The organism is Arthrobacter sp. MA-N2 (assembly GCF_000517125.1).
In the GTDB taxonomy this organism is placed as follows: Bacteria; Actinomycetota; Actinomycetes; order Actinomycetales; family Micrococcaceae; genus Arthrobacter; species Arthrobacter methylotrophus.
Genome location: NZ_KI912155.1, coordinates 1,707 through 59,377, shown reverse-complemented (window position 1 = coordinate 59,377; position 57,671 = coordinate 1,707). Strand labels below are relative to the sequence as shown.

The 57,671-nt window shown below is 63.6% G+C and carries 48 protein-coding genes, 2 tRNA genes and 1 riboswitch (1 of these 51 only partly in view); of the genes, 36 read left to right on the top strand and 14 right to left on the bottom strand.

Going from position 1 to position 57,671, the window contains the following annotated elements; all coding sequences use genetic code 11:
* The 5 genes from ilvC to metG form a co-directional block, all read left to right on the top strand.
* Window positions 1-94, top strand: partial view of a ketol-acid reductoisomerase gene (gene ilvC, locus A3M3_RS0100620; RefSeq protein ID WP_028264678.1) — the final stretch only. Its footprint begins 932 nt before the window's first position; only the last 94 of its 1,026 coding nucleotides appear in the window; its start codon lies beyond the left edge, outside the window; its stop codon occupies window positions 92-94.
* 184 nt (window positions 95-278) lie between these two features.
* Window positions 279-1,874, top strand: coding sequence for a phosphoglycerate dehydrogenase (gene serA, locus A3M3_RS0100615; protein ID WP_028264677.1), 1,596 nt, complete (start codon window positions 279-281; stop codon window positions 1,872-1,874).
* A 210-nt stretch (window positions 1,875-2,084) separates the two neighbouring features.
* Window positions 2,085-4,889: an ABC transporter permease gene (locus tag A3M3_RS0100610; RefSeq protein ID WP_028264676.1), complete on the top strand. Its 2,805-nt coding sequence runs from the start codon at window positions 2,085-2,087 to the stop codon at window positions 4,887-4,889.
* The gene (locus A3M3_RS0100605) at window positions 4,886-5,641 is read left to right on the top strand and encodes an ABC transporter ATP-binding protein (protein WP_028264675.1); all 756 of its coding nucleotides are present in this window, start codon (window positions 4,886-4,888) and stop codon (window positions 5,639-5,641) included. The genes A3M3_RS0100610 and A3M3_RS0100605 overlap by 4 nt, the downstream gene beginning before the upstream one ends.
* Window positions 5,642-5,718: 77 nt before the next feature.
* Entirely contained in the window at window positions 5,719-7,278 is a 1,560-nt protein-coding gene (gene metG, locus A3M3_RS0100600; RefSeq protein ID WP_028264674.1) for a methionine--tRNA ligase, read from the top strand.
* A 130-nt stretch (window positions 7,279-7,408) separates the two neighbouring features.
* On the opposite strand, the gene A3M3_RS0100595 is transcribed toward metG, so the two are convergent.
* The 4 genes from A3M3_RS0100595 to A3M3_RS0100580 all read right to left on the bottom strand — a co-directional run bounded on the left by A3M3_RS0100595 (window position 7,409) and on the right by A3M3_RS0100580 (window position 12,774).
* The gene (locus A3M3_RS0100595; protein ID WP_028264673.1) at window positions 7,409-9,955 is read right to left on the bottom strand and encodes an ABC transporter permease; all 2,547 of its coding nucleotides are present in this window, start codon (window positions 9,953-9,955) and stop codon (window positions 7,409-7,411) included.
* A 2-nt stretch (window positions 9,956-9,957) separates the two neighbouring features.
* The gene (locus tag A3M3_RS0100590; protein WP_028264672.1) at window positions 9,958-10,734 is read right to left on the bottom strand and encodes an ABC transporter ATP-binding protein; all 777 of its coding nucleotides are present in this window, start codon (window positions 10,732-10,734) and stop codon (window positions 9,958-9,960) included.
* Window positions 10,735-10,872: 138 nt separating this feature from the next.
* Window positions 10,873-11,586, bottom strand: a complete 714-nt coding sequence (locus A3M3_RS0100585; RefSeq protein ID WP_028264671.1) for a response regulator — start codon at window positions 11,584-11,586, stop codon at window positions 10,873-10,875.
* A gap of 3 nt (window positions 11,587-11,589) precedes the next feature.
* Window positions 11,590-12,774: a sensor histidine kinase gene (locus tag A3M3_RS0100580; protein WP_028264670.1), complete on the bottom strand. Its 1,185-nt coding sequence runs from the start codon at window positions 12,772-12,774 to the stop codon at window positions 11,590-11,592.
* Between the two features lie 119 nt (window positions 12,775-12,893).
* Between A3M3_RS0100580 and A3M3_RS0100575 the strand changes: the two genes are divergently transcribed.
* Window positions 12,894-13,958, top strand: a complete 1,065-nt coding sequence (locus A3M3_RS0100575) for a 3-isopropylmalate dehydrogenase (RefSeq protein WP_028264669.1) — start codon at window positions 12,894-12,896, stop codon at window positions 13,956-13,958.
* Window positions 13,959-14,074: 116 nt separating this feature from the next.
* Window positions 14,075-15,187 (top strand): branched-chain amino acid aminotransferase, encoded by a 1,113-nt coding sequence (locus A3M3_RS0100570; protein WP_028264668.1) that lies wholly within the window; start codon window positions 14,075-14,077, stop codon window positions 15,185-15,187.
* 66 nt (window positions 15,188-15,253) lie between these two features.
* On the opposite strand, the gene A3M3_RS23410 is transcribed toward A3M3_RS0100570, so the two are convergent.
* Window positions 15,254-15,991, bottom strand: coding sequence for an SGNH/GDSL hydrolase family protein (locus A3M3_RS23410; protein ID WP_197023090.1), 738 nt, complete (start codon window positions 15,989-15,991; stop codon window positions 15,254-15,256).
* 139 nt (window positions 15,992-16,130) lie between these two features.
* Between A3M3_RS23410 and A3M3_RS0100560 the strand changes: the two genes are divergently transcribed.
* The 4 genes from A3M3_RS0100560 to A3M3_RS0100545 all read left to right on the top strand — a co-directional run bounded on the left by A3M3_RS0100560 (window position 16,131) and on the right by A3M3_RS0100545 (window position 20,082).
* A complete protein-coding gene (locus A3M3_RS0100560) occupies window positions 16,131-16,913 on the top strand; it encodes an MBL fold metallo-hydrolase (protein WP_028264667.1) in 783 nt (260 codons plus the stop codon).
* Between the two features lie 57 nt (window positions 16,914-16,970).
* Window positions 16,971-17,747 carry a fumarylacetoacetate hydrolase family protein gene (locus A3M3_RS0100555; protein WP_028264666.1) on the top strand — a complete coding sequence of 259 codons (777 nt, stop codon included), beginning with the start codon at window positions 16,971-16,973 and terminating at the stop codon, window positions 17,745-17,747.
* 85 nt (window positions 17,748-17,832) lie between these two features.
* Window positions 17,833-19,356: a glutamate--tRNA ligase gene (gltX, locus tag A3M3_RS0100550; protein ID WP_028264665.1), complete on the top strand. Its 1,524-nt coding sequence runs from the start codon at window positions 17,833-17,835 to the stop codon at window positions 19,354-19,356.
* Between the two features lie 12 nt (window positions 19,357-19,368).
* Window positions 19,369-20,082, top strand: coding sequence for an HAD family hydrolase (locus A3M3_RS0100545; RefSeq protein ID WP_028264664.1), 714 nt, complete (start codon window positions 19,369-19,371; stop codon window positions 20,080-20,082).
* A 12-nt stretch (window positions 20,083-20,094) separates the two neighbouring features.
* Here A3M3_RS0100545 and A3M3_RS0100540 read toward each other — a convergent pair whose 3' ends face one another.
* The gene (locus A3M3_RS0100540; RefSeq protein WP_231497154.1) at window positions 20,095-21,558 is read right to left on the bottom strand and encodes a hypothetical protein; all 1,464 of its coding nucleotides are present in this window, start codon (window positions 21,556-21,558) and stop codon (window positions 20,095-20,097) included.
* 321 nt (window positions 21,559-21,879) lie between these two features.
* Between A3M3_RS0100540 and A3M3_RS0100535 the strand changes: the two genes are divergently transcribed.
* Both A3M3_RS0100535 and A3M3_RS0100530 read left to right on the top strand, forming a co-directional pair.
* A tRNA-Gln gene (locus A3M3_RS0100535) sits at window positions 21,880-21,951 on the top strand.
* A 138-nt stretch (window positions 21,952-22,089) separates the two neighbouring features.
* A tRNA-Glu gene (locus A3M3_RS0100530) sits at window positions 22,090-22,162 on the top strand.
* A gap of 183 nt (window positions 22,163-22,345) precedes the next feature.
* Here the strand turns inward: A3M3_RS0100530 and A3M3_RS0100525 are convergent.
* A complete protein-coding gene (locus tag A3M3_RS0100525) occupies window positions 22,346-22,909 on the bottom strand; it encodes a DUF1697 domain-containing protein (RefSeq protein ID WP_028264662.1) in 564 nt (187 codons plus the stop codon).
* A 55-nt stretch (window positions 22,910-22,964) separates the two neighbouring features.
* Window positions 22,965-23,684, bottom strand: a complete 720-nt coding sequence (locus A3M3_RS0100520; RefSeq protein WP_028264661.1) for an IclR family transcriptional regulator — start codon at window positions 23,682-23,684, stop codon at window positions 22,965-22,967.
* Between the two features lie 112 nt (window positions 23,685-23,796).
* Between A3M3_RS0100520 and leuC the strand changes: the two genes are divergently transcribed.
* The 6 genes from leuC to A3M3_RS23405 all read left to right on the top strand — a co-directional run bounded on the left by leuC (window position 23,797) and on the right by A3M3_RS23405 (window position 30,419).
* Window positions 23,797-25,251 (top strand): 3-isopropylmalate dehydratase large subunit, encoded by a 1,455-nt coding sequence (leuC, locus tag A3M3_RS0100515; RefSeq protein ID WP_028264660.1) that lies wholly within the window; start codon window positions 23,797-23,799, stop codon window positions 25,249-25,251.
* Between the two features lie 9 nt (window positions 25,252-25,260).
* Window positions 25,261-25,863: a 3-isopropylmalate dehydratase small subunit gene (leuD, locus tag A3M3_RS0100510; protein ID WP_028264659.1), complete on the top strand. Its 603-nt coding sequence runs from the start codon at window positions 25,261-25,263 to the stop codon at window positions 25,861-25,863.
* Between the two features lie 191 nt (window positions 25,864-26,054).
* A complete protein-coding gene (gene murA / locus A3M3_RS0100505; RefSeq protein WP_028264658.1) occupies window positions 26,055-27,380 on the top strand; it encodes a UDP-N-acetylglucosamine 1-carboxyvinyltransferase in 1,326 nt (441 codons plus the stop codon).
* Between the two features lie 11 nt (window positions 27,381-27,391).
* Window positions 27,392-28,168: a lysophospholipid acyltransferase family protein gene (locus A3M3_RS0100500; protein WP_028264657.1), complete on the top strand. Its 777-nt coding sequence runs from the start codon at window positions 27,392-27,394 to the stop codon at window positions 28,166-28,168.
* The gene (locus A3M3_RS0100495; protein ID WP_051422867.1) at window positions 28,165-29,217 is read left to right on the top strand and encodes an NAD(P)H-dependent glycerol-3-phosphate dehydrogenase; all 1,053 of its coding nucleotides are present in this window, start codon (window positions 28,165-28,167) and stop codon (window positions 29,215-29,217) included. The genes A3M3_RS0100500 and A3M3_RS0100495 overlap by 4 nt, the downstream gene beginning before the upstream one ends.
* A gap of 2 nt (window positions 29,218-29,219) precedes the next feature.
* Window positions 29,220-30,419 carry a D-alanine--D-alanine ligase family protein gene (locus A3M3_RS23405; protein WP_269317237.1) on the top strand — a complete coding sequence of 400 codons (1,200 nt, stop codon included), beginning with the start codon at window positions 29,220-29,222 and terminating at the stop codon, window positions 30,417-30,419.
* Window positions 30,420-30,440: 21 nt separating this feature from the next.
* Here the strand turns inward: A3M3_RS23405 and A3M3_RS0100485 are convergent, their stop codons facing one another.
* Window positions 30,441-30,956, bottom strand: coding sequence for a DUF3515 family protein (locus tag A3M3_RS0100485; RefSeq protein ID WP_051422866.1), 516 nt, complete (start codon window positions 30,954-30,956; stop codon window positions 30,441-30,443).
* Window positions 30,957-31,055: 99 nt separating this feature from the next.
* Between A3M3_RS0100485 and thiL the strand changes: the two genes are divergently transcribed.
* The 4 genes from thiL to rsmD are packed head-to-tail and all read left to right on the top strand — an operon-like array spanning window position 31,056 to window position 36,022.
* The gene (thiL, locus tag A3M3_RS0100480) at window positions 31,056-32,069 is read left to right on the top strand and encodes a thiamine-phosphate kinase (protein WP_028264654.1); all 1,014 of its coding nucleotides are present in this window, start codon (window positions 31,056-31,058) and stop codon (window positions 32,067-32,069) included.
* A gap of 22 nt (window positions 32,070-32,091) precedes the next feature.
* Window positions 32,092-33,135 (top strand): DAK2 domain-containing protein, encoded by a 1,044-nt coding sequence (locus tag A3M3_RS0100475; protein ID WP_028264653.1) that lies wholly within the window; start codon window positions 32,092-32,094, stop codon window positions 33,133-33,135.
* Window positions 33,125-35,404, top strand: coding sequence for an ATP-dependent DNA helicase RecG (locus tag A3M3_RS0100470; RefSeq protein WP_028264652.1), 2,280 nt, complete (start codon window positions 33,125-33,127; stop codon window positions 35,402-35,404). The genes A3M3_RS0100475 and A3M3_RS0100470 overlap by 11 nt, the downstream gene beginning before the upstream one ends.
* A gap of 51 nt (window positions 35,405-35,455) precedes the next feature.
* Window positions 35,456-36,022, top strand: coding sequence for a 16S rRNA (guanine(966)-N(2))-methyltransferase RsmD (gene rsmD / locus A3M3_RS0100465; RefSeq protein WP_028264651.1), 567 nt, complete (start codon window positions 35,456-35,458; stop codon window positions 36,020-36,022).
* Window positions 36,023-36,029: 7 nt separating this feature from the next.
* Here the strand turns inward: rsmD and A3M3_RS0100460 are convergent, their stop codons facing one another.
* Together A3M3_RS0100460 and A3M3_RS0100455 are read right to left on the bottom strand one after the other, a co-directional pair.
* Window positions 36,030-36,836: a spermidine synthase gene (locus tag A3M3_RS0100460; protein ID WP_197023089.1), complete on the bottom strand. Its 807-nt coding sequence runs from the start codon at window positions 36,834-36,836 to the stop codon at window positions 36,030-36,032.
* 2 nt (window positions 36,837-36,838) lie between these two features.
* Window positions 36,839-38,068 (bottom strand): aminotransferase class I/II-fold pyridoxal phosphate-dependent enzyme, encoded by a 1,230-nt coding sequence (locus A3M3_RS0100455; protein WP_028264649.1) that lies wholly within the window; start codon window positions 38,066-38,068, stop codon window positions 36,839-36,841.
* 104 nt (window positions 38,069-38,172) lie between these two features.
* Here A3M3_RS0100455 and coaD point away from each other — a divergent pair, with 104 nt between their 5' ends.
* The 7 genes from coaD (at window position 38,173) to ftsY (ending at window position 46,288) form a co-directional block, all read left to right on the top strand.
* Entirely contained in the window at window positions 38,173-38,673 is a 501-nt protein-coding gene (gene coaD / locus A3M3_RS0100450; protein ID WP_028264648.1) for a pantetheine-phosphate adenylyltransferase, read from the top strand.
* Window positions 38,674-38,804: 131 nt separating this feature from the next.
* On the top strand, window positions 38,805-39,332 hold the full coding sequence (locus tag A3M3_RS0100445) for a YceD family protein (RefSeq protein WP_028264647.1): 528 nt from the start codon (window positions 38,805-38,807) through the stop codon (window positions 39,330-39,332).
* Window positions 39,333-39,364: 32 nt separating this feature from the next.
* Window positions 39,365-39,568 (top strand): 50S ribosomal protein L32, encoded by a 204-nt coding sequence (gene rpmF, locus A3M3_RS0100440; protein WP_028264646.1) that lies wholly within the window; start codon window positions 39,365-39,367, stop codon window positions 39,566-39,568.
* A gap of 24 nt (window positions 39,569-39,592) precedes the next feature.
* Window positions 39,593-40,342 carry a ribonuclease III gene (gene rnc, locus A3M3_RS0100435; RefSeq protein WP_028264645.1) on the top strand — a complete coding sequence of 250 codons (750 nt, stop codon included), beginning with the start codon at window positions 39,593-39,595 and terminating at the stop codon, window positions 40,340-40,342.
* A gap of 6 nt (window positions 40,343-40,348) precedes the next feature.
* Window positions 40,349-41,329 (top strand): bifunctional DNA-formamidopyrimidine glycosylase/DNA-(apurinic or apyrimidinic site) lyase, encoded by a 981-nt coding sequence (gene mutM, locus A3M3_RS0100430; protein ID WP_028264644.1) that lies wholly within the window; start codon window positions 40,349-40,351, stop codon window positions 41,327-41,329.
* 121 nt (window positions 41,330-41,450) lie between these two features.
* Window positions 41,451-45,044 (top strand): chromosome segregation protein SMC, encoded by a 3,594-nt coding sequence (smc, locus tag A3M3_RS0100425; protein WP_028264643.1) that lies wholly within the window; start codon window positions 41,451-41,453, stop codon window positions 45,042-45,044.
* A 20-nt stretch (window positions 45,045-45,064) separates the two neighbouring features.
* Window positions 45,065-46,288 (top strand): signal recognition particle-docking protein FtsY, encoded by a 1,224-nt coding sequence (gene ftsY / locus A3M3_RS0100420; protein WP_028264642.1) that lies wholly within the window; start codon window positions 45,065-45,067, stop codon window positions 46,286-46,288.
* Between the two features lie 68 nt (window positions 46,289-46,356).
* On the opposite strand, the gene A3M3_RS0100415 is transcribed toward ftsY, so the two are convergent.
* The gene (locus tag A3M3_RS0100415) at window positions 46,357-47,601 is read right to left on the bottom strand and encodes an MFS transporter (RefSeq protein WP_028264641.1); all 1,245 of its coding nucleotides are present in this window, start codon (window positions 47,599-47,601) and stop codon (window positions 46,357-46,359) included.
* Between the two features lie 225 nt (window positions 47,602-47,826).
* On the opposite strand from A3M3_RS0100415, the gene A3M3_RS0100410 reads away from it, so the two are divergent.
* Both A3M3_RS0100410 and A3M3_RS0100405 read left to right on the top strand, forming a co-directional pair.
* Window positions 47,827-49,167: an ammonium transporter gene (locus tag A3M3_RS0100410; RefSeq protein ID WP_028264640.1), complete on the top strand. Its 1,341-nt coding sequence runs from the start codon at window positions 47,827-47,829 to the stop codon at window positions 49,165-49,167.
* A complete protein-coding gene (locus A3M3_RS0100405; RefSeq protein WP_028264639.1) occupies window positions 49,164-49,502 on the top strand; it encodes a P-II family nitrogen regulator in 339 nt (112 codons plus the stop codon). The genes A3M3_RS0100410 and A3M3_RS0100405 overlap by 4 nt, the downstream gene beginning before the upstream one ends.
* A 105-nt stretch (window positions 49,503-49,607) precedes the next feature.
* Here A3M3_RS0100405 and A3M3_RS0100400 read toward each other — a convergent pair whose 3' ends face one another.
* Entirely contained in the window at window positions 49,608-51,008 is a 1,401-nt protein-coding gene (locus A3M3_RS0100400; RefSeq protein WP_028264638.1) for a glucose-6-phosphate dehydrogenase, read from the bottom strand.
* A gap of 151 nt (window positions 51,009-51,159) precedes the next feature.
* On the opposite strand from A3M3_RS0100400, the gene ffh reads away from it, so the two are divergent.
* Together ffh and A3M3_RS0100390 are read left to right on the top strand one after the other, a co-directional pair.
* Window positions 51,160-52,725 (top strand): signal recognition particle protein, encoded by a 1,566-nt coding sequence (ffh, locus tag A3M3_RS0100395; RefSeq protein WP_028264637.1) that lies wholly within the window; start codon window positions 51,160-51,162, stop codon window positions 52,723-52,725.
* A 116-nt stretch (window positions 52,726-52,841) separates the two neighbouring features.
* Window positions 52,842-53,588, top strand: a complete 747-nt coding sequence (locus A3M3_RS0100390; protein WP_028264636.1) for an alpha/beta fold hydrolase — start codon at window positions 52,842-52,844, stop codon at window positions 53,586-53,588.
* Here A3M3_RS0100390 and thiC read toward each other — a convergent pair whose 3' ends face one another.
* Complete coding sequence (thiC, locus tag A3M3_RS23400) at window positions 53,589-55,418, bottom strand: phosphomethylpyrimidine synthase ThiC (RefSeq protein WP_035741154.1); 1,830 nt, start codon at window positions 55,416-55,418, stop codon at window positions 53,589-53,591.
* Window positions 55,414-55,521, bottom strand: a riboswitch (TPP riboswitch). It overlaps the preceding gene by 5 nt.
* Before the next feature lie 99 nt (window positions 55,522-55,620).
* On the opposite strand from thiC, the gene A3M3_RS23395 reads away from it, so the two are divergent.
* Both A3M3_RS23395 and A3M3_RS0100375 read left to right on the top strand, forming a co-directional pair.
* Window positions 55,621-56,742, top strand: coding sequence for an amidohydrolase family protein (locus tag A3M3_RS23395; protein ID WP_051422865.1), 1,122 nt, complete (start codon window positions 55,621-55,623; stop codon window positions 56,740-56,742).
* A 50-nt stretch (window positions 56,743-56,792) separates the two neighbouring features.
* Entirely contained in the window at window positions 56,793-57,665 is an 873-nt protein-coding gene (locus tag A3M3_RS0100375; RefSeq protein ID WP_028264635.1) for a VOC family protein, read from the top strand.
* Window positions 57,666-57,671: the final 6 nt, after the last annotated feature.

Here is a 57,671-nt window from a genome sequence, read left to right as displayed (position 1 = left end):
GCACCCGATCGAGGGCGTTGGCCGTGAGCTGCGTTCGCTGTTCTCCTGGCAGCAGCAGGACGAGGACTACGTCGAAGGCTCTGCAGCCCGCTAATCAAGGCAACCGTTGAAGCCGCGGCAGGAGCCGTAGCAATTCAACACAGAACGCCGTTCGGGATAGGCTCGGAATGAAGCCGCCCGGCATGGAGGCCGGACCCGGTATACCGGGTCCGGCCTTCGTCGTCAAAGAATCGTTTCACCAAAACCCCACCTGAAAAAGAGAGCTAAAGAGGTCACCGGTGACAAGCACCAAGCCAGTAGTACTCCTCGCTGAGGAACTTTCCCCCGCCACGATCGAGGCCCTTGGTCCGGACTTCGAGATCCGCCAGACCGACGGCGCGGACCGCTCCCAGCTGCTCTCCGCAATCGTCGACGTCGACGCCATCCTCGTGCGCTCCGCCACCCAGGTGGACGCCGAGGCCATTGCCGCAGCCAAGAACCTCAAGATCATCGCGCGTGCCGGCGTCGGTCTGGACAACGTGGACATCAAGGCCGCCACCCAGGCTGGAGTCATGGTGGTCAACGCTCCGACGTCGAACATCGTGTCCGCGGCCGAACTCACGGTAGGGCACATCCTCAGCCTTGCACGCCACATCCCGCAGGCCAGTTCCGCCCTCAAGGGCGGCGAATGGAAGCGGTCCAAGTACACGGGTATCGAACTCTTCGAAAAGAAGATCGGCATCATCGGCCTGGGACGCATCGGCGCCCTCGTGGCCGCACGCCTGCAGGGCTTCGAGACCGAGATCCTCGCGTACGACCCTTACATCACCTCCGCACGTGCGGCGCAGCTCGGCGTCAAGCTTGTCACCCTCGATGAGCTGCTGGAGAGGTCGGACTTCATTACGATCCACATGCCCAAGACCCCGGAAACCGTGGGGATGCTGGGCGCGGATGCCTTCAAGAAGATGAAGGAGACGGCCTACGTGGTCAATGTTGCCCGTGGTGGCCTGATCGACGAGGAAGCGCTTCACGAAGCCCTGGAAGACGGCCAGATCGCCGGAGCCGGCATCGATGTCTTCGTCAAGGAGCCGAGCACCGACCTCCCGTTCTTCGGCATGGATAACGTCATCGTGACGCCCCACCTGGGCGCGTCCACGGATGAAGCCCAGGAAAAGGCCGGCGTCTCTGTGGCGAAGTCCGTGCGCCTCGCCCTCGCCGGTGAACTTGTGCCGGATGCAGTCAACGTTGCCGGTGGCGTGATCGCTTCCGACGTGCGTCCCGGAATCCCGCTGATCGAAAAGCTCGGGCGGATCTTCACGGCCCTGACCCATGCATCCCTGACGCAGATCGACGTCGAGGTCGCGGGCGAAATCGCCAGCCTCGATGTGAAGGTCCTTGAGCTTGCCGCGCTCAAGGGTGTGTTTGCCGACGTCGTGACCGAGCAGGTCTCCTATGTCAACGCACCCGTCATCGCCGAGCAGCGCGGCATCAACACCCGACTGATCACGACGTCGGAAGCCGAGGACTACCGCAACGTCCTGACCATCCGCGGGGCGCTCAGCGACGGCTCCCAGATTTCCGTCGCCGGCACCCTCACCGGACCCAAGCAGGTCCAGAAGCTGGTCGGCGTCAATGGCTACGACGTCGAGATCCCGATCAGCGAGCACCTGGTGGTTGTTTCCTACGCGGACCGTCCTGGTGTCATCGGCACCATCGGCCACATCCTGGGCATGAACAACATCAATATCGGTGGCATGCAAGTGGCCCGCCAGAGCGAAGGCGGGCAGGTCCTTGCGCTGCTGACGATCGATAGCTCGGTGCCGCAGCAGGTCCTTGAAGCAATCAAGGCCGGCATCGGCGCGGACATGGTTCGCGAAGTGGACCTGGAGGACTAGAATCCGAACCGTTTGAGCTAGCTTTGTGTGCCGCAGTTCACATCGGCCACATATTATTGGCCGGTCTGCCTACAATGGCTTGGTCCGAAATTCGGATCCGGCGGCAGGCCGGCCAATAATTTTTGCACGTACCCGATGGATCCCTCTTGCCTCGGCATGGTTCCAGGGAGAGCAGCGTGCACGCCCGCAATCCAGGACTCAGGGAGCCCTATGAACGCCGTCCAGAGGTTCATCAGAAGCCGCGTGCTGCTGCTGACCGCGGCCATTTTGATCGTCGCCATGTGCTTGTCCGTTTTCATTCAGAGCCAGTCGCAGGCCGCGTTGAACCGGACGGTGGACGAGAACTCACGGGGCCTGTACGACATCCTGGTCCAGACCAAATCCGCGAATTCCAAAGACGGCGGGGCACTCATCCAGCCGGACATCGCCAACGGCCAGGGCGGCATCAGCTTCCAGCAACTCGAGAACATCCGCGGGCTGAACGGCACGTCCGTTGCGGCGCCCATCAGCCTTGTGTCCCGGGTCACGCAAAATCTGGAGACGCCGCGGCTTGATGCCATGGATTACCTCGGCTACAACGCCGGCCTGGCTGGGGGTGCCACCGCAGGGGACCCCACTGGAACGGACGCCACGAAGTGGCCCGCTCCGGAATCCGTGCTTTCCGCGCAGCCCAAGAAGTACCGTTTGACGGCCACCGCCGTGAGCTCCGATGGTGTGTCCCAGCAAACCCTGTTCCAGACCAGCGCTGAAGGCACGCTGGGCAAGGGGCAGGTCGTAGAGCAGCAGACTGCCGGGGGCAAGAGCATCCGCATTGCCGGCCCGGCAGGTGAGACCGGCATTAAGTTCCCCGCGCCCGCCGGCGGTTCGGAGCACAATCTCTTCAACCTTTCCGTGGCCCTGCCGATGGCCCCCCAGGTTACGGAATCCGTCGTCGCCGTCGACCCCACGGCTGAACGTGCGCTCCTGGGTTCGGCCGGAGACTTCCTGGCGCCGTTGCAAAAGGCGCCGCCGGCCGACACGCGCAACGCGGGGGCGATCGGCCGCTACTTCGAACAGCTTTTCGCCAAGAGCCCCACGCAGCAGGAACTCGAGCAGGGCCCGGACTTCCTTGGCGTCAAGCTCAAGTACTGGGCTCCCCTCATGACCCAGTACCAGCAGGCCAAGCGCTCCGGCCAGATCACGGACGCCTCGCAGGCCATCCCTTTGATCGTGCGGCAGGGTACCTCGCTGGACCTGAAATACTCGGTCAAGATCCAAGAAATCGATGATTCGGGCAAGGTCGTCAACGACGTCGGCACTGTCTCGCGTTCCTTGGACAAGGACTACCTGCCCTTCGTGTCAAAGTCGCCGTTCGCCCTGGAGTGGCCCGGCTCCACGGACCACAGCCAGTTGCTCGGCAACACGGGCAACTTCGGCCAGGGCCTGTACCAGCCGGCCCAATGGAGCACGGACTTCGCTGCCGCGCCCAAGTACCAAGACGGTGAAGCTGCTGCGAATGGTGCCGTCGGCAAGTCCGCCATGCCGGGGGATTGGGTGACCGTCAACAAGCTGCCCGAGAAGTCGGCCTTCGGAGTGATCGTCGACCAGGCCCAGCGCAAGCCTGTCGACGAGCGTTCCTACCGTGAGAACCTTTCCACGGGATCGAAGCCCGCTACGCCGTTGCCGATCGTCTATGGGACGTTTGATCCGGCCGCGATCCAGAAAGCGGCCGGGGATGTCAACAAGCTGCCGTTGGGCGGTTATGACCCCGCCCCGATGACGCTTGAGAAGGACGCCGCGGGCAACGCCACCGCAGCCAACACTCTCAAGCCGTCGCTGAGCGCCACGGGTTTGGTGAGCCAGTCTGCAGGTGCCATTACGGACTACTACGGTCTAGCCGCGGCGCGCGGTTATGATTCCAACGCCAATGTGATCGATGCCGTGCGGGTCCGGGCCAGTGCGCCCGGCAACTGGAAGCAAGCCCAGCCGGAGGTCGACAAACTCGCCGCGCAGATCCGCGACATGGGACTCGAAGCCACTGTCGTGGCCGGGTCGGCGCGTGAAGACGCCAACATCTTCGTTCCCGGATACTCCAAGGACGACGCCGGCAAGGAGTCCCCGCTGGGGACCGTCGCGCAGTCGTGGGTCCGTCAGGATGCGGCCGACGCAGTCTCGGGCTCCCTGACGAGCACCAACATCACCCTCCTCTTCCTGACCCTGTGCGGGGCCACGCTCCTCACAGGAGCTTCCACGGTCAGCTATATTCGTCAGCGACGCAGCGAAGCCGGGATCCTGCGGGCCATGGGCTGGACCCAAAAGAGGGTCCGGCGCTGGGTGCTTGAAGAATTCGGCATCGGTGCCGGCATCCTCGCCGTGGCGGGCATTGCGCTGAGTCTTTTGAGCTGGAATCTTGCCACGGTGATCGTTTCGGCATCCGTGTTGCTTATCTACTTCGCTGCCGCCTTCTTCGCCGCCCAGCAATTGCGGCACCGCGATGTCGTGGACCAGGAACCGCAACACGATGAACGACTCATTGCCGTGGATTCGCCGCTCACGTTCGCGTACCGCCAGCTGGTCACCAACCGCTTCAACTCGGTGGCGCTGGCCGTGGCAGTGGGCGTCTTCGGAGCGGCCGTTGGTGCCCTGATCGCGTTGCTCATCGACATTCCACGGGCAGCAGGAGCCAGCGCCCTCAGTGGTCTGGCCTCGGCCACCGTTGCACTGCCAAGCCTTATCTTGGGAGTCTGCGGGGTGCTGGTGGGCCTGGTGCTGACCTTGGTCACAGGACGGTTCGAACTCCGGGCAAAGCGCGAACAGCTCGCCACGCTCAAGGCCATGGGCTGGAACCCGGACATGCTAGGCCAGGTCCGCTTCTTCGAAAATGCGTTGGTCGGGACTGCGGCCCTGGTTCTGGGCGTCCTGGGCGCGCTGGGCCTTGGCTTGCTGCTCGCACCCTATGCCGCACTCTGGGCTGCCTTGGCCGGATTGTTGGCTGTACTTTGCTGGATTCCCATTGCAACGAAAGTGGTCAAATGACTGACAATCTCCATCCCGATCTGACCGCGACCACGGAATCCACCGACGGGTCGTTCCAGACCCGCGCCAACACGATCGTCAAGGCGGCGGACCACGCCACGCCGCTGCAGCTGAGTAATATCACCATCCGCTATGGCGGGGACAAGGGCGGTGCCGAGCCGGTCAGCGTCGTCGAGGACTTCAACCTCACGCTGCACGCCGGTGAGATGCACTGCGTCGCCGGGCGCAGCGGATCCGGCAAGACCAGCATCCTGACAGTGGGCGCGGGACTCACGCTTCCGACGTCGGGCCGGGTCCTTTGGGAAGGCGACTCCCTGGAGAGGATGGGCGACGACGAAATCGCCGACCGCCGACGTGCACTGATCGGGTACGTGGACCAGGGCGGCGCCTTGATCGACGGCATGAGCGCGTTGGAGAACGTGCTGTTGCCGGCCGTCCCCGACGGCGAAGTGGAACAACGTACCGAAATGGCCAAGGACTTGCTGGACTTGGTGGGGCTGGGCCGGCGCATGCGCCACCGTCCGGCGCAGCTTTCCGGCGGTGAACGTCAGCGGGTCGCTATCGCCCGGGCCCTGATCCTCGGCACCCGGGTCCTCGTGGTGGACGAGCCCACTGCCAGCCTGGACCGGACTTCGGCCAACCGCATTATCAGCATCCTGAAAGACACCACTAACGACGGAATTGCCGTGCTGGTGGCTTCGCACGACCACGAGCTTGTGAGGCTCAGCGATACGCTGACTGAATTGAACTAGTAACCGATGCCTCCGGACCGGCCGTCACATGCGGCCGGTCCGGTCTTTCCATCTCCAAGAGAAGGTAACTTCGTAGAGTGACGTCTCCAGATAAACCCCCGTTCTACATCACCACCGCCATCACGTACCCGAACGGTGTGCCGCACATCGGCCATGCGTACGAGTACATCGCCACCGACGCGATGGCCCGCTTCAAGCGCCTCGACGGCTACGACGTGATGTTCTTGACCGGCACGGACGAGCACGGTATGAAGATTGCCCAGGCGGCGGAGAAGGAAGGGATCACGCCCAAGGAGCTCGTGGATCGGAATGCCGAAATCTACAAGGCCGCCCACGCTGCTTTGGGCATCTCGTACGACCGATTCATCCGCACCACCGACGCAGATCACTATGCTGCCTCCCAGGCCATCTGGAAGAAGATGGAAGCCAGGGGCGATATCTACCTCTCCAAGTACGAGGGCTGGTACTCGGTCCGCGACGAGGCTTACTACACCGAGGACGAAACGGTACTGAAGGACGACGGCGTCCGCTACTCGCGCGGTACGGACACCGAAGTGACGTGGACCGCGGAGGAGAGCTACTTCTTCCGGCTCTCCGCCTACCAGGACAAGTTGCTGGCTCTGTACGAGGAGCAGCCGGAATTCGGCGCCCCGCAATACCGCTTCAACGAGGTCATCAGCTTCGTCAAGCAAGGTCTGCAGGACTTGTCCATCAGCCGGACGACTTTCGACTGGGGCGTGCCGGTACCAGGGAACGACAAGCATGTCATGTACGTGTGGGTTGATGCCTTGACCAATTACCTGACCGGGGTCGGTTACCCGGATGCCGAATCGGAGGCGTTCCGTAAGTTCTGGCCGGCAGACGTCCACGTCATTGGCAAGGACATCTCTCGATTCCACGCGATCTTCTGGCCTGCCTTCCTGATGAGCGCAGGCCTGGAATTGCCCAAGCGGGTCATGATCCACGGCTTCCTGACCAACAACGGCGTCAAGATGTCCAAGTCCCTCGGCAACGTGGTTGCCCCCAAGGATTTCGTGGAGCAGTACGGGCTGGACCAGGTTCGATTCTTCTTCCTCCGCGAAGTGCCCTTCGGTGCGGACGGAAGCTACAACCATGAGGCCATCGTGGGCCGCATGAACGCCGACCTGGCCAACAACTTCGGGAACCTCGCGCAGCGTTCGCTGTCCATGGTGGCCAAGAACTGCGAAGGCAAGGTTCCGGTACCCGGCAAATTTTCGGCCGAGGACTCCGCACTGCTGGCCCAGGCCGGTGGACTGCTGGACGTGGCCCGCGCCGCGTTCGAGAAGCAGGAATTCAGTCGCGCCCTCGAGGCCATCTGGGCCGTGCTGGGTGACACCAATGCCTACTTCGCCGAGCAGGCTCCGTGGGTACTGCGCAAGACCGACGTCGAGCGCATGAACACGGTTCTGTACGTCACCCTGGAGGTTGTCCGCATTGTGGCGATCCTCGCCCAGCCGGTCATGCCGACGTCGGCGGCCAAACTGCTCGAGGTGCTGGGACAGCCGGAAGGCGAGGCCCGCCAGTTTGCGGCTATCGCCACACCGATCGTCCCTGGTACCGAACTCCCGGCCCCGGCTCCGATCTTCCCGCGTTACGAGGAACCCACCGAGTCCTAGACGCACGCTCACTTACGTGGTGCGTAACGCAAACGCTCCTTCAGATCTGTCCGGCCAGTCCGGCAAATCTGAAGGAGCGTTTGTCTTTTCTCGCTCATAAGTGAGTGAGCGTCGGAGGGGGATTATGGGCCTACACGGTCGCCAACCCCTCCACGGGCGACAGCCGCGCGGCGCGCCGGGCCGGCAGCACGGAGGCGAGGAGCCCGGCCACAACCGCCACGGCGAAGACTCCCAGCAACTGGAGCCACGGCACCACCGGTACCACGTCAGCCACGGGGTCGAGGGCAGCCTTGGCACCCAGCCAGCCGTAAGCGACACCGAGCGCCGAGCCCATCACCGCTGCTACGCCTGCCACCAGGACGGCTTCGATCGCCAACATGCCGCGCAGTTGGCCTTTGCTCAGGCCGAGTGCCCGGAGGAGTGAGTTCTCACGGGTCCTCTCCAGGACGGAGAGGGACAGCGTGTTGGCGACCCCGATCAAGGCGATGAAGACGGCGACGCCCAGCAGTCCGGTCACCACCAGCAGCAGGACATCGATCACGCCGTTGTACATCCCACGTTCCAAGGCGGCTCCGCTGACATTTGCGTCCGGCACGCCGAATGCCACTGCGAGGTCCGTTCGAATGCTCTGCACTTGGTCGGCGCCCAGGTTGTCCTTCAGCTTGAGCCACACCACCCCGTTCCCCTGCGAAGCCGCTCCGGAAGGCAGCTTCGCGGCGTCTTCGCTGTTCACCAAAGGCTCGACGTGCCGAGTCTGCAGAACCACCGATTCGAGGGCGAGTGTGCCGCCCTGGGCGGAGATCGTCGTCGGACCTGTCATTGATCCTTTGGGGAGGTAGACGGAACCCGGTGCGAGACGGACAGCTGTGTCCCGCATGATCCGTGAGGCATCGTCCGAGGAGATGGCATAGACGGTGAGGGCCTCCGTCGCGCTTCCCATCCCGGGGATCGTTTGCGCAGGGATGGTTCCTGCTGGACGCAAGAGCACTGCAGCTTCGACGCCGTCGATCGTCCTGACCTTCTCGACCGTGCCGCTCACGTCGACCGGGGTGGCTGACGCCGGTGTTTTACCTTCGCCGCCCGAACCCCGAATGGTCAGATCCACTGCCACATCCACAGGGTAGTTCTCCGCCAGCCTGGAGTCGAACGCTTGACGGGACGTTTCGGCTCCGGTCATCATGAGCGTCACAAGCGTCACCCCAATCAACAGGGCGGCGGCCGTTGCCGAAGTGCGCGCCGGATTCCTGACTGCGTTGACGGCTGCGAGCTTTCCGGGGACGCCCGCTGGGGCAGCAAGACGCCCGGCTGCCGACACCAAAGGCGGGACAAACAAGCTGGCACACAGCAGCACCCCGATGAAGGACAGTGCTCCGGCCGGCATCGCGAGCTGGACCGTGCCGGCCATTGCTCCCAGGACCAGGCCGGAAGCCCCCACGGCTAATGCGGCCACACCGAACCACAACCTCAGCCTGCCCTTCTTGTCGTTGATCGTCACGTCGTCCGCTGGGCGCAAGGCGGCCAAGGGCGCGACGGCGGTGGCGGCTTTGGCGGGAATCATCGCGGCGACGACGGTCAGGAGGGTTCCGGCCACCAGCCCGGCGAAAACTGCCGACGGCGGGACGGCCAGGGTGGCGAAGGCTTTGTCCGGGGTGGTCCGCGCCCAAGTGATCACGGCGGCCATGAGCCCAACCGAGGCGAGGACACCCAGAACCGAGGACACGGATCCAACCACGAGGGCTTCGAGCAGAACGGAGGAACGGATCTGCGCCTTTCCCGCACCCAGGCAACGCAGTAGCGCCAGTTCCCGGGTGCGTTGGGCAACGAGCACGGAGAAGGTATTAGCGACCACCAACGTGGAAACAACAAGCGCGATGCCCGCGAAAGCCAGGAGTACGGTGGTGAGTTGATCTCGGCTGCTGCTCATGGTCGCGACGGTGGCTGTCACCTTTTCCTGCGCGGTCCGCACCGTGGCGTCCGAGGCCCCTGCTGCGCCCAGGCGGTGGGACAGATACTCCTTGGCTGCCGCGGTATCTTGACCCGGCTTCAGTATGACCTGGAGTTTGGAGTAGCCTGCGCCGGCGTCGCTCAGAGCAGTCACTGTGCTAGTGGTCGCCACAAGCTGGAAAAGTGGTGCTAAGGACGGATCGTTGCTGGGTTGGAGCAGTCCGGTGATTTTTACGGTGGACGTCCGTGGTTTTTCGCCAGGCTGCCCGAAGTCCAGCGTGTTGAGCTCCAGGAAGCTGCCTTCTTTGAGGGCGAATCGATCTGCTGTCTTGACATCCACGGCGGCCTCGTTTGCTGCCGAGGGGTACGCGCCACTGGCCAGGACAGAGGGCTCCATAGCGGCCGACGCAAGGCTGCGGATCATGCCGTACTGTGCTGTCCCCCCCGCGGTGAACTGGACAGACGTGCTGCGCACGGCGTAGCTGTCTTCGACCACCGGAGCGGATGCAACGGCATCAACGGCCTCCTGCTGAAAGGGACCCGATGCACCTGGATCCATGATGAGGTCCGCTTTGCGGTACTCCTCCCCAACACTGGCAAGAAGAGTCGCCTGGGTGCTGGCGCCAACCACGAGGGCCGACGAGAGGAACCCGACGGACAGCATGACGGCCAGCCCGATCGCGACGAACCGCCTGAAGTGGGTGGACAACTGGGACAATGCAACGCGGAGCATTCCTAGGCCCCCAGCTTGCCCAGAGCTGAGAGAACCGATTCTGCGGTGGGATCCAGCAGTTCGCCCACCAGCCCGCCGTCGTTCATCAGCACTACCCGGTCAGCGTAGCTCGCAGCCACGGGGTCGTGAGTCACCATGATGATGGACTGGCCCAGTTCCTTGCTGCTGCGCCGCAACAGGGCCAGGACCTCACCGCCGGACTTCGAGTCCAGATTTCCGGTGGGCTCGTCGCCGAAGACGACGTCGGGACGGGTAAGCAAAGCGCGTGCGACGGCGACCCTCTGTTGCTGCCCACCGGACAACTCATGGGGGCGGTGCGTAAGCCGGTCCTTGAGTCCGAGGGTGCCCACAACGTCGCTGAACCACTCGGAGTCCGCGGTGGTTCCGGCAAGCGCCAGCGGGAGTTTGATGTTTTGTTCGGCCGTGAGCGTTGGAACGAGATTGTAGGCTTGGAAGACGAAGCCTATGCGTTCTCGCCGCAGCGAGGTGAGTTCCCGGTCGTTGAGTTGTGTGATCTCAGTTCCGCCGAGCACGATCCTGCCGGAATCCGCGGTGTCGAGTCCCGCGAGGCAGTGCATGAGGGTGGACTTGCCGGATCCGGAAGGTCCCATGATGGCGGTGAAATGGCCTGCTTCGAAGCTGACGCTGACATCGGCGAGGGCTGTGACCCGGGTGTCTGCCAGACCGTAGCCTTTCGATACATTGAAGGCTTCGACGGCGGGGGCCGGGGGTAACGGCTCGGGGCCGGCGTTTCGAGGGGGCGAAGCGAAAGTCGTCATGCTTCCACGCTATTTCTCAGCAAGGGCATCCGGATCGGGCTGCGGGGGGATTATCGGCAGGCCCGGCTCATACCGTGGTCTGAGCCGGAATCCTCGTTGGTTGGAGCGCCGTCGGTACGAAGCCCGTCTAGACGAGGCTCAATTCCCGGGTGAGACCACCCCGGTCTCGTACGCGATCACCACGATTTGCACCCGGTCGCGGGCGTCAAGCTTGGCGAGGATGCGGCCGACGTGGGTCTTCACGGTCGCCTCGGACAGGAAGAGGCGCGCAGCGATCTCGGGGTTCGAGTGCCCCTGCGCGATGAGCTCGAACACTTCGCGCTCGCGGGCGGTGAGGCGTTCGACCGCGGAAGCGTGCCCTTCCTGCTCCGGTGTCTGGGCGCGCAGCATCGGCGCAACGTGGTCCAGGAGCCTGCGTGTCGTGGAAGGAGCAATGACGGCGTCACCGCGGTGTACGGTGCGGATGGCCTCGAGGAGTTCCTCCGGCGGCGCGTCCTTGAGCAGGAAGCCGCTGGCGCCAGCCTGGATGGCGGCCAAGGCGTATTCGTCCAGATCGAAGGTGGTCAGGACCACGATCTTGATGTCTCGGCGTCGGGATCCGTCGGGCTGGGCGGCGGCGTGCTCCAGAATGCGGCGAGTGGCCTCGATCCCGTCCATTCCCGGCATGCGCACGTCCATGAGGACGACGTCGGCGCTCGTGGCTGAGAGGGCCTGGACGGCTTCAATACCGTTGCCTGCTTCGGCAACCACTTGCAGATCCGTCTGCGAATTGATGAGCATTCCGAATCCGGAGCGCACCAAATGTTGGTCGTCAACAAGTGCCACTCGGATGGGAAGGTGCTCTGTCGCCATGTCTTAGGCCTCCGAATAGGGGATGAAAGCGGAAAGGTGGAAGCCGCCGCCCGTCGCCGGGCCGGCCGCCAAGGAACCATCGTAAAGGGAGATGCGTTCGGCCATGCCGAGCAGTCCTTTTCCGCCGCCGCCCTGGGGCGGTTCGGCGGCGGCGCCCCTGCCGTCGTCGTGCACGTCGATGTGGAGCCCGCGTGACTGCCATTCCAGGGATGCCGTGGCGCAGGCCCGGGGCCCGGCGTGTTTGATGACGTTGGTCAGCGCTTCCTGCACCACCCGGTAGGCGGTGAGTTCGGCGCCCGGCGGCAAGTGGCGCCGCGGTGTGCCGCTTTGTTCGAAGGAGAATTGCAGGCCAGCGGCACGGAAGCCGAGGAGCAGCTCGTCGAGATCGCCGAGCCCCGGCTGCGGACGGGTGGGGGAAGCCTCGTCGGAGCGGAGCACGCCAAGCAGCCGGCGCATTTCGCCGAGGGAACCGCGGCCCGTGGCGGCGATGGTGGCGAGGGCATCCGTGGCAACGGCTGGATTGGCGGCTGCGGCGTAGCGGGCACCGTCGGCCTGGGTGATGATGACCGAAAGCGAATGGGCCACGATGTCGTGCATTTCCCGGGCGATGTGCGATCGCTCGTCGGCTGCAGCCAGTTCACGTTCCTGTTGATGCTCGATCTCAAGGCGCCGGGCGCGGTCTTCGAGCGCTTGAAGCTGAAGCCTGCGGACCCTGGTGAGATCGCCGATCGTCCAACTGACCAGGACCAAGAGCGATATCAGTACCGTATAGAGGGCGCCGATGGTCAGGTCGAGGATCCCGATCTCGGGTGAGTTCGAGTACAAGCGGGTGGTCAGCATGACGCTGCCCGCGAGTCCCAAGCCCAACACCGCGCGGCTCGCCCAAGTGGGGCCGTAGGCAGCAGTCGCATAGATGACGAGCGGCACGGCAACTTGTCCGGCGACCGGCGTGATGGCCAGCGCCCATTGGATGAGGCAGACGAGGACCACGACGGCGGCCGCATACACCGGGCGGACGCGTCGCCAAGCGAGGGGCAAGATGAGGGCGCACGAAACCAGGAATTCTTCTGGCCGCCCGGCGACGAGGTAAGTGGGGCCAAGGAGCAGGAGAAGCAGCAACATCGCGGCCAAGTCCACCTTGAAGGGATTGCTCCGGAGCCAGTTGTATATCGCGTGCCGTCTGTTCACCCAAGAACCCTATCGGCGGCGCTGGGACGCCGCATCCGACCCTGGGTGGACAACACGGTGAGCGATCAAATAGTGAGACGATTTTGACCAGCATATGGATACCTTGGCAGTCTGAAAACATGAGCGCAACGCAACCCGCCGCAACGATCAACCTGGCTGTCATTCCCGGCGACGGCATTGGCCCCGAAGTCATTGCCGAAGCCCTCAAGGTCCTTGAAAAGGTTGTTGCCGAAGAAGGCGTCACCTTGGAACAGACCGAATACAAGCTGGGAGCCCAGCACTGGCTTGCAACCGGGGAGACACTCCCGGACGAGGTCCTTGCCGATCTGCGCACCCGCGATGCCATCCTTTTCGGAGCCGTCGGTGCAGCCCCGGGGGACACCCGCATTCCTTCCGGCATCATTGAGCGCGAGATGCTGCTCAAGCTTCGCTTCAGCCTGGACCACTTCGTGAATCTGCGCCCCTCGCGACTCTACGGCACGGTGGGCAGCCCCCTGGCGAACCCCGGCACCATCGATTTTATCGTGGTCCGCGAAGGCACCGAGGGGCCGTACGTCGGCAACGGCGGCACGCTGCGTGGCGGGACCCCCCATGAGGTCGCCACCGAGGTATCGCTCAACACGGCCCACGGCGTAGAACGCGTTGTCCGGGACGCCTTCCGCCGCGCCAGCGAGCGGCCCCGCAAGCACGTTACCCTCGTCCATAAGCACAACGTCCTGGTCTTTGCGGGCCATTTGTGGAAGCGCACTGTTGAGGCTGTGGCCAAGGAATTTCCCGAGGCCACCCATGACTACCTCCACATTGACGCTGCGACGATCTTCATGGTGACCGATCCCTCCCGCTTCGATGTGATTGTCACCGACAACCTTTTCGGGGACATCATCACCGACCTCGCCGCGGCCATCACCGGCGGCATCGGTCTGGCAGCGTCGGGCAACATCAACATGGACCGCACCGCTCCGTCCATGTTCGAACCTGTGCATGGCTCCGCCCCGGACATCGCCGGCCAACAGAAAGCGGACCCCACCGCCGCCATCCTGTCGGCTTCGCTGTTGCTGGACCACCTTGGCTACACCAAGGCCGCCCGCAGGATCGAAGCCGCCGTCGTGGCCGATATCGAAAGCCGCAGCGGCGAAACCCGCAGCACCGCGGCCATCGGCGACGCTATCGCAGCCGCACTTTAGGCCCCTGTACTCAGGAGTAAGCTTTACTTGAATTATTTACCTGCTGCCGTGGTCCGTCGCTGAACCATATCCTCCAAGAGTTGGTTCGCTCTGCCAGGTAGCCGACTGGAGGAAACATGACTCAGACTGCCCACGGCGTCGAATTCAGCCAGCAGCTCTCGGAGACCCCGAAGTCTGCTGAGGAGCGTGCAGCGATCCTGGCACACCCGGGATTTGGCGACTACTTCACCGACAACACCGTCATTGTCGACTACAGCGTTGACGCAGAGGGCAGGGGCGGCTGGCACAGCGCGCGGGTAGAGGCCTACGGGCCTATTTCACTGGATCCTTCGGCAGCGGTGCTGCACTACGGCCAGGAGATCTTCGAAGGCCTTAAGGCATACCGCCACGCTGACGGCTCCATTTGGACTTTCCGCCCCGAGGCCAACGCCGCGCGCCTGAATAAGTCCGCCCGGCGCTTGGCCCTCCCGGAACTGCCGGAGGAATACTTCCTTGGCGCCATCCGCGAACTCGTGCAGGCAGACAAGGAATGGGTCCCTTCCGGCGACGGTGAAGCCCTATACTTGCGCCCGTTCATGATTGCCACCGAGGCATTCCTGGGTGTCCGCGCAGCACGCGAGGTCTCCTTCCGGGTCATCGCTTCCCCGGCAGGCAACTACTTCGGCGGCGAGCTCAAGCCGGTATCCATCTGGATTTCCCGCGAATACGCCCGCGCAGGTCGCGGCGGCACCGGTGCGGCCAAGTGTGGTGGAAACTACGCTGCCTCCCTGATCGCACAGATGGAGGCCGAGGAGAACGGCTGCAAGCAGGTCCTCTTCCTGGACCCGTTCAACGACGATGCCGTCGAGGAACTCGGTGGCATGAATGTGTTCTTCGTCATGAAGGACGGTTCTCTCGTCACTCCAGCGCTGACCGGAACGATCCTCGAAGGCGTGACCCGTTCTTCTGTCATCCAGGTCGCAAAAGACATGGGCCGCGAGGTTTCCGAGCGCAAGATCACCCTCGCTGAATGGCGCGACGGCGTGGCCTCCGGTGAGATCGCCGAGGTCTTCGCTTGTGGAACCGCGGCCGTCATCACGCCTATCGGTGTGCTCAAGGACAAGACCGAGTTCATCGGCTCTGAAGATGCGACGGCCGGAGAAACCACCATGGCCATTCGCCAGCAGCTGCTCGGCATCCAGACTGGAACGATCCAGGACAAGCACGGCTGGCTGACCCGCCTCGCCTAAGACTTAACGGCTTCTGGACTGCCCGACGGCGGCCCCCGCTTCGGTGGGCGTGCCGCCGTCGTCGTTTCACCGGGGGACCGGTTGTTCCGCGGGCCGGGACCCACGGAGCAACGGTTCGATGAGGGATTCCATCTTGGCCTGCAGATATTGTTGCCCGGCTTTCGAGGGGTGATCGCCATCGGGACCAATGAGGTTCTCGGCATCGTTCATGATCCACCCGAGGTTGATCGGATCGACGAAGTCGGCGCCTGCTCTCAGGGCAGCGGCTTGGTCCTGGTCGCGGATGTCCAGTCTCTCCTGCTCGGGCATGCCCGTATACGACGGCGGACCGACCACCACGATGTCGGCGAGGGGAGCCCGCGCCTTGGCCGAGGCGAAGGCCTGCGACGCCGCAATCTCGGTTTCTCCGGGGGCTGTACCCATGTCATTTTCGGAACCGAAGAAAAGCACCAAGCGCGTCGTGTCAGTTACCGCCGTGTCCACTTGCGAACCGAAGGTCGATCCGTCCTGGCCGACGCTGACATAGCCGCTGCCATCCTTCGCGGCATTGACCACTGTTGCCTGGAGCTGTTGAAAGGCGGGGTCGTTCTCCATGAGGGTCGGCCAGGCATCAGCGGGGGAGGTGCCATGCCCGGTGCTGAGGGAATCTCCAATGATCACCACCGTGGGCCGGGATGAGGTTGCCGTGGACCGGGGTCCCGTGTCGGACGAGCAAGCACTGAGGGTGGCGAGGATGGAGAGGCAAGCGCCGGCGATCGCCGTCGTCCGGAGAAGTCCTCCGCGCCGGGTGTGAGTCCGCAACAATTCGACCGCCCCCTGCAACTTTTCACGTCCGCAACTGTCCGAGTGCTTTGCACCATGCTACGTCGTGTGCCGTCCTGGCTTTCGGCAGCGGGCTCCCTGTTCACACGCCCGGCCATGTGTCGTGTGCCAAGATGGAGAAGTGAATCCGGTCAATGACGCCTCGTTCAAGAACAGCAGTTCCCTCACCCGCTTTCGGCTGGCACCCAATCCGGGTCCGATGAGTCTTGACGGCACCAATTCGTATGTCATCGCCGCCCCGGACGCTGCGGGAGTTGTCGTCGTCGACCCCGGGCCGCTCGACGAACCGCACCTCGCGGCCCTGGCCGCCAGTGGAATGGTTGAGCTCGTCATTATCACCCATCGCCACAAAGACCACACTGAGGGGTCCGCGCGCTTCCGCGAACTCACGGGCGCTCCCGTCCGCGCGGCGGATCCGGCACACTGCCACGGTGGCGAACCGCTGCGCGGCGGCGAGGTCATTGAGGCGGGAGGCGTCGAAATCCGCGTCCTTGCTACGCCTGGCCATACTTCGGATTCAGTCTGCTTCCACCTTCCGGGCGACGGACCAGATGGCTCCGTGCTGACCGGCGATACAATCCTGGGTCGGGGCACCACAGTCCTTGACTATCCCGACGGAAGGCTCGGGGATTACCTCTTGAGCCTCGACACGCTCGAAAGCCTCGGTCCGGCAACCCTGCTGCCCGCACACGGTCCGGTCCTGCCGGCTGTGGACGCGGTATGCCGCGAGTATCGCGCGCACAGGGTGATGCGCCTTGAGCAGATCCGTGAAGCCCTGGTCAGACTCGGGGCCCACGCCGAGGTCCAGGCCGTCACCGATGCGGTGTACCCCGACGTCGATCCTTCCGTACGGTGGGCAGCTGAAACCTCGGTGGCGGCGCAATTGGACTATCTGCGCGGCTAGCGGACACTTCCGCAGCCCCGCGCGTGCTGGCCTCTTGCGGACGGTACCCTAGAGACCATGCGTATCGCCCGGTTTGTTGTTGATTCTGATCCCGTCTACGGCGTCGTCGAAGGTGAGCCTGGCAGTGAAATGATCACTGTCATCCATGGCGATCCCTTCTTCAACGGCGTCGAGCGTACTTTGGTCCGCCACAAGTTGGAAGACGTGCGCCTGCTGGCCCCGATCATTCCGCGCAGCAAGGTGATCGGCGTTGGCCGGAACTTTGCGGAGCACGCCCGGGAATTGGGCAATGAAGTTCCCCAGCACCCCCTGCTGTTCCTGAAGCCGAATACGGCTGTTGTGGGCCCCAACGATCCGATCGTGCTGCCTGAGTTCTCCGAGGAAGTTTCCTTTGAAGCCGAACTCTGCGTGGTCATTGGCCGCATTTGCAAGGACGTCCCGGAAGATCGCGTGGACGATGTCATTTTCGGTTACACCTGCGGCAACGACCTCACTGCACGCGACGTCCAAAAGACAGACCTGCAGTGGGCGCGTGCCAAGGGCTTCGATACCTCGGCTCCCTTGGGACCGTGGATCGAGACGGAACTTGACCCCGAGGACCTCGCTATCAAGGGCTGGCTCAATGGCGAACTCCGCCAGGACGGCAGCACCAAGCAAATGATCCGTAGCGTGCGCGAACTGGTGTCGATCGTTTCGCAGGCTTTCACCTTGCTTCCGGGCGACGTCATCATGACGGGTACGCCAGCCGGCGTCGGCCTGCTCCAGGAAGGCGATCGCTACGAGATCGAGATCGAAGGCATCGGACGATTGTCCAACCCGGTCGTCCGCCGCTAAGGGTTGACTGCTTGCCTGCTGCTCGGCGCCCCGTCAAGCAGCAGGCAAAAGCGGCCGTGCAGCAAGCGGTAAAGTTGGAACCATTATGACTACTGTTGCTGCGTCGAACTTTTCATTTTCTTCGTCAATTCCCGCCGTGAATGCCGAAACCCCGGTCCGCGTCCGGTTCTGCCCCTCGCCCACGGGAACCCCACACGTTGGACTGATCCGTACAGCCCTGTTTAACTGGGCCTACGCGAGGCACACCGGTGGCAAGCTGATCTTCCGCATCGAAGATACCGACTCGGCCCGTGACAGTGAAGAAAGCTACCACCAACTGCTTGACGCGCTAAAGTGGCTCGGCATCGACTGGGACGAGGGCGTTGAAGTCGGCGGACCGCACGAGCCGTACCGCCAGTCGCAGCGCAGCGACGTGTACCAAGACGTCATCGCCAAGCTCAAGGCCGGCGGTCACATCTACGAGTCATACTCCACACCCGAGGAGATCGAAGCGCGGCACCGTGCTGCTGGCCGAGATCCCAAGCTCGGTTACGATGGCTTCGACCGGCATGTCACCGAGGAGCAGCTCGCCCAGTACAAGGCCGAGGGCCGGAATGCCGTGTTGCGCCTGCGCATGCCGGACGAGGACCTGACCTTCAACGACCTTGTGCGCGGGGAGATCACCTTCAAGGCCGGCTCCGTTCCCGACTTCGCGGTGGTGCGCGCAAATGGAGCGCCGCTGTATACCCTCGTGAACCCGGTTGATGACGCACTCATGGGCATCACTCACGTCCTCCGCGGCGAAGACCTGCTCAGCTCCACCCCGCGCCAGATCGCCCTGTACCGCGCCCTATACGCCATCGGCGTGGCGGAGTACATGCCGGAGTTCGGCCACCTTCCCTATGTCATGGGCCAGGGTAACAAGAAGCTTTCCAAGCGTGATCCGGAATCCAGCCTGTTCCTGCACCGTGAACGTGGCTTCATTCGCGAAGGATTGCTCAACTACCTGTCCCTCCTGGGCTGGTCCCTGAGCGCAGACGAGGACATCTTCACGGTGGAGCAGCTCGTGGCCAACTTCGACATCCACGATGTCCTGGGTAACCCGGCGCGCTTCGATATCAAAAAGGCCGAAGCCATCAACGGAACGCACGTGCGCATGCTCGCTCCCGAGGACTTCCGGGAGCGGCTCGTCCCGTACCTGCGGGCCGCAGGTTTCGTGGGGGAGATTTTGACCCAGCGCCAGGAAGAGATCCTTGCCGAGGCCGCACCGCTGGTCCAGGAACGGATCACCCTGCTGGGCGAGGCTCCGGAGATGCTCGCCTTCCTGTTCAAGAACGACGACGCGATCGACGTCGCCGACGACGCTCGCAAGGGCCTCCCCGAGAACCTGAGCGAGGTGCTGGACGCTGCATTGGTCGCGCTGGAACCCCTCGCGGACTGGACAGCAGAAAGCATCCAGACAGCGCTCAAGCAGGCGCTGGTGGAGGATCTCGGTATCAAGCCGCGCCTTGCGTTCGGCCCCGTGCGCACGGCGATCTCCGGTCGCCGCATCTCGCCGCCGTTGTTTGAATCGATGGTCATCCTGGGCAAGGATTCCTCGCTCATCCGCCTGCGCTCGTTCCGCGGCTAGTTCAGGAACGCCGTGATCAACGCGCTTCATGAGTCATTCGGCACGGTGCGGGGCGTCCTGTTCGATATTGACGACACCCTGGTGGACCTCGAGTACGCCATGACCACGGCCCTGCGTGATGTGAGCGAACATCTCCTGCCCGGCCTGGACCAGGCCGGGTGGGAGAAATTCGGACGGATCTTCACGCACGAAACCACGCACTTCTACGACCGGTACCTCGCTGGCGAGCTGACGTTCAACGAGCAGCGGCTCCTCCGGGGCCGCGCCGCGCTGGGGCATTTCGGCGTCGAGCTTGGCGGCGACGATTCCCACACGTGGCTCAACGACTATGCCCGCTTGCAGCCCAGCTATGTCAGGGCCTTCAGCGACGTCAAGCCGGTCCTTGACGCTCTAGATGCTCTCGGCATTCCGTACGGTGCCGTGAGCAACAATGTCCACGACTACCAGAGGGTCAAGCTTGACAGCGCCGGACTCTCCCGCGTCTCGGTCCTTGTCGGAACCGACACCGTGGGTGTGCCCAAGCCGGACCCCGCCATCTACCTGGAAGGGGTCCGCCGCTTGGGCACCACCCCGGCTGAGACACTTTTCGTCGGAGACAACCGGCTGCTCGACGCCGACGGCTCCACCGCCGCCGGATTACGTGGTGTCTGGCTGAACCGTACCGGCGAACTCGTCTCCGACTTTTCGGGCAGGGAAATAGACTCCTTGTCGCAACTGCTCGGCTGAGCGGCTTCCCGGCTACTCGTCGAGCCGGAACTTCCGCAGGAAGACAAACGCGCCCACGGAACCGGCACCCAGAACGCCCACAAGGCCGAGCGCCGTGCCGGTATCGGACTTTTCGGCCATGTTCGACGGCGATACCGCCGCGGCGCCCTGATGGAGCTCCGCGGTGCCCGCCGCAATGCGCGCATTCCCGTCTGCGAGTTTGTCCGCGCCTGCGGACAATTGGGCTGAGCCCGCGGCCAGCTTGGCATTTCCTTCGGACAACTTGGAGGCGCCCGCCGCCAACGCCGTTGAACCGTCCAGGAGACCAGGGGAGGACGGATCAGCGGGGCTGCCCTTGATGCCGGCCATCAGTGAATCCGTGCCCGAGGCCAAGCGGGACGTTCCGTCGGTCATGCCGGCCGTGGCCTTGAGGAGTCCCGGGTGCTCCGGGTCGCCCGGAACACCGTCCATGCCCACCCGGATCTTTGCCGTTCCATCAGCGAGCATTTGCGTGCCCAAAACTACTCCCGGGGCGGCTGGGTCCTGGCTGTTGAGTTTCCGGGCGAGGGTGGAAAATCCTGCTGTCAGCTTTCCTGTCCCGGCAGAGAGTTTCCCGGTGCCGTCGGCGAGCCGTCCGGTGCCGTCGTGCAGTTGTTCCGCCCCGGCCTCGAGCTGGCCCGCGCCGGCCTGGAGCTGTCCAGCTCCGGCATCGAGGCAATGCGCGCCATCGTTGAGGGCATTGATCTGGGCCTTCAGTGCCGCAAGGGGCACAACGCCCTGGAGCCCGTTCGCGGCGTCGGCCAGTTGCTGGAGCCCTTGGGCCAAGGCCGCTGATCCCGTGCCTTTGGTGGGATCGTTTCCGGCGCCGGGGAAACCCTTGAGTTGATCGGTCCCCGCTGCCAACCTGGCCGAACCTGCATCGAGTTGGGCAGCACCGGCGTTGAGTTGGGTGGCCCCGTTGTTCAGCTGGATCGCGCCATTGTTGAGTTGGGTGGCGCCGTCGGCGAGATTGTTTTCCGCGTTGCCTCCGGGCGTCGGAGTCAACGCGGCTGAAAGCTGCGCGGCCCCGGCGGCGAGCTTCTGGGCGCCGTCATCCACTTTGTAGACTCCCGGTGCCAGCTTCGCGTCGACGTCGTTCTGGATCTTCTCTGCGCCACTCGCGAGCTTGTCGGCACCATCCTTCAATTGCTGGGCGCCCGGGGTCAGCTTGCCTTGAATTCCGGTGTGGACCTTCGATGCTCCATCGGCCAGCGTGGCGGCTCCGGTGCTGGCTTCAGCGGCTCCGCCGGCAAGCCTTGCTGCGCCGTCCTTGAGCTGTCCGGCGCCGGTTGAAGCCTGGCCTGCGCCGTCATTGAGTTGCGCCGAACCTGCAGCGATCTTCCCGATGACCAAGGCGTAGAAGCCGAGGAGCGCGATCAACAGGAGCGCGAGGACGGCAATAGCGATCATCTGGGCGCGGCTTCGGGTTCTGATGGTAAGGGCAGGGTTCCGTGTCACGGGCAATTCCTCTCGATGACTTCCCGGCGGCGGCGCTGCTGCCGGGTATCCCCCCATGTGACACAGCTAACAGACGACTTGGCCTGCGACCGTGCCACGAAATTTGTGTCAAGCTTGGTTACCGAGCGGTAACTTACCGAGGGTAAACTTAAAATCCGGTTGATTGCAAGGGTCTTTCGCCGGGGTTGGTGGATCGACGGGGTGGCAGGTGGATCCCATGCGGCGATTTGTGCGCGCCGAAAGTCTCGGGTAAAGTAATTACTCGTGCTGAGGGGCGCGGAGCGAAGGTTTAGGCCATCGAATCCGGCCTAAAAGCGCCAATGGGATATGGTGTAATTGGCAACACTACGGTTTCTGGTACCGTCATTCTAGGTTCGAGTCCTGGTATCCCAGCTCTAAATAGACCGCATTATTCTGCGGGAATTTGGAATTCTGAATCAGTCCGCTGATTTGAATGAACGCTGAATGTGTGAAATACTTATTCAGCTTGAATCCCGGAATCGGGATTCAAAAATGTAGTCAAAAGTGCAAGGCCCCATCGTATAGCGGCCTAGTACGCCGCCCTCTCACGGCGGTAACGCGGGTTCGAATCCCGCTGGGGTCACAAAATGAATCCCCCGGAACCAACAGGTTCCGGGGGATTTTTCGTCGTGCAAGATACGGATGGACATCTGGAGCCGTATCTTTCTCCCCTTGTTTGCCGCGAGAAAGCCCCGGAATAAGGCGACTTGCCGCGTAGCAGGCCCTTTCCGAACTCAAAAGAGGGGAGAACGGTGCGGGCGACCGCTCATTCTTCTTTCTGGAGGGCAACTGCGGCGTCCCGGACCTTGATGAGAGTGCGCAGGTTCCGGGTGGTGGTGCTCGCCTTGTAGCGGGGCTTCGAAGAGAGCTTGCTGAAGGGGCTGTCCAGGGTGCCTCCCGTCGGAGCGAGCCAGGCCGACGCTTCGGGACCCAGCCTGACGTGCTCGACGCCGCCTCGCCCTGGGGCGCCGAGGGCCGTGCCGGCGTCGAACAGTTCGTCCAGCATGGCAGTGTCCGAGGCGAGGGTGATGTAACTGTGCGTGGTTTTATCGTCGGCGGGATAAGGGCAAGCGTCCACCAATTCAGCAACCCTTCGTGCGGTGAGGACCACTACCCAGGCGTCATAGCCGAAGGCTTCCCTTAGGCATTCTTCGAACTGCTCTTTGACCCCCGCGGCGTCCAGCTTGCTCTGAAGGACAACGTTCCCACTGGCCAGCAGGGTCTTGACGCCGGTGAAAGGGTACGCCTTGAGGGCGGTCTTGAGGTCGGCCATTTTGATGTTGATCCCGCCCACGTTGATCCCGCGCAGGAACACGGCAAAGCTGTTCATGCGCCCACCCTACATGCGCACCCGCAGATAGTCCGGGCGCTAGCGGGGTACGCGGTCAGTCGTTGTTCTTGCGCAGGGCCTCGGTCAGCACGCGGGCGGCATTGCAGACAACCTCGGCGTGGAGGCGTCCCGGCTGGCGGGTCAGCCGCTCGATGGGGCCCGAGATGGACACTGCCGCGATGACGCGACCGGAAGGGCCGCGCACCGGCGCAGACACGGAGGCGACCCCGGGCTCGCGTTCGCCGAGGCTCTGAGCCCAGCCCCGGCGTCGTACTCCCGCCAGGACCGTCGGCGTGAACCGGGCATTCTGGAGTCCGTCGAGAAGGCGATCGTGGTCTTCCCATGCCAGGAGGATCTGGGCGGCCGAGCCGGCCTTCATGGATAGCTGGGTGCCCACGGGAATGGTGTCGCGCAGGCCGATCGGACGTTCGGCCGAGGCGACGCAGACGCGCCAGTCCCCCTGGCGTCGGAAGATTTGGGCGCTTTCTCCGGTGGCGTCGCGCAATTGGATGAGGACCGGGCCGGCAGACGCGATGAGCCTGTCTTCGCCGGCCGCCGAAGCAAGCTCAACAAGGCGGCTCCCGAGGACAAAGCGCCCTTGGATGTCGCGGCTTACGAGCCGGTGGTGGACGAGCGCCAGCGCCAGCCGGTGTACGGTGGGGCGGGCCAGTCCGGTTGCTGCCACAAGTTGAGCCAAAGTGGTTGGCCCCGCCTCAAGTGCGTCGAGTACCTGGGCCGCTTTATCGATGACGCCGACTCCACTAGAATTGTCCATGTAATGATATTGCCGTCTCAATATCTGAGATGCAAGTTGTTTCACTGGCGCAGTTCGGGTCACTGATGTTCAGTGGAAGTAGTCAAGCCAACCGCAGTGAAGGGAGCAGGCCGTGGGAAAGACTCTGGCCGAGAAAGTCTGGGATGCGCACGTAGTGCGCAAGGGCGAAGGCGAAGGAGCCAACGCCCAGCCCGATCTTCTGTTCATCGACCTGCACCTAGTGCACGAGGTGACCTCGCCGCAGGCTTTCGAGGGCTTGCGCTTGGCCGGACGTCCCTTACGCCGTCCCGACCTCACCATCGCCACGGAAGACCACAACACGCCGACACTCGATATCGACAAGCCGATTGCCGATCTCACCAGCCGCACGCAGATCCAGACCTTGCGGAACAACTGCAAGGAGTTCGGTGTCCGCCTGCACTCGCTAGGCGATGCCGAACAAGGCATTGTGCACGTCGTCGGTCCGCAGCTGGGTCTGACCCAGCCCGGCATGACGGTTGTCTGTGGCGATTCCCACACCTCGACCCACGGTGCCTTCGGGGCGCTCGCCATGGGCATTGGCACCTCCGAGGTGGAACACGTCATGGCAACCCAGACGCTCTCCCTCAAGCCTTTCAAGACCATGGCCATCAACGTTGAGGGCACTCTGCGCCCCGGCGTGTCGGCAAAGGACATTATCCTGGCCGTCATCGCCAAGATCGGCACCGGCGGCGGCCAAGGCTATGTCCTGGAATACCGCGGCTCGGCTATCCGGACGCTGTCCATGGACGCCCGCATGACCATCTGCAATATGTCCATCGAGGCCGGCGCCCGTGCGGGACTGGTGGCGCCGGACCAGACGACGTACGACTACATGTACGGCCGCCCGCACGCCCCCCAGGGCGAAGAATGGGACGCAGCCGTCGAGTACTGGAACACGCTGCACACCGACGACGACGCAACGTTCGACGTCGAGGTAGACCTCGACGCCGATACTTTGGAACCGTTTGTCACCTGGGGGACAAACCCGGGCCAGGGTATTTCGCTCAACGAAGCGGTGCCGTTCCCCGAGGACTTTGGTGACGAAAACGCCAAACTGGCGGCCGAACGCGCGCTGCAGTACATGGGCCTGGAAGCCGGCACGCCCATGAAGGACATCCGCGTGGACACCGTCTTCCTGGGATCCTGCACCAACTCACGCATCGAAGACCTCCGCGCTGCGGCCGACGTCATCCGAGGCCGCGAAAAAGACCCCAAGGTGCGGATGCTGGTAGTGCCTGGCTCCGCGCGGGTCCGGCTCGAGGCCGAGGCCGAGGGCCTGGACAAGGTATTCAAGGAGTTCGGTGCCGAGTGGCGCTTCGCAGGCTGCTCGATGTGCCTGGGCATGAACCCGGACCAGCTCGAGCCGGGGGAGCGCTGTGCATCCACCTCGAACCGCAACTTCGAAGGCCGGCAGGGCAAGGGCGGACGCACGCACCTGGTTTCACCGGTAGTGGCTGCTGCCACTGCGGTTCGCGGGACACTCAGCTCGCCGTCGGACCTGGAGTCCGCCTCCGTTTCCGCTTCCACCACGACCGACGCCGCCTAGGAGGATCCCATGGAAAAGTTCACCACCCACACCGGCATCGGTGTCCCGCTGCGCCAAAGCAATGTGGACACGGACCAGATCATTCCCGCGGTCTATCTGAAACGGATTACCCGTACCGGCTTCGAGGACGCCCTGTTCGCTGCGTGGCGCAAGGACGCATCCTTCATCCTGAACCAGGAACCTTTCAACGCCGGCTCCGTCCTGGTGGCCGGGCCTGATTTCGGCACCGGCTCATCCCGCGAACACGCCGTCTGGGCACTGAAGGACTATGGTTTCAAGGCCGTCCTCTCTTCCCGTTTCGCAGACATCTTCCGCGGGAACTCGGGAAAGCAAGGCCTTCTGGCGGCCGAGCTTGCCCAAGACGACATCGAGCTCATCTGGAAAGTGCTCGAAAACGCCCCCGGTACCGAGGTCAAGGTGGACCTCGTGTCCAAGACCGTCGAATGCGGCAACGTGGTGGCGCCCTTCGAAATCGATGACTACACGCGCTGGCGCCTTTTGGAAGGCTTGGACGACATCGGCTTGACGCTCCAGCACGAGGAAGACATCACGGCATACGAGGCCACGAGGCCTTCCTTCAAGCCGAAAACGCTGCCTGCAAGGATCCAGTAGGCTGCGGCCCACGAATCCAATACTTCTGGCCGACGGAAAGACCGGCGATGGCGACGAGCCACGCCGGTCCTTTTCCGTTCCTTCAAGCATGCCCCGGTGGGCCTCCATTTCGAATCGGTAACGTCAGCTTTTATGCTTAGTTGGAGCCTTTGTAAGTGTGGGGGCATCAACTCGTGAGGAAACCGGTATAGATGAGTAGTGTTCTGACAATCCGCGGCGGCGTCCCTTTGACCGGCCGTGTCACCGTCAGAGGTGCCAAGAACCTTGTTCCCAAGGCCATGGTGGCTTCGCTTCTCGGCAACGAACCTTCGGTGCTGCGGAACGTTCCGGAAATCAAGGACGTGGAGGTGGTCACCAGCCTGCTGCAGCTCCATGGCGTGACTGTCCAGAAGGACCCCATCACGGGAGATCTCACGCTGGATCCCCAGAACGCCAAGACAGCGTCCAGCACCGCGATCGACGCCCATGCGGGGGACTCCCGTATCCCGATCCTGCTGTGCGGGCCATTGATCCATGCCATCGGCGAAGCTTTTATTCCTGACCTGGGTGGCTGCAAGATCGGCGACCGGCCCATCGATTACCACCTGAATGTTCTCCGGCAGTTCGGCGCGGTCGTCGAAAAGCGGCCGGGCGGCATCCACATTTCCGCCCCCAAGGGACTCCAGGGTGCCAAGATCTCCCTGCCCTACCCGTCGGTGGGAGCCACGGAACAGGTACTGCTGAGCGCTACGCGTGCCGAGGGCATCACGGAACTCAGCGGTGCCGCCACTGAACCGGAAATCATCGACCTTATCGCTGTGCTGCAAAAGATGGGCGCCATCATCAGCGTCCAGACTGACCGCACCATCCGGATCGAAGGAGTCAAGGACCTGGGTGGCTACGACCACCGGGCCCTGGCGGACCGCAACGAATCGGCTTCCTGGGCTTCGGCCGCCTTGGTGACCCGCGGAGACATCTTCGTGGAGGGTGCATCCCAGCGCGACATGATGACCTTCTTGAACACCTACCGCAAGGTGGGCGGCGGAATGGACATCCGCGAGGACGGCATCCGTTTCTACCACCCTGGCGGAAAACTCAGCCCGCTCGTCCTGGAAACGGATGTGCACCCGGGCTTCATGACCGACTGGCAGCAGCCGCTGGTGGTCGCTTTGACTCAGGCTGAAGGCGTGTCGATTGTGCACGAAACTGTGTACGAAAACCGCTTCGGCTTCACCGATGCCCTGACCCGCATGGGGGCAACCATCCAGGTGCACCGCGAATGTCTTGGCAGTGTGCCGTGCCGTTTCGGCCAGCGTAATTTCCTGCATTCCGCCGTCGTCTCGGGACCTACACCGCTCAGGGGAACTGACATCGACATTCCCGATCTCCGTGGCGGATTCAGCCACCTTATTGCGGCGCTTGCCGCGACCGGCACGTCCAGGGTGACCGGGATCGACATCATCAACCGCGGCTACGAGCGCTTCACCGAAAAGCTCGCCGCATTAGGTGCCGATTTCGACCTCACCGACTCCAAGTAGCGGGGGACACTTTGAAGGAATCGGCCCAGAGCCGGGCCATGTTCGCCGTTCTCGCGGGAGTTGCCCGTCCGCTCATGAACCTTCTCATGGCCAAGAAGTGGGAGGGGACTGAAAAGTTCCCTGCGGGCGGCTTCATTGCCGCCCCGAACCATTGCACCGAGATCGACCCCATCGTGGTGGGGCACATGCTCTATAACCTCAAGCGTCCGCCGCATTTCCTCGCGAAGGCCGGGCTCTTCAAGGTGCCTGTCCTGGGTAGCCTGTTGCGCGCCACCAACCAGATTCCGGTGGAGCGCTCGACGACGGGAGCGAACCGTTCGCTGCAAGCCGCCCAGGAAGTGGTAGACGCGGGCGGCGCCATCATCATCTATCCCGAGGGGACCTTGACGCGTGACCCCGGCTTGTGGCCGATGAAGGGCCACACCGGAGCTGCACGCCTGGCGATCCTGACCGGCGCACCAGTGGTGCCGATTGCCCATTGGGGTGCCCATGAGGTGTTTCCCCGGTATGCCAAGCGTCTGCATGTCTTCCCCCGGAAGACTTCCCGCATCCTGGTGGGAGAGCCAGTCGACCTCAGCGCTTTCCAAGGCCGGCCCCTGGACCGGGCAACGCTGGTTGAGGCGACGGACATCATCATGGACGCCATCACGGGACTTCTCGCGACCTTGCGCGGAGAGGCTCCGCCCAAGGAACGCTGGGACCCTTCTGCCCACAACCAGTCGAAGCATGGCCGCTTCGAAGCAACTGAAGGAACTGCAGGCAATAACGGCGCGGACGGACAGAAGTGACCGCTGGGGAAGTGCTTACGGCCGACAACGCGGTTGTAGCTGTGCTCGGCGCGGGATCCTGGGGCACGACGTTCGCCAAGGTCCTGGCGGATGCGGCAATAGCCACTGGCGCAGAGCGCAGCATCCGTATTTGGGGCCGGCGGGACGAAGTGGTTGAGCAGATCAACACAGAGCACCGCAACGAGCAGTACTTGAAGGATGTCGCGCTGCCGGATTCCATCACTGCCTCAACCGACGTGTCCAAGGTCCTTGCCGGCGCCGGAATCGTGATTCTCGCCGTCCCGGCGCAGTCCCTTCGGCCGCAGCTTCGCGAATGGAAGCCACTCGTGGCCCCAGACGCCGTAGTGGTTTCCCTCATGAAGGGTCTTGAACTCGGCACGGACTCGCGCATGAGCCAGGTCATCTCCGAGGAACTCGGCATCCCGCAGGCACGGGTAGCGGTAGTTTCGGGGCCCAACCTGGCCATGGAGATCGCGCGAAGGGAACCGACGGCCTCCGTAGTGGCGTGCAGCGACGAAACCACGGCTGCATCGTTCGCGCTCTACTGCACCGCACCGTATTTTCGTCCCTACACGAGCAACGACGTCGTCGGAGTCGAAATCGGCGGGATCGTAAAAAACGTGATCGCCCTCGCCGTCGGCATTTGCGAAGGCAAGCAAATGGGGGACAACACGAAGGCTTCAGTGATCACCCGCGGCCTCGCGGAGACGTCGCGACTAGCCCTTGCCCTGGGCGGCGAAGCACGCACGATCGCCGGCCTTGCCGGTCTGGGCGACCTCGTGGCGACCTGCTCCTCGCCGCTCTCCCGCAACCATACGGCGGGCCGTCTGCTCGGCGAGGGCCTGACCCTCGAACAGGTTACCGAGCACATGACGCAGACGGCGGAAGGCATCAAATCCGGGTACGCTGTCTACGAACTAGCCGGAAAACTCGGTGTCGACATGCCGATCACCGCGGCCGTCGTAGCCGTCCTTGAAGGCAAACTATCCGTTGATGAACTGGGGCCCAGGCTCCTGGCCCGCTCCCTGAAGTCCGAAGGCGACTACTGACTGTGACCGAAGAATCCCTGTCTGCTGGAACTACTGAGTCCGCTGGAACTACTGAGTCCGCTGGAACTGCCGTTTCCGCGAAGCCCGTTGAGCGTCGTCGGCCGCGCGTCGCAGTCCTCTTTGGAGGGCGCTCCAGCGAACACGCAGTCAGCTGCGTGACTGCGGCTGGAGTGATGGGTGCCATCGACAAAAGCAAGTACGACGTCATTCCCATCGGAATCGCCAAATCCGGCCAGTGGGTGATCCCTTCCGCCGACATCGGCGAGTGGTCGCTCAGCGCCTCGGCTTTGCCCGAGGTGGCCCCGTCCGGAAGGACTGTAACCCTCGCCGAAGTCGGCGGAGCCCACCAATTGATCGTCACGGCCCCGAACGAGGTGCCCGAAGAACTCGGTTCCGTGGATGTCGTGTTCCCGCTCCTGCACGGGCCGTGGGGCGAAGACGGCACCATCCAGGGACTGCTGGAGCTTTCGGACACGCGTTACGTAGGCGCCGGTGTCTTGGCGTCAGCAGTCGGCATGGACAAACACTTCATGAAGGTCGTTTTCGAGGCCGCGGGCCTTGCCGTGGGACCCTACGTGGCAGTCAATGACCGGGAATGGATCAACGACGCCGAAGCCGTGCGTAAGCGCGTGGACCGCCTCGGCTTCCCGGTCTTCGTGAAGCCCGCCCGCGCCGGTTCCTCGATGGGGATTTCCAAAGTGGATTCGATGGATGGGCTGGACGCTGCGATTGAGGAAGCACGCCGACACGATCTCAGACTCGTGATCGAGGCCGGCATTGTGGGCCGTGAAATCGAGTGCGCCGTCCTTGAGGGGCGTGGCTCTGCTTCCCCGCGCACCTCCATGCCGGGGGAAATCGCAGTCGCCGCGGGCGAACACGAGTTCTATGACTTCAACGCCAAGTATGTGGAAGACGGCGCTGCTGCCCTCAGCTGCCCGGCGGATCTTCCGGATGAAGCCATTGCCCGCGTCCGTGAACTTGCCGCGACAGCCTTTGATGCCGTGGGTGCCGAAGGCCTCAGCCGCGTGGACTTTTTCTATACTCCCGACGGCGAAATCATCATCAACGAGATCAACACGATGCCGGGATTCACGCCCAAGAGCATGTATCCGCAGATGTGGGCGGCTTCCGGGCTTGGCTACTCCGAGTTGATCGACGAACTCATCGACTTGGCGCTCAACCGGAAGACCGGCTTGCGCTGAAACGGTTGGTGTGGAACTTGCCTACTTGCCGGGGGTGCTCGAAGGCAGGTTCTGCAGCAGTTCGGGCTGACCCACGCACTTGCGAGTGGCCTTGATTTTCGACGCGGCAGGTGCCAGATCGGCCAGGACCGTGGCGGAGCTGATCTTGTTCGGGTCCATGAGAATTTCGGTGGCGGGCTCGCGGCCGTAGGTTGTGAGGGTCCACACGGGATCACCCTCTTTGATCACCCAGTCGACGTCGTTCACGGTGACGCACCGGTCCGTGGTGGGTCCCGGGACGTTGACGCCGCAGCGCAAAATCAACACGGACGGGTCACCCCAAGCTGCCGTGGCCTGGCTGTTGGTCTTCCTGAGTGCGGCGTCGCCGATCGTGTCCGGGAGCGCCACCATCATGGGCGCGCAGGCAGGATTCGCGGCATCCGCCGCTGCTTTGACGTCAACGACCGGCGAACATGCTGCCAGGGTGAAAACCGAAACCGCCGCTGCCGTCAAGGTACAGAGGGCGCGGACGTACACAGCGGCTTTCGTTTGTTGCATTGATCAAGCCTATCGCGGCTGCGGCGCCCAGAAGATCGGGGCGGCTCGGACGGGGAACGATAGCCCTGTGTTGTCGGTGGTTCGCGATAGCGTAGAGCTGTGTCCATAGAACAACAGACTGTCGGCGAACTTTCCGAGGGCGAACTCCTCGCGCGTATTTTTCCGCGCCTGCGCCCGAGCAGCAGTGTGCTGCTAGGGCCGGGGGATGACGCCGCTGTTGTGGCCGCTCCGGATGGCCGGACGCTTGTCTCCATTGACACCCAGACCCAGGACCAGGATTTCCGCCTGGAATGGAACAACGGATACCGGACCACAGGGTATGACGTCGGGTGGAAGTCGGCCGCACAGAACCTCAGCGATATCAACGCGATGGGTGGTACCGCGGTGTCGCTCGTCGTGAGCCTGACTATGCCGCCCGGAACACCGGTGCAGTGGGTGGAGGACTTCGCAGACGGCTTGACTGCCGGCATCGTAGGCCTGGGTGCGGCCGACTGCTCAGTGGCCGGGGGAGACTTGGGCCGTGGCCGCGAAATCGCAGTGACGGTGGCAGTGATCGGGAGCATGCACGGGCTCTCCGCCGTGTTGCGTTCCGGGGCTCGTCCGGGAGACACTTTGGCGCTTGCCGGCACCGTTGGCCGGGCCGCCGCCGGTTTGGCCCTTCTTGAAAGCACCATACCCGTGGGAGAACTGAACCCTGCCCAGCGCGGACTCATGGACAGCCAATGCCGGCCGCAACCACCCCTTGCGGCAGGTCCGGAGGGTGCGAAGGCAGGAGCGACGGCCATGATGGACGTTTCAGATGGGCTTTTGCGTGACGGGGCCCGTCTCGCCGAAGCCAGTGGCGTCGCGCTCGACCTCGACCCCATCGCGCTCAAGGCTCTCGCCGCTCCCTTGGAAGCCGCCTCGGCCCCGCTTGGCCGCGATCCCATGGACTGGATCCTGGGGGGTGGGGAGGACCACGGCCTGCTGGCCACTTTTCCAGCAAATGTTCAGCTACCATCCGGCTTCACTGCGATAGGCTCGATCCAGGCCGTTGCCGAAGGACAGCACAGCGGCGTCCGGATAGCGGGAATGCCCGCTGACACCGTGGGATGGGATCACTTTGCAGACTAAGATTGCCGCAAATACGCACGCCATGAAGCGGTGGCTGGGCAAAGCGGAGACGACGCTCGGCAACCACAGCGACCGCCTCAATGCCATCAACATCTTCCCCGTGGCCGATGGCGATACCGGCACCAACCTCTACCTCACTGTCCGAGCCGCAGCGGCGGCATTTGTTGACACTTCCGTCTTCGATGAACCGGTTAATGACGTGGGTGCCGTTCTGGCAACGGCCGGCCGGGCGGCCATGGAGCAAGCTCGCGGCAACTCCGGAACCCTTTTTGCGGTCTTTTTGTGCGCCGTCGCTGAACCCTTGAAAGGGCACACACGCCTCAGCGCGCCCCTTCTTGCGACCGCACTGAACCGAGCCCAGCTCCGGGCGTGGTCGGCCTTGAGCGAGCCTGTGCCCGGCACCATGCTTTCCGTCCTGGAGGCTGCCGCCCGGGCAGCAGGTGAATGTGACACCGCGCACCACCGCGATGACAGCAATCAGGCGTTGGGCCTGGCGCTCGATGCCGCCGTCAATGCGGCGCTGGAAGCGGTGGTGCGAACCGAAGACCAGCTTGCCCCGCTACACGCCGCCCATGTGGTGGACGCCGGCGGAGTGGGTATGTTGTTGATCCTGGACTGCCTGCGTTCGGCCGTGCTCGGCGAAGAGCTCCAGGGCGAGCTCTTGGATGGCCTGCACGGCTACGACCTGCAGGATCCTCATATCCACGCAGGAATGCCGGACGACGACGGCGTCGAGGTCATGTGCACCATCAACCTTTCGCCGCTCGCCGCCGCCACACTGCGTCAGCGGCTCGACGAACTCGGCGACTCGGTCATTATGAGCCAAGTCGGCAGCGCTAGCCCGGTGGGCGGAGCGGCTGCGCAGGACGACGACGATGACGCTGACGATGACGGTGACGCTGCGGAAATCAGCTACCGTTGGCGCGTGCATGTTCACGTGCCCGACGCGGAACCTGCCGTGGCAGTCATCCGCTCGCTAGGTGACCCCACCGACATCTCGGTCAGCCAGCTCTCGATGCCGCGCGACCCCGGCCTGCCGGCAGGCCAGCACGGGCATGAATCCTGAGCTTCAGCTTCCCCTCGAGCGAAGGATCGGCAAACGATCCGCCTCCGTCATCGGGAAGCACCTTGGCCTCGACACGGTCGGGGAGCTCCTGAACTACTTTCCCCGCCGCTATCTCAGCCGAGGGGAGCTGACGCCCATCAGCAAACTGCCGTTGGATGAAGAGGCCACCCTTATCGCCCGGGTGCTGTCCAATTCCACGAGGCAGATGCGCGCGAGGCGGGGCTCGTTGACGGATGTGGTGGTCACGGACGAGGCCGGTGGCGAGCAGATTCCGGGAACCCTGAAGATCAGCTTCTTCAACGGTTTCCGTGCCCGCAGTGAGCTCCAACCGGGGTGCCGGGTGATGTTCTCCGGTAAGGTCAGCCGTTACGGCGGATCACTGGGCATGACCAATCCGGACTTCATGGTGCTCGATGAGGACCCTGAGATGGCGGGTGCAGTTGATCCGGAAAAACTCGCGGCCATGCCCATCCCTGTCTATCCGGCCACTGCGAAGCTCACCAGCTGGTCCATCCACAAGGTCATCACCACGCTCCTGGACACCGTCGAGGTGGACAGCATCGAGGATCCGCTGCCTTCTGACATTGTGTCCCGGGAGAAATTCCTAGGGGTAGGGGATGCGTATCGGCTGATCCATTCGCCCGAAACGGCAATGGACTGGCAGCGGGCCCGGGACCGTTTCCGCTACCAGGAAGCCCTGGTTTTGCAGACAGCGCTGGCACGGCGTCGGTCTCAACTGGCAGCCGAAGAGGCAACCGCGCGCCGGCCCCTGCCGAATGGCCTCCTGGCTTCTTTCGATCGGCAGCTGCCGTTCACGCGGACGGCGGGGCAGGCCGCCGTCGGAAAGACGCTGGCCCATGAGCTGGCGCAGGACTCGCCAATGAACCGCCTCCTACAGGGCGAGGTTGGTTCGGGCAAGACGATCGTGGCCTTGCGGGCGATGCTGCAGGTGGTGGATGCCGGTGGACAAGCGGCGTTGCTTGCCCCGACTGAGGTCCTCGCGGCACAGCACTTTGATTCCATCCGGCGGACGTTGGGTCCGCTGGCCCGCGATGGTTTGTTCGGCGGGGCCGGGATGCTGGGCGGGGCCGGATTGTCGGACGGCGACTCTGGGAAAGGGCCAGGATCGGTCCAGGTCACGTTGCTGACAGGCTCGCTTCCGACCGCTTCCCGCAAGCAAGCCATGCTGGACGCGGCCTCGGGTAACGCCGGGATTGTGATCGGTACCCACGCGCTGCTGAGCGACAAGACGTCCTTCCAGGACCTCGGGCTGATCGTCGTCGATGAGCAGCACCGATTCGGGGTGGAACAGCGTGACGCCCTGCGCGCCAAGGCAAACCGGCCACCCCACCTGTTGGTGATGACCGCCACTCCCATCCCGCGCACGGTGGCCATGACCGTCTTCGGTGACCTCGAAACTTCCGTGTTGGATGAACTTCCCGCTGGCCGGGCACCCATCTCCACCCATGTGGTGGGACTCGCTGAAAACCCTGGCTGGGCGGACAGGATCTGGAAACGCTCGCGGGAAGAGATCGACGCCGGCCACCAGGTATACGTCGTGTGTCCCAAGATCGGGGACGACGACGACGGCGACTTCAGCCCCGGCGAGGCGGAACCGGGCGACGCCGAACTTTCGGAAGAGGGTCCCGCTCGCGAGCTCGCTTCGGTGACCGCCGTCGTCGAGACGCTCAGCCAGGAGCCGGCCCTGAGCGGCGTCCGGCTGGGGCCCCTCCACGGGCGGCAGGATGCGGCCCTTAAGTCCGAAACCATGGCCTCGTTCACCGCCAACCAAACCCAGCTGCTGGTCTCCACTACGGTCATCGAAGTGGGCGTGGATGTCCATAACGCCACACTGATGGTGATCCTCGATGCTGACCGCTTCGGCATTTCACAGCTCCACCAGTTGCGCGGAAGGGTGGGCCGCGGTGGGCTTCCGGGCACCTGCCTGCTGGTCACCACGCTCGAGCCCGGCCATCCAAGCCGCAGGCGCCTGGACGCAGTTGCTTCCACCACGGATGGTTTCGTCCTTTCCCAGGAAGACCTCAAGCTGCGCCGTGAAGGCGACATCCTGGGAGCCTCGCAATCGGGTGGGCGCTCCACCCTCAAGCTATTGCGCGTCCTGGAGCACGAGGACGTGATTGCCCGCGCCCGCACCGATGCCCAGCGGCTCGTGGCTGAGGATCCAGGGTTGGAAGGCCAGCAAGCCCTCGCGGCGGCGATTGACGAATATCTCAACCCCGAAAAGGAGGCGTTCCTTGAACGCGGCTAAGGAACCCACGCCCGAAAGAACCCTCGTAGGCGCCGCCCCCGGGGAGAGCCGGTGAGCCGGATCATTGCAGGCATCGTTGGCGGCAACCCCTTGGTCAGCGTCCCGGGAAATGCCACCCGGCCCACGACGGACCGCGTCAAGGAGGCCTTGTTCTCGCGGCTCGAGGCCCTCGACGCGATCGACGACGCCCGGGTGTTGGACCTGTATGCGGGTTCGGGTTCGCTCGGCATCGAAAGCGCCAGCCGAGGCGCACGTTCGTCAGAACTCGTGGAATTTGATGCCCGCGCTTCCGAGGTCTGCCAGCGAAACGCCGACATGGCCAACCAAGTGCTGGGGCGCAGAACCGTGATGGTCCACCGCTCCAAGGTGGAGTCCTTCCTGGAACGCGCTGCCGATGACGCCCTCTGGGACTTGGTCTTTCTGGATCCGCCGTACCCTTTGGACGAAGCTTCCCTCAAGGCCGTCCTCACCAAGCTTGCCTTCCACCTGGACGAGGGGGCCGTCGTCGTCGTCGAGCGTTCCTCACGCTCTCCGGAACCGGACTGGCCGGCCACCCTGGAACGCTTTGCCGACAAGAAGTACGGCGAAACCAAGCTCTGGTTCGCCGAACCTGTCTAGCTGCGACTCAACGGGAGATCCGGTCCAGTTCCACTCCGCTCAAGACCGCCGCAGGATGCGGCCCACGGGCCAGGAGTTCGGTTGTCCAGCCGGAGGGCCACGGCCAGCGCGTCCCCACCAGGATGATGTTGCCGGGGTACCGGCCAGCGAACATGCCGCTCTCGGCGAAGGCCGCGACGTCGGGCATTGCCCGCCGCATCGCCGCGACTTGGCTCCGCACCAAGGTCAAGGCCGCTTCATCGCCGACGTTGACAATGAGCACCCCATCGGGCCGAAGCCGCGCAGCGGCCTCCTCGTAGAACTCCTGGCAGGCAATGTGTGCAGGAGCCTCGGGACCCGAAAAGATGTCCAGGATCACGACGTCGAACCGGAGTTCCGAGGGCAACTCGGCAAGGACTTCGCGGGCATCTCCAATATGCGTCTCCAGACGGGTACCGTCCGGCAGGGGCAACTTCTGCAGCACGAAGTCCAGCAATTCGCGTTCGAGTTCGACGGCGTGTTGTTCCGAGCCCGGTCTCGTCGCCTCGATGTAGCGGGCGAGCGTCAATGCCCCGGCCCCGAGGTGGAGGGCAGTGATGGCTTGCCCCCGGGGCGCTGCAAGATCAACCACATGGCCGATCCTGCGCAAGTACTCGTAGAAGATTTCCGCGGGTTCGGCGAGATTGACGTGGGATTGCTCGGCGTCACCGATCCGTAGTACGTAGGCGCCGTCAATCAGTCCATCGGCTTCGATCGCTGCGTGCTGACCTGTGGTCCGCAGGAAACGCCGTCCTTCACGGCGTTGGCGGGGCGACTCGTTTTCGCGGCTCGGCACGATCAGAGCTTGTCCCGCAACGTGGCCAGCCTGGCGGCTGCTTCTTCCAGCACCCCGGTTTTCTTGCAGAAGGCGAATCGAAGAAGACTTCGCGTCCTTTCCGCGCCTTCGGGGTGGCAGAAAACGGGGACGGGGATGGCAGCCACACCGACGAGTCCCGGCAGCCGTCGCGCCAGATCCACGGAGTCCTGGATACCCAAGGGGGCAGTGTCCACGTTGATGAAGTAGGTTCCCTGCGGCGCAAAGACGCCAAAACCGGCGGCCCGCAGGCCTTCGGCCAGGATGTCCCGCTTGTGTCGCAGAGTGGAAGCGATGCCGGCGTAGAAGTCATCGGGCAAGGCCAGGCCTACGGCGATCGCACTTTGGAAGGGCGTACCGGAACTGTAGCTGAGGAATTGTTTGACCGTACGGATCGCCGCCACCAGATGGGCAGGGCCGCTGAGCCAGCCGATCTTCCAGCCGGTGAAGGAGAACGTCTTGCCTGCTGAGGAGATGGTGACGCTTCGTTCAGCGGCTCCGGGGATGCCGGCGATCGGAAGGTGCCGCACTCCGAAGGTGAGGTGCTCGTAGACTTCATCGCTGACGATCACGGCGTCGTATTTCCTGGCGAGCTGCACCACGCGTTCCAGCACCTCGCGCGGGAAGACCGCGCCGGTGGGATTGTGCGGGTTGTTGAGGAGCACCACCTTGGTGCGCTCACTGAACGCCGATTCCAAGGCGTCCAGATCCGGAAGGAAATCGGGCGCCAGCAAGGGAGCGCTGACGTGTGTGGCGCCTGCGAGGCCGATGATGGCGCCGTATGAGTCATAGAAGGGCTCGAAGGTCAGGACCTCATCGCCGGGCTCGATGAAGGCAAGCAATGATGCGGCGATCGCTTCAGTGGCCCCTGTGGTCACAATGACCTCGGTCTGCGGATCGGGGGTCAGTCCGTAGAAACGCTCCTGGTGCGCGGCAATGGCCTCGCGAAGTTCGGGGATGCCTTTGCCGGGGGCGTACTGGTTGGCTCCGGCCGTGATGGCTGCCTGTGCTGCTGCTTTGATTTCCGCGGGACCGTCTTCGTCCGGGAATCCCTGTCCCAGGTTGATGGCGCCGGTGGAGTCTGCCAGGGTGGTCATCTCTTCGAAGATGGTCACTCCGAGGCTCCCGTCGGCGGACAGCAGATTGGCGCCGCCGGCAGCACGTAGCCACGGAGCGACAGACGTATTTTCGCTGAGAGGGGCCGGGCTCGTCACGGTGGGGCTGCCTTCCTGGTGCTGGCTTCCGGCTCGTCCGGCCCGCCATGTCAGCCATCGTATCGCCATAGTGCCTGCCGCTTCCGATGCGGTAGGTTCGAACCATGAGACGCGCAGTGTGCCCTGGCTCCTTCGACCCCATCCATAACGGACACCTGGAAGTCATTGCCCGGGCCTCTGGCTTGTTCGACGAAGTCGTCGTCGCGGTGTCCACCAATTACGCGAAGAAGTACCGCTTCAGCTTGGAAGAACGCATGGAAATGGCGCGGCAGACTCTTGCATCCTTGCGCGGCATCATCGTGGAACCCATGGGGGAGGGGCTACTGGCCGAATACTGCAGGCACCGGGGAATTTCGGCGATCGTGAAGGGCCTGCGCTCGTCTTCCGATTTTGACTACGAACTTCCGATGGCCACGATGAACCGCCAATTGTCCGGAGTCGAGACTGTCTTTCTTCCGGCCGAGGCCCATTATCTGCATTTGTCCTCTACGCTCATCAAGGAAATCTCACTCCTGGGGGGCGATGTCTCCGATTTCGTGCCCAAGTCGGTGCTCAAGAGGCTTCTGGGCGGCGAGTCGGGAGCGGAGCAGCCCCGCAAAGGGTAAGCTGGATCGGTATCTCAGACAGAACGCGTCGTCATCGACCCGGTTTGAGTCTGTTCATGCGTTCAGGCTAAGATGATACGTCGGTCATATGTTCTACAGGAGTTCTCATTAAGCGAGATGTAAGTTCGCCTTTGACGCTTGACGTCAAGGACCTCGGACGTAGTCCAGGAAGCATGCGGACGCTCACCGAACATGTACCCGCGCCAAGTGACCTTGGCGTGGCACTCATTGGCGTTCAGGAAGGCTCGGATATCGAGCTTGACCTGAGGCTGGAGGCCGTACACGAAGGAATTCTGGTATCAGGAACCGTGTTTGCTGAAGTCAAGGGCGAATGCGGACGATGCCTGGATCCCCTTGCGTATGACCTCGAGGTCAATGTGCAAGAACTTTTCTTCTATGAGGGCATCGAGCTTTCGGATGAAGAAGACGATGAAGAGCAACGTCGAGTCGAGCACGATCTAATCGATCTTGAACCGGTGTTGCGGGACGCAGTTGTAACCATGCTGCCGTTCCAGCCGGTGTGCCGGGAAGACTGCCAGGGCCTGTGCTCCGAATGTGGAGTGCGTCTGGAAGACGAGCCGGGGCACCACCACGAGGACCTGGATCCTCGCTGGGCTGCCCTAGCTGAACTGGCTAAGTCTGACCGGCAAACTGATTAGTAAGTGTTGACTAAGAGAGAAATGAGATAGCCGTGGCTGTTCCCAAGCGGAAAATGTCTCGCGCGAATACACGCGCCCGCCGTGCCCAGTGGAAGGCAACTGCCCCCAACCTGGTCAAGACCATCGAAAACGGCCAGGTTGTTTACAGCCTGCCGCACCAGGCAAAGGTTGTTACCGACTCTGCCGGGACTGCGCTGTTCCTTGAATACAAGGGCCGCAAGGTCGCAGACGTCTAAATCCGCCATACAGGCTGACAACGGATGTCTTCAACTGAAGAGCTTCTGAAGCGTCTCGGTGTCTCAATTGACGCCGAGACGCTTCGTCTTGCTCTGACACATCGTTCATACGCGTATGAAAACGGCGGGATTCCCACCAACGAGCGGCTCGAATTCCTGGGCGACTCGATCTTGGGCTTTTCCGTGACCGATTCGCTGTACCGGGATAACCCGGGGCTACCGGAAGGCGAACTGGCCAAGCGGCGTTCCGCCGTCGTCAGCACGCGTGCCCTGGCAGGTATCGGCAGGGACCTTGGCATCGGCGAATTCATCTACCTCGGGCAGGGCGAAAGGCTCACCCAAGGCAAGAACAAGGCGTCCATTCTGGCGGACACCATGGAAGCACTTATCGGTGCCACGTACCTTTCCAATGACATTGAGACTGCCCGTCAGCTGGTCATGCGGCTCGTCGGTCCGTTGCTGAGGGACGCTGCGGCCCTGGGGGCAGGTACCGACTGGAAGACGAGCATGCAGGAGCTTGCAGCCAGCCGACAGCTCGGATCCATCTATTACGCCGTCGAAGGTGCCGGGCCGGACCATGCACGTACATTTGAGGCAGTGCTCCAGATCGCCGGCACCGCCTACGGCAAGGGCGCAGGGCATTCGAAAAAAGAAGCCGAGCAGGAAGCCGCCGCAGATGCGTGGCGAACCCTGAACAAGAAAGCCGGTGCGAACGGCTCGGCCACCCCTGACAGCAAGGCCGACGCTCCGACCGGTCCTGCGCGCAGCGCCTGAGGCCCCATGCCGGAATTGCCCGAAGTCGAAGTGGTACGCCGCGGTTTGGCACGTTGGGTGCGGGGCCGGACCATCACGTCCGTGGACGTTTTGGATCCCCGCTCCATCCGACGCCACACCCTTGGCACGGAGGACTTTGTTGGCAACCTTGAGAACTGCACGGTCCTGGATGTCGTCCGCCGGGGCAAGTTCCTGTGGATGCCGCTGCAAGCCGAGGAACCCCGGAGGACTGGCGGCGCCTTCGAGGCAATGTCCAAGGAGGCGTTGCCCGGCGTCGCGCTCATGGCGCACCTCGGCATGAGCGGGCAGCTCCTCATGCAGGATCCCGACGTTCCCGATGAGAAACACCTCAAAGTTCGTCTCCGCCTTAGTAGATCCGACGGCATGCCCGAGCAGTTGCGGTTCGTGGACCAACGGATATTCGGCGGACTTTTTGTCACTTCACTGATACCTACGCCTGACGGCGGTCCTGGTGGGCAAGGCGAGACGCCCCTTCCGGAAATCGCCGAAGAGGCCTCCTATATAGCTCGCGATCCGCTGGATCCGCACTTTTCCTTTGACGACTTCTACCGCAAAATCAAAGTCCGCAAAACGGGGCTCAAACGTGTACTGCTCGATCAGGGCGTCATCTCGGGGATAGGCAACATCTACGCCGATGAGGCCCTCTGGCGGGCCAGGCTCCACTATGCCAAGCCGACGGACAGCCTTAAACGGGCCGATGCGCTGCGGGTGGTCGATGCCGCGAAGGAAGTGATGAGCGATGCCTTGGCGGCGGGCGGGACGAGCTTCGATTCGCTCTACGTCAACGTCAACGGGGATTCCGGTTACTTCGCCCGTTCCCTTGATGCCTACGGCCGGGCGGGCGAGCCATGCCGGCGATGTTCGGCCCTTGGCTTGTCCGGTGTCATCAGACGCGAGCAGTTCATGAACCGCTCCTCCTACACTTGTCCGGTCTGCCAGCCGAAGCCGCGCAACGGCCGCTGGTAGCCCTGTGCACCCACGGGCTGCCCCCGGTTGTCGCGGCGTAGGGCCCGCAAATCCGGGGATTTCCGCCGTCGGGCAGTAGATTGAGCAGGGGAAACCAGCCACTCAGGAGATCCGAAACACCTTGCATCTGAAAAGTTTGACTGTCCGTGGATTCAAGTCGTTCGCGTCGGCCACGACGTTCGACTTTGAGCCGGGCGTTACAGCCGTTGTCGGTCCCAACGGTTCGGGCAAGTCGAATGTGGTCGACGCCCTGGCCTGGGTGATGGGCGAACAAGGTGCGAAGACCCTGCGCGGCGGAAAAATGGAAGATGTCATTTTTGCCGGGACATCGGGCCGGCCGCCCTTGGGTCGGGCGCATGTTTCGCTGACCATAGACAATGCCGACGGCGCCCTGCCGATCGAATACAGCGAAGTCACCATTTCCCGCACGCTATTCCGCACCGGCGGATCCGAATACGCCATCAACGGCTCTCCATGCCGCCTCCTGGACATTCAGGAACTGCTATCCGACTCCGGTCTGGGCAGGGAAATGCATGTGATCGTAGGTCAGGGGCAGCTGGACAGAGTCCTTCATGCCACCCCTGAGGACCGCCGCGGATTCATTGAAGAGGCCGCAGGCATCCTCAAGCACCGGCGTCGTAAGGAAAAGACGGTACGCAAGCTGGAAGCCATGCAGGCGAACCTCCAGCGACTTGGCGATCTCACGGCAGAAATCCGCCGCCAGCTTACGCCGCTGGGTAAACAGGCCGAAGTCGCCCGCCGTGCCCAGTCCGTGCAGTTCGACGTTCGAGACGCCAAGTCCCGGCTGCTGGCGGATGACCTGGTGCTTCTCAAAGAAGCGTTGGAGAAGGACGTCGCCGACGAAGCGGCTTTGAAGGAGCGCCGCGAGGCGGTTGAGGCGGCGCTCGGTGCCGGCCGTCAACGCCAGGTCCGTCTTGAGCAACTCGCGGCTGAGGCAACACCACGCCTTAATGCCGCGAGGGACAACTGGTACCAACTATCCGCAACCAGGGACCGTCTTCGCTCCCTTGGATCTCTTGCCACCGAACGTCGCCGCCTCCTGGGCGCCGCGGATGCGGTGCCGGATTCCGGCCGCGACCCGGACCATCTCGACCGCCAGGCTGCCAGGGTGCGGCAGGAACAGTCTCAGCTGGAGCACGACATTCTGGCCAAACAAGCTGCGCTTGTCGAGGCTACCGCGGCCAAGCAGGAAACCGAGAGCCTCGCCGCTGCCGAGGACAAACGCCTCACGGCCATGCTGCGGGCGGCCGCCGACCGCCGTGAGGGCCTTGCAAAACTCGTGGGCCAGGTGGCCGCGGCGCGATCCCGGGCTGAGGCAGCGGCTGCCGAGCGGGGCAGGCTCAGGGAGTCGCTGTCTGCCGGCGAGGAACGCCGTCGCCACGCGCAGGGCGAGTTCACGGCCCTCGAATCGCAAGTGGCCGGTGTGGAAGACGGTGAGGAAAGCCTCGATGCGGACTACGAGGAGGCCACCGCCCTTCTTGACGAAATCAACGCCGACATCGAGGCGTTGAAAGCCGCCGAACGCGATGACGTCCGCCAACGCGACGCCCTCACCGCCCGCCGGGATGCCTTGCAGTTGGGACTCAACCGCAAGGATGGCTCCGGACGGATCCTGTCCTCGGGCCTGCCCGGGGTCTTGGGATCCCTGGCTTCCCTTCTGACCGTGGAGCCTGGCTATGAGACTGCTGTGGCCGCGGCGCTCGGCAGTGCCTCCGAGGCGGTAGTGGTGACCGACGGTGCCGGGGCCGTCGCCGCGTTGCAATTACTGAAGGATGTCGACGCCGGACGCGCCTCGCTTTTGGTGGCGGGCGCAGTATCGTCCGCCGGTCCAGAGCTTGGGCCGCCGGAGTTGCCAACGCTGCCTGACGGTGCGCGCTGGGCTGCCGAGCTGCTGAGAACTAACGGTACCGAGGCCAGTGGCGCGGCTGCGCTGCTGGCGCGCACCGCCGTCGTCGACGGTCTTGCCGAGGCGGCAAGCCTCATTGCGGGCAACCCGGCACTGACCGCAGTGACCGTTGAGGGCGACGTCTTCAGGGCCCTGACGGTCGACGGCGGATCGGCCACGGCGCCGTCGCTCCTTGAGGTCCAAGCCGCAGTGGACGACGCCGAAGCCCGGCTCAAGGAACTGACCATACGTCTTGAGCGGGGCAAGTTTGCCCTGGCGGGGGCCGAAGCGCGCCGGAGCGATGCACAGGAGCGGGCGGACGCTGCACTGGACAAACTCCACGACTCGGATGCCCGTTTGGCTGCCGTCGCGGAACGTCTTGGTCACCTGAACTCCCAGTTGCGCAGCGCCGTCGCGGAGAGCGATCGCCTGGCCGAGTCCTTGGCCAAGGCCGAGCTGAACATCGCCGTCGCCGAGGAATCCCTTGAGCTTGCGGCGGAAAGGCTGGCCGCGGCTCAAGAAGCCCCCCAGGAAGAAGAACCTTCCACGGAGCACCGCGATGCCTTGTCCAGGGCTGCCAGCGAAGCACGCTCCCACGAGATGGAGGTCCGGCTGGGGTTGCGGAGCGCTGAGGAACAGCTCGCAGCCACGAGCAACCGGGCCGCATCCTTGAAACGGGCCGCCGCGAGCGAACGGCGGGCACGCGAGGAGGCTGCGCGCCGGGCCGTGCTCCGCAAAGCCCAGGCCGAGCGAGCCTCGGCAGTCGCTTCCGCCGTCGAACTGACGGTTCGGTTTGTCGACGTTTCGGTGGATGTGGCCGCCCGGGCCCGCGACCTCGCCGAGGCCGTGCGCGAGCAGCGCGAAAAGGAACTTGCCGAGGTTCGGAGCAGCAACGAAGCACTGGCGCAGGAACTCGCCGGGCTAACGGATTCGGTGCACCGGGACGAACTCGCGCGAGCCCAACAACGGCTCAGGATCGAGGCGCTCCAGACCCGCGCCATTGAGGAACTCGGGCTGTCCGCCGAGCAGCTCGTGGCCGAGTTCGGTCCGGCGCAGCCCGTTCCGGTTCCCGCCGCTGCGGTGGACAAGTGGGCCGAGCTCCGCGCGCCCGTGGACCAGGACGGAAACGCAATCGTTGCGGGTGTTCCTTTTGTCCGCGCGGAGCAGGAGAAACGGCTCCGGAAGGCCGAACGCGATCTCGCCGCGCTTGGCAAGGTGAATCCCCTGGCGCTGGAGGAGTTCGCGGCACTCGAGGAACGGCACCAATTCCTCAGCACCCAATTGGAAGACCTCAAATCCAGCCGCAAGGATCTACTGGACATCATCAAGGAAGTGGACAACCGCGTCCAGCAGGTCTTCGCTGAAGCCTTCGCCGATACGTCCAAACAGTTTGATCACGTCTTCGCGCGGCTCTTCCCCGGTGGGGAAGGCAAATTGGTGCTGACCGACCCCGATGACATGCTGACCACCGGCATCGAGGTGGAGGCAAGGCCGGCCGGCAAGAAGATCAAGCGCTTGTCCTTGCTTTCCGGTGGTGAACGGTCGCTCACGGCGGTCGCCTTGCTCGTGGCGATTTTCAAGGCGCGGCCTTCTCCGTTCTACGTCATGGATGAGGTGGAAGCCGCTCTGGATGACACGAACCTGGGCAGGCTCATCACGATTTTTGAAGAACTGCGCGAGTCCAGCCAGCTGATTGTGATTACGCACCAGAAGCGGACCATGGAAGTTGCGGACGCCCTTTACGGAGTGACAATGCGGGGCGACGGCGTGTCCACAGTGATCAGCCAGAGGCTCGGTGCCGAGGTCTAGCTTTGTGAGAAGCTAGGGGAGTGAACGATCTCCTCCCCATAATCCTGTCCATTGTCGCTGCCATCGTGGTGGTCGGAGGGCTGATTCCTGTCCTGCTCAAGGTGCGGAAGTCTTCCTCGACTTACGCTGGAACGCGCGACTCCAACGATCCTGTTGACTCGGCGTCGGCAGGCGCCGGAACGATCGTCGATGATGCTCCCGATGCGGTACAGGAGCGTACGGTACCTGGCGACGTCGTCGCACCCGCAGACGCTGCTACGCCGGAGACCGACGTTTCCGATGACGCTGCCGGCCTGGAACTCATCGAGGTGGAGACCCCCGCCCCCGTGGAGGGTCGCCTCACCCGGCTGAGGGCGCGATTGGTCAAATCCAACAGCATTCTCGGCAAGGGTCTCCTGGCTCTGCTTTCGAGTGACAAGATCGACGAAAACGTCTGGGACGAAGTCGAAGAAACACTTCTCCTTGCGGACCTTGGCACCGAGCCCACCATGCAGCTGGTCGAGGCGCTGCGTGAACGGGTGAAGGTCCAAGGCACCCGTAGCCCCGAGGACGTCAAGGCCCTCCTGCGCGAGGAACTCATCAAGCTCGTGGACCCGACCATGGACCGCAGCTTGAACGTGGAACGCAAGGGGGCCCACCCGGCCATCATGATCGTCGTCGGTGTCAACGGGGTCGGTAAGACCACCACCGTGGGCAAGTTGGCCCGCGTTCTCGTCGCTGAGGATAAGGATGTCCTTCTGGGTGCTGCGGACACTTTCCGCGCGGCAGCTGCCGAGCAGCTGGCCACATGGGGCCAGCGTGTCGGCGTCGCAACGGTGAGGTCGCACATCGACGGCGCGGACCCTGCCTCGGTTGCCTACGAGGCCGTCAAGTCCGGCATCGAGCAGGAAGTGGATGTGGTCATGATCGACACCGCTGGACGCCTGCAGAACAAGGTAGGCCTCATGGACGAGCTCAGCAAGGTCAAGCGCGTCGTTGAGAAGCTGGCTGAAGTGGACGAAGTCCTGCTGGTGTTGGACGCGACCACCGGCCAGAACGGCTTGAATCAAGCGAAGGTTTTCGCCGAGGTGGTCAACATCACCGGAATCGTGCTCACCAAGCTGGACGGGACCGCCAAGGGCGGCATCGTCGTCGCGATCCAAAAGGCACTTGGCGTGCCGGTCAAGCTTGTCGGGCTAGGCGAAGGGCCCGACGACCTCGCGCCGTTCGAGGCTGAAGCCTTCGTCGACGCCCTGCTCAACTAGTCTGCGCCCGGCCCAACTAGCTCGCAGTTGTTGTCGTTATCAGCGCCCAAAACGACGTTAACTGCGAGTCAGTTGGGTGAGTCGATCCGTTCGGGCGTGCGCTCCATCGGCTCGCGGGCCATGGACCAAGCCGCAGCCGAGAGCAGGAGGAGGCCGCCGGTTGCGCCGAACGCCCACCCGTAGCCCAATCCATCGGCCAGGAGGCCCACCAGGACCGGCCCCACGATCGCTCCGGCGTCGGAGGCCATCTGGAAGACTGCCAGCACCTTGCCACCGGAGCGGCCCCGGCCGATGATGTCGCCGACGGCGGCCTGCTGGGCCGGGTTGAGCAAGCCGGAGCCGAAGCCTGCCACGGCAGATGCCGCGAAAAACGCGGGAAGATTCCCAGTCAATCCGATGGAGGCGGTCCCCAGGCCGGTAACCGCCAGGCCCAGCAGCATCATGGGCTTCCGGCCGAAGCTGTCAGCCAAGCGGCCGGAGAACGTCAGCGCAAGCGCATTGCCCGCTGCAAACACAGCGAGCGCCCAGCCTGCCGAGCCTGCTCCGGCGGCAAGGACAACCACCGCGAACAACGGCACGGTGGCCATGCGTACGCCGAACGTCGCCCAGCCATTGCTGAAACTTGAAAACAGCACGGCCCGGTAGGCAGAGTCGCCCAGGGCTTCCTTCATGGGCATCGCCGGCCCTACCACTCCATGCCCGCTCGCTGCCTTGGAACTGCCCCTTAGCTGCGTGCGTACAACCAAGGCCGCCAAGACCAGGGCTGCCGCGTAGGCGAGGAACGGGACCCTCAGGCCGAAACCGGCCAACAACCCACCCACCACCGGGCCAAGGACGCTTCCGATCAAGAAGGCGGAGGCGTACGCACCGGAGACCCGCCCACGGCTTTCCGGAGGGGCGAGCCTGATCAACAGGCCCATCGCCGCCACCGTGAACATGACTGAACCGGCTCCGCCAAGGCCCCGGAAGACCAGCAGCTGCCAATAGTTCTGGGCAAAGGCGCAGGCCGCCGTCGACGCTGCCACAATCAGCAAACCGGCGATGTACACGGGGCGCTCGCCAAAGCGGGCCATCAGGGCGCCTCCCGCCGGAGCGAATGCCAGGCGCATGAAGGCGAAAATACTCACGATCACCGCGGCCGCCGTAGCTCCGACACCGAAAGTCGTAGCGAACTGGGGGAGCACCGGTGCTACGAGGCCAAAACCCAGTGCAATCAGGAACGCAGCCGCCAACATCACCCTGATGTCGCGTGGCATGGCAGCCTTAGCGGCCCGGGACCCTCGATTGGCGCGGGATTTGGGGCTTGCGGTCATGGTGCTGGAATCCTCGGGGTAGTGGCAGCTCGTAGAAAGTGGAACTGATGAAACATATCCGTAACAAGGGTGATATGCACCATTTACGTTCGAGAAGTTCTTGTAACAGCCCGGCAATCTAAAACCTTCGCAGGTGAAACACGCTCCCGCAAAACTCTTATGTAGAACGCAAATGCGTTGGGACAGGCGGCAAAGTCCGCAACAAGAGCAGAGAGGACGTAGACCATGGAATTCAGCGCCGGTCTCGTTTGGCTCCTGGTCGCGTCAGCCTTCGTGCTGTTCATGACCCCGGGCCTGGCATTCTTCTATGGCGGCATGACCCGTGCCAAAGCCGCCCTGAACATGATGATGATGAGCTTCATCGCCATCGGCACAGTGACCATCGTCTGGGTCTTGTGGGGTGCGTCGATGTCCACGAGCAACACGGACAACTTCTTCCAGCTCTTCGCAAACCCCTTCAGCCACTTTGGCCTGCACAACTTCACGGATCCGGCGGACCTCCTCAAGGTAGGCTATGCGGCCACCTTCGCGATCATCACGGTGGCGTTGATCTCCGGGGCCATCGCAGACCGCGCAAAGTTCTCCGCATGGACGCTCTTCACTCCCATCTGGGCCACACTGGTCTACGCACCCATGGCCTACATGGTGTGGGGCGGTGGCCTCTTCTCGAAGGACGGCTGGTTCGGCCAGACGTTTGCCCCCGTCATTGACTTCGCCGGTGGAACGGTGGTTCACATCAACGCCGGTGTCGCTGGCCTGATCCTCGTCCTGATCATCGGCAACCGCAAGGGTTTCGGCAAGGACCCCAACCACCGTCCGCACAATGTGCCGCTGGTCATGCTCGGTGCTGCCATTCTTTGGTTCGGCTGGTTCGGCTTCAACGCCGGCGCAGCGGCAACGGTAGAGCAGGCAGGCCTCATCTGGATCAACACCCTTACCGCTCCGGCCGCGGCCATGCTCGGCTGGCTTATCGTGGAGCGGATCCGTGACGGCCACCCCACCTCGCTCGGAGCGGCTTCGGGCGTTGTTGCCGGCCTGGTTGCCATTACCCCGGCCTGTGCCAACGTTTCTCCGCTCGGCGCCATCGCCCTCGGTGTTGCAGCCGGCGTTGCCTCGGCCCTCGCTGTCGGCCTGAAGTTCAAGCTTGGCTACGACGACTCCCTGGATGTCGTCGGGGTTCACCTGGTCTCAGGCATCATCGGCACGGTGGCCATCGGCTTCCTCGCCACCCCGACCCAGGGTGCTGCCGGCCTGTTCTACGGCGGCGGTACGACGCAATTGGTTGCACAGTCCCTGGCTGCGCTTTGCTCGATCGTCTTCACCGGGGTCATGACGTTCATCATCGCCTTCCCGATCCACAAGCTCATGGGCTTCCGTATCTCCGAACATCAGGAGATTGCCGGTGCAGACCTCAGCCTGCATGCCGAAACGGCATACGAGTTCGGCGTCGGTGGCCACGGCGGAAGCTTCCAGCCCCTTCATGACCTCATTACCGGCAAGGCATCTGCCGAGTCCGGCGCAACTGGCGAAGCATCCGTATCAGGCAAGGAGAGTGTCCAGGCATGAAACTCATCACGGCGATCGTCCGCCCGGAGAAGCTCGACGCCATCCGAGAGGGGCTCGAAGCTTACGGGGTACAGGGACTGACGGTCAGCGCGGCCAGCGGCTACGGCAGGCAACGTGGCTACACCGAGGTGTACCGCGGAGCCGAGTACAACGTGGATCTGCTACCCAAGATCCGCGTGGAAGTCCTGGCCACGGATGAGCAGGCGGATGACATCCTCGATGTCCTGATCGCTTCCTCGAACACAGGCCGGGCCGGTGACGGCAAAGTCTGGACCGTGGACGTGTACGAAGCGGTCCGTGTCCGCACGGGCGAACGCGGCGCAGCAGCCATCTAAAGCAACCTGGCGCGCAGCGGGGCCGGTACCTGGAAGGTACCGGCCCCGCTGAGCACGGCCCCAGGTGCGGACGCTTCCGCGGAAGCTAGTTAGAGGCTCGCGGACTTAGCGCTCGACGGCGGTGGGCCAGTCCGCGGGCCCCGGCCCCCCGGCGTCGTACTCTTCGAGCGGCACGGAATCCTTGGCCCAGGCCTTGAGCGCGGGCTCGATGATCCGCCAGCAGTCCACGGCGGTGTCACCCCGGACGGAGAGCAGGGGATCGCCGCTGATGATGCCCTCAAGTACTTCTCCGTATGGCAGGAGGGCGGAACCGTTCAGTTCGACGTTGAGCGTCACGCGGTCAAGCGAGAACATGTTTCCCGGACCGTTGACATCAATGTCGAGCTGCAGGGTGTCCGGACCGAATCCGATGCGTAGTTGGTTGGGGGCGTCCACGCCCTCGAAGCCCGACGGCAGGTGCGGGACGGGCCGGAAAGTGATGATGGCCTCCCTCCGCGCGCGGCCCAAGGCCTTGCCGGAGCGCAGCATGAAGGGGACGCCTTTCCAACGCCAATTGTCGATTCCCACTTCGACTTCTGCGAGTGTCTCGGTATGCCGCGCAGGATCCACGCCCTCCTCCGCGGTATAGTCCGGCACGTTACGTTCGCCGATCCGGCCGGCCGTGTATCTCGCGCGTCGGGTGGACTTCTTATACGGTGCGCTGATGCTGCTCGCACGCAGCACGGTTGAAATCGCGTCGCGGAGATCGCGTTCGCCGATGCTGGAGGGAGCATCGAGAGCGAGCAGCGCCATGATGTGGAGCAAATGGCTCTGGATCATGTCCTTGAGGGCGCCGGCCCGGTCGTAATAGCGGGCGCGTCCCTCGAGTGCGAGATCTTCATCGAAGATGATTTCCACCTTCGCGATGTGGTCCCGGTTCCAGACCGGCTCCAGGAAACTGTTGGCAAAGCGCAGGCCCAGGATGTTGAATACAGTCGCCTTGCCGAGGAAGTGGTCCACCCGGTGGATGCGGTCTTCCGGGACAAGTGCGGCGAGGGTCTTGTTGAGTTCCCGGGCAGATTCGGAACTGGATCCGAAGGGTTTTTCCATCACCAGGCTCGTTCCGGGCGGCAACTGTTGTGCCGTGAGGACCTCGCAGGCCTTCTGGCTGATAGCTGGGGGGAGAGCGAAATAAACGGCGATGGGTCCTTCGAGCCCTGCCAGGAGGGTCCCGAGTTCGCCGTCCGCCGTGACATCCAATTGATGGTACTCGGTGCCCTTCTCCAAGGCCGCAATAGCCTTCTTGCCTGCGGCACCTGCGCCGTTGGCAGCCTCCGCGAAGGCGCCGGCCACGCGTTTGTTCCACTGCTGCGACGTCCAAGGGTCCGAGCCTGCACCGACAAGCTTCAGGCCGTCCGCGAGCCCGTCGGCTACTAGCCTGGCAAGCCCGGGCAACAGCAATCGGCCCGTCAGATCTCCGGAGGCGCCTAGGATGAGCAACGTTTTTACTGTTGTTTTGCTGGTCACTGTGCCAGCATGCCATCTTGCAGGCGCGTCTTGGTACCCTAGATAGTCGAGTCCCTCAGTTGAGTCAGATTTGTTTGGGGCAGGAATCGTCAAGATATTGGTGTGCCGGAACGGCCGCCATTCGTAGACCATTGAAAGAAGTGCACGGCGCGTGTTCAATTCACTCTCTGACCGGTTGACAGCAACCTTCAAGAATCTCCGTGGCAAGGGTCGCCTCACGGAAGCCGATGTCGATGCCACCGTCCGGGAGATCCGGCGCGCCCTTTTGGACGCTGACGTTGCCGTTTCCGTGGTCCGCGAGTTCACCGCTCGCATCCGTGAACGGGCCCTGGGCGCTGAGGTTTCCGCGGCCCTGAACCCGAGCCAGCAGATCGTGAAGATCGTCAACGAGGAACTCCAGGAGGTCCTTGGCGGCGAGACCCGCCGTATCCGCTTGGCGAAGACCGGCCCCACCATCATCATGCTCGCCGGTTTGCAGGGTGCGGGCAAGACCACCCTCGCGGGCAAGCTGGCCAAGTGGCTCAAGGCCCAAGGTCACAGCCCCATGTTGGTGGCCTGCGACCTCCAGCGTCCCAACGCCGTCACCCAGCTCCAAATCGTCGGTGAGCGTGCCGGCGTTCCTGTCTTCGCGCCGCACCCCGGAACCACATCGGATCTGGACGTCCCCACCGGCGATCCCGTCGCCGTCGCACGCGCCGGCGTCGACGAAGCCCGCCAGAAGCTGCACGACGTCGTCATCGTGGACACGGCTGGCCGGCTCGGCGTCGATGCCGAAATGATGGACCAGGCGCGCCGCATCCGCCAGGCGATCATCCCGAACGAAGTGCTGTTCGTGATCGACTCCATGATCGGCCAGGATGCCGTCAATACGGCGGTTGCCTTTGATGAAGGCGTCAACTTCACCGGCGTCGTTCTGTCGAAGCTCGACGGCGATGCCCGCGGTGGTGCCGCGCTCTCAGTCGCGTCCGTCACGGGAAAACCGGTCATGTTCGCGTCCACCGGCGAAGGTCTGGACGACTTCGAACTGTTCCACCCGGACCGCATGGCCTCCCGCATCCTGGATATGGGCGATGTCCTCACCCTGATCGAACAGGCCGAGAAGAACTGGGACAAGGACGAAGCGGCCCGGATGGCGAAGAAGTTCGCCGACCAGGAAGACTTCACGCTGGACGACTTCCTTGCCCAGATGCAGCAGATCCGCAACATGGGTTCCATGAAGAAGATGCTCATGATGATGCCGGGGGCGCAGAACATCCGCCAGCAGCTGGAGCAGTTCGACGAGCGCGAGATCGACCGGGTGGAGGCGATTGTGCGCTCCATGACCCCGCATGAGCGCGTGGCTCCGAAGATTATCAACGGATCCCGTCGGGCCCGCATCGCCCGCGGTTCCGGTGTGCACGTCTCGGAGGTCAACGGCCTCCTGGAGCGCTTCGTGCAGGCGCAGAAGATGATGAAGAAGCTGGCCCAAGGCGGCGGCATGCCAGGGATGCCGGGCATGCCCGGCATCGGCGGCGGTGGCTCCCGCAAGGGTGCCAAGAGCGCTCCCAAGAAGAAGGCCCGTTCAGGCAACCCCGCCAAGGCGGCCCAGGAATTGCGCGACGCCGAGAACAAGCGGGCGAAGTCCGTTCCCACTGGCGCGGCTTTCGGCCAGGCCGGTGGCGACTTCGATCCTTCGCAGCTGAACCTGCCCAAGGGCTTCGACAAGTTTCTCAAGTAGCACAGGCAAGTAACCGTCCCACCCAACTAGCTCGCAGTTGTTGTCGGTTTGAGGGCTCAGAACGACAACAACTGTCAGCTAGTTGGGTTGTCAGCCCCGTGCCATAGGCTGGGGGGATGCAAAAGCAGCGCGTTGTGTTCGTCCATGGAGCAGGCACATTCGGCGCTGCCGCGTGGCCGAAGCAACACGGCATGGCGCTGCAGTACGACGCGCTTTTCCTGAAACGCCACGGCTTCGATGCGCAGGCCGAGCCTTTGGAATCCGATTTTGCGGCAGATGTGGACATCGTATTGGAGTGTCTCGGTGCGCGGGAGGCGGCGTCAGCTCCCGGCTCCCGCGGCGGCCATGTCGTGGCGCATTCCCAAGGCGCGATTTCCGCGATGCTGGCAGCAGTGGAGCGGCCGGACCTGGTCCGTTCCCTCGTGTTGGTGGAACCGGCGTGTCTTTCCCTCACCGCTGAATTGCCCGCCACGGCGGCCTACCGATCGCTGATGGAGCCCCTGTTCCGGATCCGGCACGAGCTCAGCGATGACGACTACCAGCGCGAATTCGTCCGCAGGGCGTTCTCTTCGGAGGCGGCAGTCCTGAACACCCCGGAGGCCCGGCGTACCGCCCGGCGCTTGCGGCTGCAGGCTCCGCCGTGGGAAGCACCTCTGCACATTGTGCCCGGAGTTCCCACCCTCGTCCTGACCGGTGGTTGGGAGCCGCTGTACGAAGAGATCGCAGGCTACTTGCAGGAAACCGGTGCCCTCCACCGCGTTGCGGCGGGAGGACACCGGCCCCATGATTCAGTCGAAGGAGACCGGATGATCCGCTCCTTCATCGCGGACGTCAGCCGCGCGGGAACAGTCCAAGCTTCCTGATCAGTTCAGGCTTCCTGACTTCGCCTCACTCTTTCCGGCAGGAACCTCCAGCTCAGGAAGGTAGACCTTGCCTCCCGATGCCAGGAATTCTTCGCTCTTTTCTCGCATGCCGTTGTACATTTCAGCGATGGCTGCTTGGGAATCGGCGGAACCGAATTCGTCGCGGATATCCTGGCTGATGCGCATCGAACAGAATTTCGGCCCGCACATGGAACAGAAATGCGCTGTCTTGGCCGGTTCTGCCGGGAGCGTCTCATCGTGGAAAGATTCCGCCGTGACGGGGTCCAAGGACAGCGCGAACTGATCGCGCCAGCGGAACTCGAAGCGGGCCTTCGACAGCGCGTCGTCGCGTTCGTGGGCGCCCGGGTGGCCCTTGGCGAGGTCGGCGGCGTGGGCGGCGATCTTGTACGTGATCACGCCCGTCTTGACATCGTCCTTGTTCGGCAGGCCCAGGTGTTCCTTCGGCGTGACGTAGCAGAGCATCGCGGTTCCGTAGCGGGCGATCTCCGTCGCGCCGATGGCGGAGGTGATGTGATCGTAGCCGGGAGCCACATCTGTCACCAGCGGGCCCAAGGTGTAGAAGGGGGCTCCCTTGCACAGTTCCTGCTGGCGTTCCACGTTCTCCCGGACCAAGTGGAACGGAATGTGGCCGGGTCCTTCAACCATGACCTGGACTTCGTACTTCCATGCCCGCTGCGTCAGCTCGGCCAAGGTGTCGAGCTCGGCGAACTGGGCGGCATCGTTGGCGTCCGCGGTGGCTCCCGGGCGCAACCCGTCGCCGAGGGAGAACGCGACGTCGTATTTGGCGAAGATCTCGCAGAGCTCGTCGAAATGGGTGTAGAGGAAGTTCTCCTCGTGATGCGCCAGGCACCAGCCGGCCATGATGGATCCGCCGCGGGAGACGATGCCCGTGACGCGATTGGCCGTGAGCGGGACATATCGGAGCAACACACCCGCGTGGATGGTCATGTAGTCGACGCCCTGCTCGCACTGTTCAATTACGGTGTCGCGGAAGATCTCCCAGGTGAGTTTGTTGGCTTCGCCGTTGACCTTTTCAAGCGCCTGATAAATAGGCACGGTGCCGATCGGAACCGGAGAATTGCGGATGATCCATTCCCGGGTTGTGTGGATATCGTCCCCCGTGGACAGGTCCATGACCGTGTCGGCGCCCCATTGCGTGGCCCACTGCAGTTTGTCCACTTCTTCGGCAATCGAACTGGTGACGGCCGAGTTGCCGATGTTCGCGTTGATCTTCACCAGGAAGGCCTTGCCGATGATCATCGGTTCGGACTCGGGGTGGTTGATGTTGTTGGGAATGATCGCCCGGCCGGCTGCGACTTCGCTGCGGACCAGTTCAACATCGCAGTTCTCGCGAAGGGCCACGAACTGCATTTCCGGAGTCACCATGCCCCGCTTGGCATAGTGCATCTGCGTGACGGTCTTGCCATCGACGGCGCGGCGGGGCACCGGCCGTGCTCCCTTCCACTCGGCGGAAGCGGCGCCGCGGCGTACGGCCGACTTGCCGTCGTCGAGCAGGTTCCGCTCGCGGCCGCTGTATGCCTCGGTGTCGCCCCGGGCTTCGATCCAGTCGCTACGGAACGGCTCAAGGCCGACCACAGGATCACTCCCGGGCCCCGCGGTGCGGTACACCTGGAAAGGCGCGTTGGCCTCGCCGTTGGGGGAGGGTTCCAGGGCGATTTCCGTGACCGGAACCCGGATTCCGTTTTCGGCATCCTCCAGAAAAGCGAGGGAATGCGAGTTGAGGGACTGTGTCACCTCCTGGACTGATCCGTTTTGGGCAGGGCTCAGCTGTGTTTCTTTGGTGCTCAAAGGATTACTCACTTCCTTCGCCGGCATTACCCGGACAGGTTCAACGGTCGCAGGCCGCGTCAGCCCGATCTCAGCCCTTGCCAGGGCCCCCGTGTGGTCGTAAACGAAGCTACCACAGCTCCTCGCATCTCGGACAGATGTGACTGGGCCGGCCTCCCGCCACTGAGCCTAAGGGGAATGAACCGGAGCCTAAAGTGGATGCATGGCAGAAATCATCGAGTTCAGCGGAGCCGTTCTCACCGGGCCGAAGGATGAGCGGCGCGGCCTCTGGTCGATCGACGGACGGCTGACCTTTGTCCGCCCAGCCGCGGTGCCGAACGTGGTCCTGGACGGATGGGTGTTGCCCGGCCTTGTGGACGCCCACTGCCATGTGGGCCTGGGCCCAGGTGGAGCGGTGGACGGTGAGACCGCTCGCCGGCAGGCGACGGCTGACCGGAACGCGGGGACGCTCGTGATCCGCGACGCCGGATCCGCCAGTGACACGCGATGGCTCCAGCACCGGCCGGATATGCCCCGGATCATCCGCGCTGGCCGGCACATCGCCAGGCAGCGCCGATACATCCGTGGGCTAGCAGAGGAAGTCGAACCGGACGGCCTCGTGGAGGCGGTGCGTAAGCAGGCACGGTCTGGAGACGGTTGGGTGAAGATCGTCGGGGACTGGATTGACCGCGCCGCCGGGGACCTGGGTCCGTCCTTTCCGGCTGCGATGGTCAAGGACGCGGTGGCGGCGGCACACGACGAAGGCGCCCGGGTCACGGCCCATTGCTTCGCCGAAGAGACCATCGATGACATGCTCGACGCCGATATCGACTGCATCGAGCACGCCACCGGTCTCCTGGCCCGCCATATTCCGAGATTGTTGGATCAAGGTGTGCCGATCGTCCCCACGCTCATCAATATCGCGACATTTCCGGACATTGCGAAGCAAGCGGAAGCGAAGTTCCCGCGCTACGCCGCGCACATGACCGCGTTGTGGGAGCGCCGGCATGAGCGTGTCTCAGAGGCATTTGAGGCCGGAGTGCGGATATATGCCGGGACCGACGCCGGCAGCGTCATCAAGCACGGTCGGATCGGGGAGGAAATCCTGGAGCTGCATCGGGCCGGCTTGCCGCCTGCCGCCGCCCTCGATGCTGCCTGCTGGTCCGCCCGCGACTGGCTTGGCCAGGACGGTATCAGCGAAGGTGCGAGTGCCGACGTCGTGCTTTACGCAGAGGATCCCCGGGTGTCCCTCGACGTCGTACTTAAACCGCAGCGCATCGTGCTGAGGGGCACTTGTCAGGAAACGGCGAGCATTAGGAATAAATTGAAGCTTCAAGTAATTTAGATATATAGAGGTTGCCGAAGGGCGGCGCCACAAGAAGCCAGGAGTTTCACATGACCACTACATCCAGCCAGGATCTCCTTCCTGCCGAACTCACCATGGGCACCGTCATGCTCAAAGTGGGGGACATGAAGCTCATGGGGGATTACTACCAGCGGGCCCTGGGGCTCGAGGTCGTCGCCGAACAGGACGGCGGGCTCTACTTCGGACGGCTCGGCCAGCCGTTGGTGCACCTTGCCCCGGCGTCCGGGCTCCAGGTTCCAGGGCGGGGTGAGGCCGGCCTCTTCCACACTGCACTGTTGTTCGCGGACCAGTCCTCGCTCGCAGCCACTGTTGCCTCCGCGGCGCAATACGAACCGCACGCCTTCGTCGGCAGCGCAGACCACTTGGTCAGCGAGGCCTTCTACTTCACTGATCCCGAAGGCAACGGCATCGAGCTGTACTACGACAAGCCCCGCGAAGGCTGGGAGTGGAACGGCAGTACCGTCGTCATGGACAGCCTGCCGCTCCCACCGCAGCGCTACCTCCAGCAGTACCTGAGCGAGGCCGCCGTGAGCGGCCAGCACGACGCCGGCGCCGGCATCGGACATGTCCACCTCCAGGTGGGCGATGTGCCCACCGCCCATGATTTCTACGTTGACACCCTGGGCTTCGAGCAGACCGCCGGCTGGCACGGGCAAGCATTGTTCGTCTCCGCAGGCGGCTACCACCACCACATGGCCATGAACGTCTGGAATAGCCGTGGTGCCGGTCCGCGCAAGGACACGCTCGGTCTCGGCGAGGTCGTCATCGAGGTCCCGTCGGGGGACGACGTCGGCGCGCTCGCCGACCGCCTCAAGGTCGCCGGCATCGCATCACACCACACGGGCCAGGAGTTGCGCTTCGAGGACCCGTGGCGGAACCGGCTGCGCGTCGCCGTTCGCTAGCGTCCA

What these genes read in the sequence shown, in the direction of transcription:
- A3M3_RS0100610 (WP_028264676.1), top strand. Translation starts at nt 2,085, where the DNA reads ATGAACGCCGTCCAGAGGTTCATCAGAAGCCGCGTGCTGCTGCTGACC.
- A3M3_RS0100605 (WP_028264675.1), top strand. Translation starts at nt 4,886, where the DNA reads ATGACTGACAATCTCCATCCCGATCTGACCGCGACCACGGAATCCACC.
- A3M3_RS0100595 (WP_028264673.1), bottom strand. Translation starts at nt 9,955, where the DNA reads ATGCTCCGCGTTGCATTGTCCCAGTTGTCCACCCACTTCAGGCGGTTC.
- A3M3_RS0100590 (WP_028264672.1), bottom strand. Translation starts at nt 10,734, where the DNA reads ATGACGACTTTCGCTTCGCCCCCTCGAAACGCCGGCCCCGAGCCGTTA.
- A3M3_RS0100585 (WP_028264671.1), bottom strand. Translation starts at nt 11,586, where the DNA reads ATGGCGACAGAGCACCTTCCCATCCGAGTGGCACTTGTTGACGACCAA.
- A3M3_RS0100575 (WP_028264669.1), top strand. Translation starts at nt 12,894, where the DNA reads ATGAGCGCAACGCAACCCGCCGCAACGATCAACCTGGCTGTCATTCCC.
- A3M3_RS0100570 (WP_028264668.1), top strand. Translation starts at nt 14,075, where the DNA reads ATGACTCAGACTGCCCACGGCGTCGAATTCAGCCAGCAGCTCTCGGAG.
- A3M3_RS0100555 (WP_028264666.1), top strand. Translation starts at nt 16,971, where the DNA reads ATGCGTATCGCCCGGTTTGTTGTTGATTCTGATCCCGTCTACGGCGTC.
- gltX (WP_028264665.1), top strand. Translation starts at nt 17,833, where the DNA reads ATGACTACTGTTGCTGCGTCGAACTTTTCATTTTCTTCGTCAATTCCC.
- A3M3_RS0100525 (WP_028264662.1), bottom strand. Translation starts at nt 22,909, where the DNA reads ATGAACAGCTTTGCCGTGTTCCTGCGCGGGATCAACGTGGGCGGGATC.
- A3M3_RS0100520 (WP_028264661.1), bottom strand. Translation starts at nt 23,684, where the DNA reads ATGGACAATTCTAGTGGAGTCGGCGTCATCGATAAAGCGGCCCAGGTA.
- leuD (WP_028264659.1), top strand. Translation starts at nt 25,261, where the DNA reads ATGGAAAAGTTCACCACCCACACCGGCATCGGTGTCCCGCTGCGCCAA.
- murA (WP_028264658.1), top strand. Translation starts at nt 26,055, where the DNA reads ATGAGTAGTGTTCTGACAATCCGCGGCGGCGTCCCTTTGACCGGCCGT.
- A3M3_RS0100485 (WP_051422866.1), bottom strand. Translation starts at nt 30,956, where the DNA reads ATGCAACAAACGAAAGCCGCTGTGTACGTCCGCGCCCTCTGTACCTTG.
- A3M3_RS0100475 (WP_028264653.1), top strand. Translation starts at nt 32,092, where the DNA reads ATGAAGCGGTGGCTGGGCAAAGCGGAGACGACGCTCGGCAACCACAGC.
- A3M3_RS0100470 (WP_028264652.1), top strand. Translation starts at nt 33,125, where the DNA reads ATGAATCCTGAGCTTCAGCTTCCCCTCGAGCGAAGGATCGGCAAACGA.
- coaD (WP_028264648.1), top strand. Translation starts at nt 38,173, where the DNA reads ATGAGACGCGCAGTGTGCCCTGGCTCCTTCGACCCCATCCATAACGGA.
- rnc (WP_028264645.1), top strand. Translation starts at nt 39,593, where the DNA reads ATGTCTTCAACTGAAGAGCTTCTGAAGCGTCTCGGTGTCTCAATTGAC.
- mutM (WP_028264644.1), top strand. Translation starts at nt 40,349, where the DNA reads ATGCCGGAATTGCCCGAAGTCGAAGTGGTACGCCGCGGTTTGGCACGT.
- A3M3_RS0100415 (WP_028264641.1), bottom strand. Translation starts at nt 47,601, where the DNA reads ATGACCGCAAGCCCCAAATCCCGCGCCAATCGAGGGTCCCGGGCCGCT.
- A3M3_RS0100410 (WP_028264640.1), top strand. Translation starts at nt 47,827, where the DNA reads ATGGAATTCAGCGCCGGTCTCGTTTGGCTCCTGGTCGCGTCAGCCTTC.
- A3M3_RS0100405 (WP_028264639.1), top strand. Translation starts at nt 49,164, where the DNA reads ATGAAACTCATCACGGCGATCGTCCGCCCGGAGAAGCTCGACGCCATC.
- A3M3_RS0100390 (WP_028264636.1), top strand. Translation starts at nt 52,842, where the DNA reads ATGCAAAAGCAGCGCGTTGTGTTCGTCCATGGAGCAGGCACATTCGGC.
- A3M3_RS23395 (WP_051422865.1), top strand. Translation starts at nt 55,621, where the DNA reads ATGGCAGAAATCATCGAGTTCAGCGGAGCCGTTCTCACCGGGCCGAAG.
- A3M3_RS0100375 (WP_028264635.1), top strand. Translation starts at nt 56,793, where the DNA reads ATGACCACTACATCCAGCCAGGATCTCCTTCCTGCCGAACTCACCATG.